Origin of the sequence: Pelagibius litoralis, from assembly GCF_011683915.1 — a bacterium.
In the GTDB taxonomy this organism is placed as follows: domain Bacteria; phylum Pseudomonadota; class Alphaproteobacteria; order Kiloniellales; family Kiloniellaceae; genus Pelagibius; species Pelagibius litoralis.
In genome coordinates this window covers 113,176-170,846 of the sequence record NZ_JAAQPH010000007.1, presented here as the reverse complement: position 1 = coordinate 170,846, position 57,671 = coordinate 113,176, and the positions used below count along the sequence as shown (strand labels likewise).

Sequence of the window (57,671 nt, the reverse complement as noted above, 5' to 3'; positions counted from 1 at the left end):
GCCTGGACCGGCGAGGGCCGCCCGCCGCGCTTGCCGGCATAGATGCGCTCGCAGTCCGCCGGCGCGAGATCCAGCACCGCCTCGCCCACCAGGGCGTCATAGACCAGTACATCGGCCTGCTGCAGGGCGTTGACGGCGTGCAGGGTCAGCAGGCCGGGATCGCCGGGGCCGGCGCCCACCAGCCAGACCGTGCCCGGCTGAAACACCGGTAATGCCTTCAACGTGGTATTCATGCAAAAGAGTGTAGACGCCCCGGCCCGCCAAGCCTAGCCAGGGAAATGCCTGGATTTGTAGAATAGCGACATGACACGAAAGCCCGAGGGCGAACTGAAGAGAGGCTGGACCACAGGCGCCTGCGCAACGGCGGCGACCAAGGCCGCCTATACCGCGCTGCTGACCGGCGGTTTTCCCGACCCGGTGACCATCACCCTGCCGAAGGGCGAGCAACCGGCCTTTGCCCTGGCGCGGGAGAAACTGGAAGGCGGCGCCGCCAGCGCCGCCATCGTCAAGGACGCCGGCGACGACCCGGACGTGACCCATCTGGCCCTGGTCGGCGCGACGATACGACTTGGCGCACCCGGCCAGGGCGTCGTCTTCAAGGCCGGCACGGGCGTCGGGACCGTCACCAAACCGGGCCTGCCCCTGGCCGTCGGGGAGCCGGCGATCAACCCGGTCCCGCGTCAGATGATGCAGGCGGTCATCGCCGAGGTTGCCTCGGCCCATGGTGCGACGGGCGACGTGGAGGTCGAGATCTCGGTGGAGGACGGGGCCGCGCTGGCGGAGAAAACCTGGAACCCGCGCCTCGGCATCCTCGGCGGGCTCTCGATCCTCGGCACCACCGGCGTGGTGGTGCCGTTTTCCTGCTCGGCCTGGATCCACTCGATCCATCGCGGCATCGATGTCGCCCGCGCCAACAAGCTGCCCCATGTCGCCGCCTGCACCGGCTCCACCTCAGAGGCGGCGGTACAGCAACGCTACGATCTGCCGGAAATCGCCTTGTTGGACATGGGCGATTTCGCCGGCGGCCTTTTGAAGTATCTGCGCAAGCACCCGCTGCCGCGCCTGACCATCGGCGGCGGCTTCGGCAAGCTCTGCAAACTGGCCGCCGGGCACCTGGACCTGCATTCCGGGCGCAGCCAGGTCGATTTCGATCTTCTGGCAAATACCCTGGAGGGCCTGGATGCCGCCCCCAAGCTGGTGGACGACTGCCGCCGGGCCAACACCGCCAAGCAGGTCCTGGATATCGCAACCGCTGCCGGCCTGCCGCTGGCCGACTCCGTCGCAGCCGCTGCCCGGACAACCGCGTTGTCGGTACTGGGCGGCGAGACCGCCGTCGAGGTGCTGATCTTCGACCGCCAGGGCAAAGCGGTCGGCCGCGCGGCGGAGGCTGCCGATGGCTGAGGCCCACCGCATCCTGTTGCTGGGCGGTACCAACGATTCCCGGGAATTGGCGGAGCGGCTTGCGGAACGCGACGGCATCGAGGTCATCACCTCCCTGGCCGGGCGTACCGAACACCCCTTGGCCATCCCGGGTTCATTGCGCATCGGCGGCTTCGGCGGCGTCGAGGCCCTGACCCGCTACCTGGCAGAAGAGCACATCGACCTGCTGGTCGATGCGACCCACCCCTTCGCAGAGCGTATATCCGATAACGCCGCGGCGGCATGCTGTCGAAGCGGCACGCCGCGCCTGGTTCTCAGCCGTCCGCCCTGGCAGGCGGTGGCGGGCGATCACTGGATCACGGTCGCCGATGCCAAGGCCGCTGCCCGGGCCTTGGCCGGACGCGCAAGACGGGTTTTTCTTTCGGTCGGCCGCCAGGAACTGGAAGCCTTCGAAGCGCTCACGGATATCTGGTTCCTGGTGCGCATGATCGACGCGCCGCGCGGCGACCTGCCCCTCAGGAATTACGAAGTCGTGCTGGGCCGCGGGCCCTTCGAGGCAAACGGCGAGCGCGCACTTTTGCTGCTGCACGGTATTCAGGCGCTGGTCGCCAAGAACAGCGGCGGCGAAGCCACCTATGCCAAGATCGCCGTCGCCCGCGAACTCGGCCTGCCGGTCGTGATGATCGAACGGCCGGTCTGCCGGAAAGCGGAAACCGCCACATCGGTCGATGACGCCCTGAGTTGGATTGCCGCGCGGCTTTAGGCCATAGTCCGTTTAAGTCATGGGCCTGCATCGCCGCAGGCGCAGAGGATCGGGAGAAGGAAGAATATGGCGGCAACATTCTGGACAGCGCTGGCCTTGGTCGGCATCGGCGGCATGGCCTTGGCGGTGCAAGCGCCGATCAACGCCGCGCTCGGCCGCAGTGTCGGCGACGGCGTTATCGCCGCCATGATCTCCTTCGGTACCGGCTTTCTGCTGCTTCTGGCCCTGGCCGCCAGCCGTGGGGTGCTGCCGTCGCTGGCAACGCTCAAAGCGGTACCCTGGTGGTGCTGGACCGGCGGTATCTTCGGCGCCTTTTATGTTTGGGCCGTGCTCTGGAGCGTACCGAAGCTGGGCGTCGTGACGACTTTTGCCGTCCTGATCCTGGGCCAGCTCCTGGCTGCGCTGTTCCTTGACGCCAATGGCGCTTTCGGCCTGCCGATCAAGGAAATCACAATCCCCAGGGTCGGCGCGGTTGCTCTGGTGAGCGCCGGCCTGGTGATCTCCCGGTTTTAGAACGGAGTCACCGGATCGATGGATCGCGGCACGCGGTCCATCGGTTACGAGGCGCAGTTCAGACAGTGCCGGCTTGATCCGGAGTCGATCATGCAGAAAGTGTAACGCTTACCATCAAGGCCGCTGGTATCGATTCGCCAACCGTCAGTAATCAAATCGGACTGAGCAATTCAGTAGAGATGGAAACTTCTGCGGCAAGTCGCCGCGGCTCAATCTTTCTTTAATCCGATAAAATTAGAACGCTTACCAGTCAGTTCGTATTCACCTTTTGCTCTGGTAAGTATGTCACGCTCAATCGTTACCCCGACAGGCCGGGAAGCTTCTTTCGGCATCGATGAAATCATCGTCTCCAAAACCGATCTGAAAGGCAGAATCACTTACGTCAACGATGTCTTCCTGCGGGTCAGCGGGTATTCCGAACAGGATGTGATCGGCCAGCCGCACAACCTCATTCGCCATCCGGACATGCCGCACAGTGTCTTCAAGTTGCTGTGGGAGAAAATCCAAGAAGGCGAAGAGATTTTCGCCTACGTCATCAACATGGCAAAGAACGGCGACCACTACTGGGTCTTCGCCCATGTCACGCCGAGCCCCGACAAGGACGGAAAGATCCAGGGCTACCATTCGAACCGGCGCAAGCCGGACCCCGAACAGATCGCCCGGATCGAACCGATCTACCAGGAACTGCGCCAGGCCGAAGGCAATGCGGCGCGGTTGAAAGATGGCATGACGGCCGCACTGGACTTTCTTCAGAGGACCTTACAGGCGCAGGGAACGATCTATGAACGCTTTATTTTCACAGTCTAACGGCCAGCGTCTCGCCGGCCTTGCCGCCCTGTTGATCACTGCTGCGATCGTTTGGCAGACGGCTGCGGGCGATGCGAAAGCCGCCGCCGTCGCCCTGCAGCTTCTGGCTCTCGCGGTCGTCGCGCTGTCGGCCTGGGTCCAGCACCGTGTAAGCACCGCGACAACGGCGATCATGGAAACCACGCGGCAGATCGCCCGGGGCGGCGATTTCAATTTGCGGATTCAACGGCCCGCCGCCGCCAACGACATTGTGGCGCTGCGCAACACCATCAACCACCTGGTCGACGTAACCGACGCCTTTGTGCGCGAGGCGGGGGCCTCCATGCAGCATGTCGCCGCCGGCAAGTACTACCGCAAGATCCTGCTGCGCGGCCTGCCGGGCGATTTCCAGGCGAGTGCCGGGCGCGTCAACACCGCCATCGCCGACATCGGTGGCCGCACACAGCATTTCTCCAAGCTTTCCGACTTCTTCGAAGCGCAGGTGAAAACGACAATCGAAACGGTCGAGCAGGCGGTCTCAAGCCTGGGCGAACAGTCAAAGGGCCTCAGGACCTGCGCCGACGAGACCACGCATAGAGCGACGACCATGGCCGCCGCAGCCGGCGAGGCCTCGGCAAACGTGAAGTCCGTCGCAACCGCCGCCGAACAACTCTCCACCGCGATTCAGGAGATCACCCAGCAAGTGGCACGCCAGGCCAAGATCGCACATTCAGCGCGCGGAGATGCCGAGAACGCCCGCGACCAGATGCGCGCCCTGGTCACAACCACCGAGCAGATTGGTCAGGTCCTGGATTTGATCACCGAGATCGCCGACAAAACCAACCTGCTGGCACTGAACGCCACCATTGAGGCAGCCCGCGCCGGGGAGGCCGGCAAGGGCTTTGCTGTTGTCGCCAGCGAGGTCAAGACCCTGGCGCAACAGACGGCCAAGGCAACCGAGGAGATCGGCCGCCAGGTCACCGACATCCGCGACACGACACAGCGCACCTACGACGCCAACGAACGGGTTACCAGCACGGTCGACACGATCAGCGAGATCGCCGACTCGATTGCCGGGGCCGCCGAAGAGCAGAGCACCGTCACCCGCGAGATCGCCAGTTCCATCGGACAGGCATCGGCCGGCGCGGCCGAGATCGCCGAAAACGTCTCCCGCGTCAGCGATTCGGCGAACCAGACACAGGATTCCGCCAAGCTTATCGAGACGACCGCCGACGACATGACCGCACAGATCAAGACACTCGATCAATCGGCAACCGAGTTCCTGAAAGCGGCCCGCGCCGACTGACCTCTAGGCGCTGCGTTTGGGCCTCAGCACATGGACATGGCTGGGGTCATAGAGGCGGCTGTCGCTGAAGTCGTTGGAACCGAGCACCCGGCCGACCAGGATCAGCGCCGTGCGGGTGATCTTGGCGGCGCGCACCTTCTGGCGGATGTCGGCCAGGGTGCCGCGGATGATCTGCTGGTCCGGCCAGGAAGCCCGGTAGACCACGGCGACCGGACAATCGGCGCCGTAAAAGGGCGTCAGTTCGGCTTCGATGTGCTTCAGGTTGCGGATCGACAGGTGTATGGCCAGGGTCGCGCTGGATTTTCCCAGGGTCGCGAGATCCTCGCCTTCCGGCATGGCCGAGGCCTTCATGGCCGTGCGGGTGAGGATGAGGGTCTGGCTGATCTCCGGCAGTGTGAGTTCGCTTTCCAGCGCCGCCGCCGCCGCCGCGTAGGCCGGCACGCCGGGCACGATTTCGAAAGCGATTTCGGCTTCGCGCAGACGGCGGATCTGCTCGGCAATGGCGCCGTAGAGCGAGGGATCGCCGGAGTGCACCCTCGCCACGTCCTGGCCCACCGCATCGGCCTCGACAATCTGGTGAAGGATCTCGTCCAGAGTCATGGGTGCGGTGTCCATCACCAGGGCATCGGGCCCGGCAAAAGCCACAACCTCGGTCGGTACAAGGGAGCCGGCGTAAAGCACTACGGGGCAGCGCGCGATGAGGTCGCGGCCCCTCAGGGTGATGAGATCGGGCGCCCCCGGCCCGGCACCGATGAAATAGACCGTCACGCTGCATCCTCCGATTTCTTCTTGGCTTTGGCGGCATATCCTCTTGGCGTGTAGACCCAATGTCCGCCGCCGCTGCGCGCGACGCGCCGCGTCTCGCTGGAGCCGACCAGCACCACCGTCAGCATGTCGACCATGTCCGGGGTCAGCTCTGCCAGATCGACAAGCTTCAGGGTCTCCCCATCGCGGCCCAGGTTGCGCGCCAGGATAACCGGGGTATCGGCCGGGCGATGCCGTTTCAGGATTTCCACCGCCGCCGCCAGTTGCCGGGTGCGGCGCTTGGAGACCGGATTGTAAAAGGCGATGACGAAGTCGCCCGCCGCCGCCGCCTCGACCCTTTGTTCGATCGCCGGCCAGGGCGTCAGCAGATCGGAAAGGGATATGGTGCAGAAGTCATGGCCCAGCGGGGCACCGGCACGTGCCGCCGCCGCCTGCAAGGCGGAGACACCGGGCATGACCTTGATGTCAATGCGCTGCCAGGACGTGTCCTCGCCGCGCTCCAGCAACTCGAAGACCAGGGTCGCCATGGCATAGATGCCGGGATCGCCGGAGCAGACCAGCGCCACGTCCTTCCCCTCGGCGGCGAGGTCGAGGGCGACCCGCACCCGCTGTTCCTCCTCGCCCAGTTCATAGCCATGACGCGCTTTTCCCGAAGCCAAAGGTCCCAGCAGATCGAGATAGAGGCCATAGCCGACGAGGTCGCTCGCCCGCAGGACAGCGGCCTCCACCTCCGGCGTGCGCCAGACCGGATCGCCGGGCCCGGTGCCAACGACGCAGAGGCTGCCTCTCGCGCGACCAAGGTTTTGAACATCGATCACGCCCGGTGCCAGAGCCACGGCACAGGTGGCGCGGCGCGACTTGGTCTTGGCAACGACGAGCTTGGCGCCCGCCCCCGCGGCGGCCAGGGCCGCGCCCTCCGCCACGCCGTGACAGCCGACTTCGCGGAACACCAAATCGGAGGGATTGGCGAGACGCGGGGCTTCCGCCTCCAGCGTCACTGCATCGAAAAAGCGGGCGGGCACGTCCAGGCGCGCGGCCAAATCCAGCACCGCCGCCTCGTCGGCCTTCACGTCGATGGAAAAGACCCCGGCGACCGCAAGGTGCGACAGGCCCGCCGCCGCCAGGGTGGACTCAACCAGGCCCGCCAGTTCCGCCGCTTCGCAATCCCGCTCGCAGCCGACACCCAGCGCCAGCACCGCCGGATGATAGACAAGGCAGTGCGGGCCGGGCTCACCCCGCGTCTCGGTCACCTGGACCGCAAGCCCGCCGTTCTCGCTGAAGGGCAGGCTACTTTGCGCCAACCAATCCGCATCGCCGCGAAGCTTCAGCGTCTCGCCGGACAGCAGCGCCGCCGCGAAGCCCTTGTAATTCTCCGGATTACCGAGCCGCCAGCCGGCAGGCGGCGCATCCAACGCCACGCCGAAACGCCGGTCGCCCGCGGTGGTGACTGCCGCTTCGATCTCCAGAATCCCGGCGAGGCGTTTCGCCAGATCGTTGGCGCCGCGGTGCCCGCCGAGCAGGGGCACGACGGCGGAACCATCCTCCGCCACCGCGATCACCGGCGGCTCCGCGCGCTTGTCGGCCAGCAGCGGCGCCAGAGCACGGATCAGCGTGCCGGCGGCGGCGATCCCGATGATGGCGCGGCCTTCCAGAAAGGCCGCCTGCAGGGTCGCGGTGAAATCCTCGAAGACGACATCAGCCGACGCCACCCGACCGGCGCGGCCGTAGACCAGAGCCGTCGGGACTGCGGTCTTCAGGCGCGCGGCCAGCTCGGCCCCACCCGGGGTCAGCACGACAAGGGCTGCCGCTGATTCGCCCATACTCATGTCCAGGCCTCCCCCCGGCGATGAACCAGGATCATCGAGAAGTAGGGCGCCCCCGCCTCCTCCAGGCTGTCCAGCGGCAGGATGCGTTGCTCGCCCATGGTGGCACGTTCCACATAACGGGCGCGGTCCAGCAGACCGAGCAGATCCAACACCTTGCGAACCTTCTGCAGGTGACGACCGACCTTTATGATCGCTGCCGCCTCGGCGTCGCGCAGCAACTGTGCCAGTTCATGCCGTTCCAAGGTCGCCGGGATCACGGTCAGCACGTCGTTGCGCGCAGCCAGTGGCGCCCCCAGCACGGCGGCGCAGGCGGTCAGCGAGGAAACGCCGGGCACCACCTCCACCGGAAAGCGCTCTGCCACCCGGCCGAAAAGGTACATGAAGGAGCCGTAGAAGAAGGGGTCGCCCTCGCAGAGAACCGCAACGTCGCGATCCGCTTCCAGATGCCCGCCGATCTCGCCGGCGGCCCAGTCATAAACCTCCTGCGCCGGGAAACGCGCCGCCACCATCGGCATGCGGATCTCGATCTCGGTCTGCCCGCCGGGCAGATGGGACGCGACGATGGCGCGGGCCAGGCTGTCGCCCTCCTCCGGCGCCGGATAGGCCACCACCGGCACGGCCTGCAGCAGCCGCAGCGCCTTCAGGGTCAGCAGCTCCGGATCGCCGGGCCCGATACCGAGGCCGTAAAGTTTGCCGGTCATGACGGCTTGCCGGCGAAAGTCTTGCGGTGACTGTAGTGGGTCACCGGCATCATCGGCCGCCAGCCCTGGAAGGGCCCGACCGGCTCGGCGCGGGATACCGCCAGGCGGCTGAGCGCGCCGCCGTGATCTTTCTGCCAGGCCAGCAAGGCCTGCTCGCCCTCCAGGGTGACCGCGTTGGCGACCAGACGGCCGCCCTCTTTCAGCGCCTGCCAACAGGTCTCGATAACGCCTTCGCCAGAAGCCCCGCCGCCGATGAAGACTGCGTCCGGCGCTTCAAGGCCGGCAAGCGCAGCGGGCGCTTCGCCGTCGACGATTTCCAGGGCCGGGGTGCCCAGCGCCTCGGCGTTTTCCGCGATCATGGTCAGGCGTTCAGCCTTGCGTTCCACGGCGATGGCCCGGCCGCGCGGTGCGGCGCGCATCCACTCGACGGAGACGGAACCACAGCCGGCGCCGACGTCCCAGAGCAACTGACCGGGCAAGGGCGCCAGAGCCGCCAGGGTCACCGCACGCATTTCCCGCTTGGTCATCTGCCCATCATGGCGAAAGGCCTCGTCCGGCAGGCCCGGCACCCGCGGCAGAAGGGCTGCATCCGGGCCGGCGACACAGTCGATCGCCAGGGTATTGAGGGCGGCAATATCGTTGGCCCGCCAGTCGTCGGCGGTACCGTCGATCCGGCGCTCCGCCGCGCCGTCCATATGTTCCAGCACCACCATCCGGCTCCCGCCGTAACCGCGTTCGCGCAGCAGGGCGGCGACCGCCCCCGGCGTCTCCGCGCCCTCACTGAGGATCAACAGTCTGGCGCCGGGCTGCAGATAGGATTGCAGCAGTGCCAAGGGACGGCCATGAAGCGTGAGGGTCTCAACCTCGGCCAGCGGCCAGCCAAGCCTTGCCGCCGCCGAAGCGAAAGCCGAGAGGCCGGGTAGAATCGTCATCTCATCCCGGGGGATGCGCTGTAACAAAGAAACACCAATGCCGTACCAGAGCGGATCGCCGGTCGCCAGGACGCAGACCCGAGTGCCGCGCCGCGCGGCGATCTCGTCCAACAGGGTAGCGAGCGGACTGGGCCAGGCCAGGCGTTCGCGCCCATCCTCCGGTACCATCGCCAGATGACGCTCACCGCCGACCAGCACCTCGGCATCGTCGACCACCCGCCGGGCGGTTGGTGTCAAACCGGCCAGACCGTCTTCGCCGATGCCGACGAGGGAAAGCCAGGGTGCAGATTTAGAAGCCGCGGACATCGCCGTCAGATCCCCGCCCGCGCCAGGGCATTAACAGCGGCGGCCGCCATGGCGCTGCCGCCGCGCCGCCCGCGCAGGGTGAGATAAGACAGGCCCAGGTCGGCGGCGACCAAGGCCTCTTTGGACTCCGCTGCGCCCACGAAACCGACCGGGAAAGCCAGGATCACGGCGGGTCGCGGCGCGCCCTCGGCCAAGCGTTCCAGCAAACGAAAAAGCGCTGTCGGCGCATTGCCGATGGCCACCACCGCCCCGGCCAGGTCATCGCCCCAGAGGTCGACGGCAGCCGCCGAGCGTGTCGTGCCCAAGGTCTTTGCCAGATCCGGCGTGCGGGCATAGTTCAGGGTGCAGAGCACGGGGTTGTCGGCGGGCAGGCGTTTGCGGGTGATGCCGTCGGCGACCATCTCGCAGTCCGCCAGGATCGTCGCACCGCCTTGCAGGGCTGCCCGGCCCGCCGTCGCCGGATCGCCGGCGAAGGCGAGATCGCCGACGATCTCCGGCATGCCGCAGGCATGAACCACGCGCAGCGCGATTTCCGCCACCTCGGGCGGCAGAGCCGAAAGATCGGTCTCCGACCGCACGATCTCAAAGGAACGGCGGGTAATCTCCTGCGGATCGCGGATGTAATTTTCGAGGGTGGTGGTCATGCTGGTGATACAGACTCGACCGTCACCCTCGGGCTTGTCCCGAGGGTCCATCCCTCCGCAAACCCGGCCCTTCCCCCGACCATGGATGCTCGGGACAAGCCCGAGCATGACAAACTCAATGAACTCGGCGTGACGGAGAGGATGTCACCCCCACCCCTACCCTCCCCCATCAAGGGGGAGGGAGCAGTGAGGGAATCTTGCCCCTTCTTTTTCCCTCCCCCCTTGCGGGGGAGGGTCAGGGAGGGGAGTGTGCCGCAGACAATGCACATCAGGCCGATTTCTTCTTCATGCTGACCGGCCCCAGGGGATGGTCGGCATGGGGATAGGGGTGGTGGTGATGCCCGTGATCATGAGAGTGATCGTGTCCATGACCATGGTCATGGCTGTGATCATGATCGTGGCTATGCCCATGGTCCGGCTCGGTGCCACCAGTGCCGATACCTTCGACGTGATGGTGGTGGCTTTCCTGCGCCAAGCCGACCTCGGCCTCGAAGCCCAGAACCTGCTCGCGGTATTTGCAGAGCTTGCAGTTCATCAGGTTCTCGCCGTCGATGATCTCCTGCACCCGCTCGGCAAAGGCGTCGAGCACCGCCGGGTGGTCGTTCAGGTAGGACGCCTTCACGAACTCGATCTCCGGATGGCGCGCCGCGACCTGATCGGCGTAGTCGTAGATGCGCCGGACAAGGATGCCGGTGAAGAGGAAATAGGGAAACACCACGATGCGGCGGTACCCCAGCCTTGCGGCATGTTCCAGGCCTGGCTCGACCAGCGGAAAAGTGACGCCGGAATAGCAGGTCTCGCCCCAGCCGAAACCGAGGCCTTCCCAGAGCATGCGCATGACCTTGGCGACGTTGGAGTTGGCGTCGGGGTCGGAAGCACCGCGGCCGACCACCATCAGCAGCGTCTCGTGGCGCGGCACGTCGTCGCCGGCAGCCGCCAGGGCCTCTTCGATGCGGTCGCTGGCCGCCTTCAGCAGCTTGGTGTCGATGCCCAGTTCACGGCCATAATCGATGGCCATTTCCGGGTTTTGCGCCTGATAGGTGTTCAAGACCGAGGGGATATCGTTCTTGGCATGGCCGGCGGCAAAGAGCATGCCGGGGATCGCCAGGCACTGGGTGACGCCGCGCTCGCGCAGCTTGTCCAGCCCGTTGCGGATAATCGGCGTGGCAAACTCCAGGAAGCCGCTTTCCACATCGTACTGCGGCAGGCGCGCGCGGATGCCGCGGGACACGGCCTCGAATTCGCGCACCGCCCCTTCGTCGCGGCTGCCGTGGCCGCAGACCATCACGCCAATCTTGCCCATCAGTCTCTCCTTAAACGCCAAGTTGCCTGTTGTTCTTTGCCTGTGCCGGACTCTACGGGGCCTTACGGGGGCGGGGCAAAGGGAATTGTTCGATCACCGTTTCCCTCACGCTCCGCGCCAGGGCGATCTGGTAGAGCTGGTCCAAATCCAGATGCGTTTCCAGATGCGCCGCCAAAGCATCCAGGGTGTCCTCCACCATGGCGTCGTAAGCCAATCCTGATGTGGCCCGAGCCCTCAAGCTGCCCAGAAAGGCAGCGCGAAAGGCATCGCCGGCAAAAAGCCCGTGGAGATAGCAGCCGGCCACCTTGCCGTCCCGCGAAACGGCCCCTTCAGGGCGGCCCACCAGATCCAGAAAAGGCCGGTCCAGACCGGCACCCAGGGTGACCCCGACATGCATCTCGTAACCCCGGATCGCGGCGCCGCTTTCCTCATGCCGCCCCTGCACCTCTTCCAGCGCTTTCTCGCCGCTGAGGCGGGTCGTCACCTCGAGCAGGCCAAGGCCCGCGTCCGCCGCGCCCGCCGGCCCCTCAATGCCCTCAGGATCCTCGATGCGCTGCCCCAGCATCTGATAGCCGGCACAGATCCCAAGCACCCGTCCGCCCCGGCGCAGATGGGCCCGGATATCGATATCCCAGCCCTGCTGCCGCAGGAATGCCAGGTCCGCCAGAGTCGCCTTGGAGCCCGGCAGGATCACCAGATCCGCATCGCCCGGCAGGGCGCGGCCCGGTTCGACGAAGTCGACCGCCACGTCGGGCTCGGCGATCAAGGGATCGAGGTCATCGAAGTTGGCGATCCGCCCCAGCTGCGGCACCGCGATCCTGATCGCCCGGTCCGCTGCCGCTTCGGCCCCTGTCAGGGCCACTGCGTCTTCGGCCGGCAGGTGCCGTGCCGCCGGGAAAAACGGCACCACCCCCAGCGACGGCCAGGCGGTGTGTTCGGTGATGATCTGCAGGCCGTCATCGAAGAGGCTGACGTCGCCACGGAACTTGTTGATCACAAAACCGGCGATGCGCCGCGCCTCCGCCGGGTCGATGACCGCATGACTGCCGACCAGGGTGGCGATGACCCCGCCGCGGTCGATGTCGGCGACCAGAACCACCGGCAGGTCGGCGGCCTCGGCAAATCCCATGTTGGCGATATCGCCGGCGCGCAGATTCACTTCTGCCGGGCTTCCCGCCCCCTCGACCACGACCAGGTCGGCTTCGTCCTGCAGGCGTTGAAAGCTTTCCAAGACCTTGGGCAGCAGTTCACCCTTCATCGCCTGATAGGCGCGGGCCTGGGCGTTGCCCCAGATCTTGCCCTGCACGACGACCTGGGCGCCGACCTCGCTCTGCGGCTTCAGCAGCACCGGGTTCATATCGGTCGTCGGCTCGACACCGCAGGCGCGCGCCTGCAGCGCCTGAGCGCGGCCGATCTCGCCACCGTCGGTGGTGACCGCGGCGTTGTTGGACATATTCTGCGGCTTGAACGGTCTCACCGTCAGACCGCGCCGGGTGAAGGCGCGGCAGAGCCCGGCCACCAGCAGGGACTTGCCGACGTCGGAGCCGGTGCCCTGGATCATGATGGCCGGGGCCATGACAGGACTAGAGGGGGTCAAAATTCGACGCCCAGCTGCGCCTTTACGCCCTGCTCGCGGAAGGGATGCTTCACCTGGGTCATCTCGGTCACCAGGTCCGCCGCCTCGATCAGATCCGGCTTGGCGTTGCGGCCGGTGACGATGACATGCAGCATCTCCGGACGCTTATCCAGAAACGCCACTACCTCATCGAGGGGCAGGTAATCGTAGCGCAGCACGATGTTCAGTTCGTCGAGCAGGATCATGTCGTAGGGGCGGTCAGGTCCGCGGCAGGCATCGATCATCTCCTTGGCCATCTCCCAGGCGCCCTTGGCGGCGGCGATGTCGCGCGCCCGGTCCTGGGTGTCCCAGGTGAAGCCCTCGCCCATCGCCTTGATGGTCACCTGGTCGGAGAATTTCTCCAGCGCCACACGCTCGCCGGTCTCCCACTTGCCTTTCACGAACTGCACCACGCCGACGCGCATGTTGTTCCCCAGGGCGCGGAACACCAGCCCGAAGGCCGCCGTGGACTTGCCCTTGCCCTTGCCGGTATGGACGATCAGCAGGCCCTTTTCCTTGGTCTTGTCGGCCAGCATCTTCTCGCGGGCGGCCTTGCGGTTGCGCGCCTTTTCGTTGGCCCGGGCATTAATTTCGTCTTCGGTCATCTCGGCCATGATCAGGCAACCTCCAGGGATGTAAGAGCAGCCAGTTCCCCGGCGGCAGAGTTGGACCGCGGGCGCCAGAGGCCGCGCTCCTGCGCTTCGGCCAGGCGTTCGGCCATCTCGGTCAGGGCCGCCGGGTTGTTGTCTTCCAGGAAGGATCGCACAGCGGGCTCTTCCAGGTAAGCCTCGTAGACGGCATCGAAGTGGTGATCCGCGACGGCGCCGGTGGTCGCGGCAAAAGCAAAGAGATAATCCACCGTCGCCGCCATCTCGAAGGCGCCCTTGTAGCCGTGGCGCATGACCCCGGCGATCCACTTGGGATTGACCACGCGGGCCCGCACCACGCGGGCAATCTCCTCCTCCAGAGTGCGGATCTTCGGGCTTTCCGGGCGCGAATGGTCGTTGTGATAGACCCGCGGGCGGGCGCCGGAGAGGTGCTCCACCGCCGCCGTCATGCCGCCTTCGAACTGATAGTAGTCGTCGGAGTCCAGCAGGTCGTGCTCCCGGTTGTCCTGGTTGTGGACCACCGCCTCGACCTTCTTCAGGCGATCTTCGAAAAGGCCCTGGGCCGCCTGCCCCCCGGCCCCGGCACCATAGGCATAGCCGCCCCAGGCGAGATAGGCCTTGGCGAGATCGGCGGCTTCGCGCCAGCCGCGCTCATCGATCAGCGCCTGCAGGCCCGCCCCGTAGGCGCCGGGCTTGGAGCCGAAGACGCGGAAGCCGGCACGGCGCGATGCCTCGTCTTCGGACGCCCCCTCGGCGATCAGGCGCAATCGATCCTCGGCAACCTGCGCGGCCAGGGGGTTCTGCTCGGCGGGCTCGTCCAGGGCGGCCACCGCGCGGGCGGCGGAGTCCACCAGATCGATCTGCGCCGGGAAGGCGTCACGGAAAAACCCGGAGACCCTGAGGGTCACATCCACCCGGGGCCGGTCGAGAACAGACAGCGGCAGGATTTCAAAGCCGGTAATGCGCCGCGAGGCGGTTTCCCAGGTCGGCTTCACGCCCATCAGCGCGAGGGCCTGGGCAATGTCGTCGCCGCCGGTACGCATGTTCGCCGTTCCCCAGGCCGAAAGCGCCAGGCGGCGCGGCCAGCCGCCCTCCTCCTGACGATGGCGCAGCAGCAGGCGCTCGGCGGAAGCCCAACCAAGCTGCCAGGCAGCTGGCGTTGGTACCGTGCGGGTGTCGACGGAATAGAAATTGCGGCCGGTGGGCAGCACGTCGAGGCGCCCGCGGGTCGGCGCGCCGGAAGACCCTGGCTCGACGAAGCGCCCGTTCAGGCCGGTCAGCAGACCGGCGATCTCGGCCGCGCCCGAGGCTTCCACTGCCGGGCGCACCCTGCCTGCGATCCCGGCGAGCACCGTTGCGCTGCGGGTCCAGGCCGGATCGGCTTCGCACACACCACCAACCAGCGCCTGGGCGAGAACCTCCAGCCGTTCCACCGTGTCGCCCTGGCTGCGCCAGCCCCGTGCCTCGCCCAGCACGGCGGGCCGTTGCCCGGTCCAGGCATCCCCCATCACACAGTCCAGCGGATCGAAACCTTCAAAGCCGAGATCGGCTGCCAGGGCACGGATCAGGGAAGCATCCCCGCCCTCTCCCCGGCCGCGCGGCACACGGGTCAGGGCGACCAGCAGGTCGGTCATCTGTTGTCCGTCCGGCGCTTCGCCGAAGATGTGCAGGCCGTCCCGGATCTGCATCTCCTTAAGTTCGCAGAGATGGTTGTCGAGCTTGCCGAGGGCGGTTTCCGGGTCGTCTCCGGCGGCAATGCCGCAGTCCTTGTCCAAGCCGCTGCGCGCCGAGAGCGCCAGGATGTCGGCGCTCAGCACCTTCAGCCGCCGGGGGTCCAGGCCGGCGGCGTCATAATACTCATCGACCAGACGTTCCAGCTCAGCCAAAGGCCCATAAGATTCGGCGCGGGTCAGTGGCGGTGTCAGGTGGTCGACGATCACCGCCTGGGCCCGGCGCTTGGCCTGGGTGCCCTCGCCCGGGTCGTTGACGATGAAGGGATAGAGGTGCGGCAGGGCGCCGAAGACGGCTTCCGGGAAACAGGCCTCGGACAATGCCAGCGCCTTGCCCGGCAGCCATTCCATGTTGCCGTGCTTGCCCATGTGCACCATCGCCTGCACGCCAACGGCCTCGCGCAGCCAGGCATAGAAAGCGAAGTAGCCATGCGGTGGCACGAGATCGGGATCGTGATAGCTGGCCACCGGATCGATGTTGTAACCGCGCGCCGGCTGCAGCCCGATGACGACCTTGCCGAGGCGGAAAGCGGAAAGGCGGAAGTTTTCTCCTTCCACAAAGGGATCCTCGGCGGCATCACCCCAGCGGGCCGTCACCGCCGCCCGCACCGCTTGCGGCAGCTTGGCGAAGAAACGCCGGTAGCTGGCGAGCGCATAAGTTTCGCCGCCGGGCCGGCTGCTGCGATCCGTCAGGTCATTGGTTGGCCCGGCTGCCAGCCGTTCGATCAGCGCCTGCCCGCCAGCCGGCAGTTCGCCGCAATCGTAGCCCTCAGCCTGCAAAGCCCGCAGCACATTCATCGTCCCCGCCGGGGTGTCGAGGCCGACGCCGTTGCCCAGGCGCCCGTCGCGGTTGGGGTAGTTGGCCAGCACCAACGCGACGCAGCGCTTGGCCGGCGGCATACGCCTGAGGCGCAGCCAGTTGGCGCTCAGCGCGGCAACGAAATCGATGCGGTCGGCCTGCGGCTCATAAGCGACGACCGAGGTCTGGGTAGCGGCGTCGTAGCGCGCCTCGCCCTTGAAAGAGACAGCGCGGGTCAGCACCCGCCCATCCACCTCCGGCAGGGCGACGTTCATGGCAATGTCGCGGGCCGAAAGGCCGGTCGTCCCTTCCGACCAGGCCGCCGCGTTGCCGCCGGAGAAAACCACCTGCAGAACCGGCCCGTCACAAGCATCGAAAGGTGTCTTGCCGCGCTCGGCGCCGGGCACCGCCAGGGCAAAGCCGGTGGCGTTCAGGATGATCTCTGCCGGGGCATCGCCCAGCAGCTTCTCCACCACTTCGGCGGCTTGCGGATCCTTCAGGCTGCTGCAGAAGACCGGCAGGGCATTGACCCCCTGTATCTTCAAAGCGGCGATGAGGGCATCGACCGCGGCCAGATTGCCGGCCTGCAGCAATGCCCGATAGAAAACGATGGCGGCAACGGGGGCTGCCGTGCGCCAGTCGCGCCGCAGATCTTCGAGGCCCGGTTGATTTGCCCCGGGCCAGTAGAGGCCGGCCCGCAGCAGCGGCCGTGGTTCCTGCCAGTCCTTCTGCCGACCCAGCAGGCTGGCGGCATAGGCCAGGAGGTTCTCCGCGTTCTCCGGTCCGCCCTCGATGCAGTAACGCCAGAGCCGGAAGGCGGCCTCCTCCTCCAGGATCGAATAAGCCGAGAGGCCTGGGTCCGGCTGGTCGTCGCCGGGCAGCATGGCCAGCTTTATGCCCCGGGCAAGGCAGGCGGCATGGATCTGCTCGACGCCGTAGGGCCAGTAACTCTCGCCACCCAGCAGGCGGACCACCACCAGTTTCGCACCGGCGATCACCTGCTCGACATAGAGATCGACCGAGAGGTTGTGGCCGAGCTGCATGAGGTTGGCGAGGCGCAGGCTGGGGGCTTCCCCGCCGCTCTTTGCCTGTGCTGTAGCGAGCGCAGCCAATTCAGTATCGGCGGCGGAAAGAAAGACGATGTCGCCGGGGGTCTGGCCGAGGTCGACGGCCTCCGACCCGTCAGTGACCGCACCCGGTGTCGCCTGAAGAAGGTGCATCGCCCGACCCGCCGCTAACTTGCGAGCGCGGCCCGGATCGCTGCTTCGTCCAGGCCTGTCTCGCCGATGATGACCAGGCGGGTCGAGCGCTCCTCGCCCGGCTGCCAGTCGCGGTCATAGTAGTGCTGAAGACGGTCGCCGACGCCCTGCACCACCAGACGCATCGCCTTGCCGGTCACCGCGGCGAAACCCTTCACCCTGAGAATACCGTGCTCGGCGATCACCGGCAGCAACCGCGCCAGCAGGGCTTCCGGCGCCTCCGCCTCGCCCAGGGCGATGGAGAAGCTGGTGAAATCGTCGTGGTCGTGCTCGCCGGCGGCGTCGTGATGCGAATGGCGGGAATCGAGATCGTCTTCCGCCGCCGCATCGAGCCCCAGCAGCACCGCGATATCGACGGCGCCGTGGCTGGTACGCAGGCTCTTTACCGCCGGGCGCAGATGACGCGCGACCGTGGCCTCGACCGCCTGGAGCTGGGCATCGTCCAGCATGTCCGCCTTGTTGATCACCACCATGTCGGCGCAGGCGAGCTGTTCTTCGAAGAGTTCTTCCAGCGGCGTTTCGTGATCCAGGTTCTCGTCCGCTTCGCGTTGGGCCGCAACGGCCTCGGGATCGCCGGCGAAGAGGCCGTCGGCAACGGCAGGGCCGTCGATCATGGTGATCACCCCGTCTACGGTCGTGCGGGTGCGCACCTCGGGCCAGGCAAAGGCCTTCACCAGCGGCTTGGGCAGCGCCAGGCCGGAGGTTTCGATGACGATATGGTCGGGCGGATCGGCCCGGTCAAGCAGGGCCTGAATGGTCGGCAGGAAGTCGTCGGCGACGGTGCAGCAGATACAACCGTTGGCCAGTTCCACCACATCCTCTTCGCCGCAGTCTTCGATGCCGCAGCCCTTCAGGATCTCGCCGTCGACGCCCAGGTCGCCGAACTCGTTGATCACCAGGGCGATGCGCCGCCCCTTGGCGTTCTGCAGCAGATGGCGAATGGCGCTGGTCTTGCCGGCCCCTAGGAAGCCGGTGATGACAGTCGCGGGGATCTTACTCGGTTTTTCCATAGCCTCTTTGCGTATCCTGCAGACGTTAGGGCCGCGAACGGCCGGCCAGAGGGTATTAGGGACGAGGATGGCCACGCCGGCTATTCCGGCTGCGACGCCTAACTGCGCAGAAGCGGGATCGCCCCGCCCCTCTGCCCCGCCCCTTTACAGTCCAACCTAGTCCTGCTCCAGGGCCTTGACGATGTGCTCGCACATCTTCTTGGCGTCATCGAACAGCATCATGGTGTTGTCACGGAAGAACAGCTCGTTCTGCACGCCAGCATAGCCGCTGGCCATGGAGCGCTTGATGAACAACACCGTGCCGGACTTGTCGACGTCCAGGATCGGCATGCCGTAGATCGGCGAGGCCGGATCGGTCTTGGCCGCCGGATTGGTGATGTCGTTGGCGCCGATCACGAAGGCCACGTCGGTGGCGGCGAAATCGCGGTTGATTTCGTCCATCTCGAAGACCTCGTCATAAGGCACGTTGGCCTCGGCCAGCAACACGTTCATATGGCCCGGCATGCGCCCGGCCACCGGGTGAATGGCGTAGCGCACATCGACGCCCTCTTTCTTCAGGATGTCGGCCATTTCCCGCAGGGCATGCTGGGCCTGGGCAACGGCCATGCCGTAACCCGGCACGATGATGACCTTGCTGGCGTTCTTCATCAGGAAGGCGGCGTCGGCAGCCGCGCCCGACTTCACCGTCTTGTCGCCCATGTCGGCGCCCGCTGCCGGGCCCGCCGTCTCGCCACCGAAACCGCCCAGTATGACGTTGAAGATCGAGCGGTTCATGCCCTTGCACATGATGTAGCTGAGGATGGCACCGGAAGAACCGACCAGGGCGCCGGTGATGATCAGCAGGTTGTTCTGCAGGGTGAAGCCGATACCGCAGGCCGCCCAGCCGGAATAGGAATTCAGCATGGAGACGACCACCGGCATGTCGGCACCGCCGATCGGCAGGATCAGCAGCAGACCCAGGGCCAGGGCAACCAGGACGATCAGCCAGAACACCAGGCCGGACTGGTCCAGACAGAGCAGTACGATCAGGACCACCAGCAGGATGCCGAGGGCGGCATTCAGCGGATGCTGCATCGGGAAAACCAGCGGCTTGCCGGTGACCAGGCCCTGAAGCTTGGCAAAGGCGACGACCGAGCCGGTGAAGGTGATCGCGCCGATGGCGACGCCGAGCGACATTTCGATCAGGCTGGCGACCTTGATATCGCCGGGCACGCCAAGCCCATAGGCTTCGGGCCGGAAAAATGCCGCCGCCGCAACGAAGACCGCCGCCAGACCGACCAGGGAGTGGAAGGCCGCCACCAGCTGCGGCAAGGCGGTCATCTTGATCTTGAGGGCGATCACGGTGCCGATGGCGCCGCCGATCAACATGCCGACAATGATCAGCGAATAGCTCACCACACCCGGCGTCGCCAGGGTCGTGAGGATGGCAATCGCCATGCCGGCCATGCCATAGAGGTTGCCGGCCCGGCTGGTCGTCGGATGCGACAAGCCGCGAAGCGCCAGGATGAAGCAGATCGAGGCGACGAGATACAGCAGCGCTGCGAGATCAGCGTTCATGATTGTCCAGCCCCCTTACTTCTTTTTCTTGAACATGGACAGCATGCGCTGGGTGACGATAAAGCCACCGAAGATATTCACCGAGGCCAGGATCACCGCCAGGAAGCCCATGACCTCGCTGAAACCGAAGCCCGCCGGACCGGCGGCGATCAGGGCGCCGACGATGATCACCGACGAGATCGCGTTGGTGACCGCCATCAAGGGCGAGTGCAGGGCCGGCGTGACCCGCCAGACCACGTGATAGCCGACGAAAACGGCCAGTACGAAGACCGTCAGTCCGACCACCAGGGTCGAATCTCCACTCTGGCCCGCGGCCTCGGCGCTCAGCCGGCTTGCCTCGACCGCCAAGGAAGCAACTTCCTTGGCCAGTTCGCTGGCCTCGTTGGCGATCTCGGTTGCGCGTTCCGCGAAGGTCTCGCTTGCCATGACCGTCAGCCTCCCTGCTCGTCGCCGTTGGATTTGGGCTCGCTTTCAGCCTGCTCGGCCGCCTCCGGTTCAGGCTCAGGCTCCGGTGGTGCTGCTTCCTTGGGGGCCAGCGCCGGATGCACCAGCTTGCCGTCGCGAACGATGCAGGTATCGGCAACGATCTGGTCTTCCCAGTCGATGGCCAGGGCCTTGGCTTCCTTGTCCACCAGCAGTTCGACGAAGTTGTAGAGATTACGGGCGTAGAGCGCCGAGGCATCGGCGGCCAGCCGTGCCGGCACGTTGGTATAACCGACGATCTTTACGCCATCCTTCTCAACCACCTGGCCGGGTTCCGACAATTCGCAGTTGCCGCCGGTCTCCACCGCCAGATCGACGATCACCGAGCCGGGCTTCATGGAGGCGACCATCTCCGCCGAAACCAGCTTGGGCGCCGGACGCCCGGGAATCAGCGCGGTGGTGATCACCATGTCCATCTTCTTGATGGTCGCGGCGATCAGTTCCGCCTGTTTCTTCTGGTATTCCAGGCTCATTTCCTTGGCGTAGCCGCCTGATGTCTCGGCCTGCTTGAACTCCTCGTCCTCGACCGCCACGAAGGTGCCGCCAAGGCTTTCCACCTGTTCCTTGGCCGCCGGGCGCACATCGGTTGCCGAGACAACGGCACCCAGGCGCTTGGCCGTGGCGATGGCCTGCAGGCCGGCGACACCGGCGCCCATCACCAGAACCTTGGCCGGCGGCACGGTACCGGCCGCCGTCATCATCATCGGAAAGGCCGAACCGTAGACCGAGGCGCCGTCCAGCACCGCCTTGTAGCCGGCCAGGTTGGACTGCGACGACAGCACGTCCATGGACTGGGCCCGTGTAATGCGGGGGATCAGGTCCATGGCAAAAGCCGTAATGCCTGCATCCTGCAGCGGTTTCAGTTCGTCGCCGGCGCGAAAGGGATCGACGATGGAAATCAGCAAAGCGCCCGATTTCAGGCCCTTCATCTCGTCGGGCAGCGGGCGGCGGACCTTGGCGATCACGTCGGCCTCGCCGAAAGCGACGGTGGCATCCGGCGTGATCGTCGCGCCGGCGGCACTATAAGCTTCATCGGTAATCGCTGCGCCCAGGCCCGCGCCGGTCTCAACCGAGACCTCAAAACCCAGGTTAATCAGCTTCTTCACGGTCTCCGGCGAGGCGGCAACCCGCGCCTCATCGGGGCGCTGCTCCCTGGGTATCGCGATCTTCATGTGATGGAATTCCCCTGTCTGCCCAGCGGTCTTTGAGGGACCGCGTACCAAATCACCCACCGTGGGGCACGTGCTGCCGGGTTCCACCCGCTGAACAACGCCCCCAATCTCCTGACGCCGCAGCCGCGCCCGTCGGTCACGACAGCGCGGCACAGATTTTTACGGCATGCGTCTTTAATGACTGGCGCGCGGCTCTGATTCAAGCCCTTTTGCCAGAAAGCCCACCCTACGGCACCGGCGGAACCTTCACCGAGCCGGAGCATCATCGAGCTTTTTGAATCGCAACGAACCTTCGGAATGGGTGCGTGACTTGCCCAGAGGGCCAAAAAACATACCGGCAGCGCAAAGCCAGCCCGAGACCATGTTTCACACGAAACTCTGTGCAAATCATCGCCTACCAGCCCTCAGCGCCTTTCAACCTCGCGCCAAACCGCGGTTGACCGGTGGACATCCGCCGTCTCGGTCGATATGCAGGAGCGCAGGCGCAATCCGGCCGCAGGGGAAAAAGACATGAAACTGTTGTCAGGTGCCGGGGAGCTTCGCTCCCTCCTCAACGAAGTCGGCGTGTTCGTCGTGACCGGGGTGACCAAATCCGGGACCACCTGGCTGCAACGGCTGCTGAACAGTCACCCGGAGGTCGCCTGTGGTGGTGAGAGCAAGCTGAACGTTCTGCTGACCCACCTGACGCCCGCAATCCGCGAGTACAACACCGTCCTGACCAAGACCAATCAGAAGATTTACAAGGAACAGGCGGTCTACGATCCGCTCGGGCGGGAGCAGTTGCTGGCGGCCATGCAGTACTTCTTTCTCGACCGGCTTTCGGCGGTTCAGACCGGCGCCGCAGCGGCGGGCAAAGCGGATGCTCTGCGCTGGATCGGCGACAAAGACCCGGACTACAAACGCGACCTCGTCTCCTGGCGGGCCATCCTGCCGGAGGCCAGAATCATCTCCACCATCCGGGACGGGCGCGACTGCTATGTCTCGCTCTGGTTCCACCTCTATCCGGAGCGCGAACCCCTGGCGGCGGAAAACCGCGCCGACTTCCTGGGACGCATCAAAGGCCACGCCGCGACCTGGCGCGACACCGCGGCCAAGTTCCAAAAGGACGCCGCCGATTATCCGGGCCGCCACTTCTCGCTCCAGTATGAGAGGATGCTGGAAGACACGGCGCGGGAGATGACCGCGCTGTTCGACTGGCTCGGCTGCGATACCTCGGAGGCGACCATCGCAGAGGTGGTCCGCCGCAACAGCTTCCAGGCACTCTCCGGCGGGCGCAACCCCGGCGAGACGGACGCCAAATCGTTCCTGCGCAAAGGCATCGCCGGCGACTGGAAGAACCACTTCGACGAGGAATGTGACACCCTCTACCGCGACGTGGCCGGCGAAGCCCTGGCCGCGGCAGGCTACGAGGCGTGATCGATCCCGTCTACGTCGTCACCGATATCGAAGTAAACGGCCCGACGCCGGGGGAGCATTCCATGCTGGCCTTCGCCTCGGTCGCCGTCGATGCCGGGGGAGAGGAGATCGAAAGCTTCGAAGCGGTTTTGGAGACCCTGCCCGGCGCCGGCGAAGATCCGATCACGATCCGTTGGTTCCAGGGCTTTCCGGAGGCCTGGGCCGCCGCGACGCAGAACCCGGAACAACCTGACGCGGTGATGCAGCGTTACGCCGCCTGGGTGCGCGGCCTGCCCGGTGCGCCGATCTTCGTGGCCCATCCGCTTGCCTTCGATGGCGCCTGGATCGATTTCTATCTCAGACGCTGTACCGGCATCCGCATGTTGAAGGGCCCCTGGGATGGCGAACGCCTGTTCTACACCGCCGGGCTCTGCCTGCAGTCCTTCGTCGCGGCCAAATTGGACCGGCCACTCTGGGAGTGCGATCACGACCGCTATGAGCCGGAATGGCTGGGCCATGTGCCCCACAGCCACCTCTCAATCGACGATGCCCGCGGCTACGCCAACCTGCTGAAAACGTTCATCCGTATGAAGGCGTCCGCAGACTAGCGCCGCACCGCACCGTGGAGATGGAGGATCGCCTCTGCCCGCGACTTGACCCCCAGCTTGCGGAACAGGTTGGAGGCATGATTGCGCACGGTGCGCTCCGACAGTCCAAGTTCGCTGGCGATCTCCGGATTGGACTTGGCTTCACCGATCAAACCGACGACCTCACGCTCGCGCCGCGAAAGGCGAGCCAAGGCAGTCTCGCTGCCACCGGCAGCCGGGGTCCGGTCCATGAAATCGAGCACCGCCTCCTTAAAACGTATCCAGGCCGGTTCCTGCTGCAAGATGATATGATTGCGCGACTGCAATTCAACGAACTCCGCGTCGGGGAGGCCGCTGGCCAGAAGGCGCCCCTCTTCGAAGGGGATCACCTCGTCCATGTTGGAGTGCATCACCAGGGCCGGAACAGCAACGCAGCCAAGCAAGGCACGCACGTCCACATCCTCACGCGCTTTTAAGAGCCGCGCCACCATTGCGGCGGACATGGTGCGAAGACAGAGATCGTTGTACCAACCGATCTGTTCTTCATTACCGTTCGGGATGTAGCGCTTGGTGATCAGTTCGCGAAACACGGGATTCTCGAGTCCCCAACCCAAGGCCACGAGATCGGAAATGGACTGATAGAGCTGCGCACCGCGCAGATCGCCTCTGGCCGCCCAGCCCTGGGCGTCGCCAGCATAGATGATGATACGCGAAACGCGCTCAGGATACTTGTTCGCAAAGGCAATCGCCGTTGCCGCGCCTTTCGACACGCCCAGAAGGGTCATGGGGCCATCGATGCCGGCGGCGTCGATCACCGCCTCAAGGTCCTCGACCCAGCGGTCGAAGGAAAGATCATCCACCTCGCGGTCGGAAAGGCCGCAACCCCTTTCATCGTAACGCACAAAGTGAAAGTGATCGCCGAAGAAGCGCAACCAGTGCGACCACACCGGGCTTTGCGGATCCATTTCCAGATGGGTCGGACAGTTGGCGGTCTTGACCATCGGCGGTCCCTCGCCGCAACTGGCCCAACCCAGCGCTGTCCCGTCTCTTGAGCGTGCGAAGCGGATTCGCTGTGCCACTGCTGAACTCCTTCGAAGAGAGCCGGAGACGCACTCCCCCTCTCTCAAGCAAGCGGCAACTTTGCGATGCAACCTATCTCACAGATCGGCTGGCAGGAAAAGAGCCAATGGGATCAGGCGAAGCCCCTTGGGATTAACCCGAGAGGGGTAAATCCGCAGCACGGCATGAGGGGCTGAGTCAATACAGGGCTCTCAGCGACGCCGCGCGGCGTACAGGTAGAGGATCGCCTCGGCGCGGGATTTAACACCCAACTTCTTGAATAGGTTGGAGGCATGATTGCGCACAGTGCGCTCAGACAGTCCGAGCACACCGGCGATCTCCGGGTTGGACTTGGCCTCGCAGATCAGCGCCAGGATCTGGCGCTCGCGCGGCGAAAGACCCTTCATATCCGACAAGGTACCATCTCGGCTTGCCAACGCCTCTCCCATGAAATCCAGCACGGCTTCCTTCAAGCGGGTCCAGGCCGGTTCGTGCTTCAGGACGATATGGTTTCGGGATTCCAAGCCCACAAACTCGGCATCCGCCAGTTTGCTTGCCAGGCTTCGTCCTTGCGCAAAAGGCACCACTTCATCACCGACAGGGTGAAGCAGAACAACCGGGGCGGCGACCCGGTCAAGCAGGGAAGTGATGTCGACATCGGCGCGGGCGGCCAACAGCCGGGCAGCCATATCCGCCGTGACCGTCTTTCGGCAGAGGTTGTTGAACCAGGCAATCTGTTCTTCGCTGCCGTTCGGAATGAAACGCTTGGTGAAGAGTTCGCGAAAAACCGGGTTTTCCAGCGCCCAGCCTTGCGATGTGACTTCGACAATAGCTTCGTAGAACTTAGCTCCCTCCGGATCGCCACGGGCACGCCAGCCTTGCGCATAGCCGCCATAGATGATGACCCTCGATACCTTCTCTGGGTATTTGGCAGCAAATGCCAAAGCTGTGGCCGCCCCCTGCGACATACCGAGCAAAGCAACCGGTTCGTCAATCCCGGCGGCATCGATCACGGTCTCCAGGTCCTCGACCCAGCGATCGAAAGACAGATCTGCAACAGTGCGATCGGTCAGGCCACAACCGCGCTCGTCGTAGCGGACAAAACGGAAGTGTTCGGCGAAAAAACGCACCCAGTGGGACCAGACCGGACTCTCCAGATCATACTCCAGATGGGTCAGCCAATTGGATGTTTTGACCAAGGGAGGGCCGTCCCCGGCGCTGGCCCAGGCCAAAGCCGTTCCATCCGGCGAACGCGTGTATCTGATGCGCTGATTCACAGTTCTCTGCTCAAAACGCGGCGACGTCGGGCAAGTCGGGACAACTGTCTCATAACAAATCGTCTGGAAACAGCCGGAATCGGGACAGTTGCCCGATTTTCACCGGGCCGCCGCCGGGCGATACCTGGGCCGCCGACATGCCGACGAAAGCGCCTGCTGAGTGACCACCCAAAGTAACACCATCTCGTTCCCGCGAACCGGCAACGATCTGCTGCAGCCCGTCCTTGCGCTGCATTGTTCCGGCGCTGACGGCCGCCAGTGGCGCCCCTTGGCGGAAAACCTGGAGCCACCCCTTCATCTGCTTACCCCGGCCTTCTACGGTGCCGCCGGCAACGCGGGCTGGAGCGGCGATCACGCCTTCAGTCTGGCCGACGAGGCGGGCCCGATCCTCGAGCTGATCGACGCGACAGCAGTGCCGTTCCATATGATCGGGCACTCTTACGGCGGCGGGGTTGCCCTGCACATCGCCTTGCAGCGGCCTCATGCGGTGAGCAGCCTCACACTCTACGAACCCTCGGCCTTTCATCTGCTGAGGATGGCCGAACCGGAGGAAGCCGGGAGCTTTGCCGAGATCAGCGCGGTCGCCGAAGCAACCGTCCGGGGCCTGGCCAACGGCGACTATCGCAGCGCCGCCGGCCACTTCGTCGACTACTGGGGCGGCGACGGCGCCTGGGCGGCGCTTCGGCCCTCTCTGCAGACGGCCCTGACCCAATGGCTGCCCAAGGCGCCGCTCGATTTCCGGGCCCTTATCGAGGAGCCGACCTGCCTTGAAGCCTATCGGCGACTGGATTTCCCGGTACTCATCCTTCGCGGTGCCTTCGCACCGGCGCCGACCGCCGCGGTTGCCCGGCTGCTCGCCGGCGCGCTGCCAAACTGCGAAGTCAAAACCATCGCCGGCGCCGGGCACATGGGCCCGATCAGTCACGCAGAGACGGTCAACCGCCACATCCTGAATTTCCTGAACGCCAATCAGAAATCCGGGGCAGTTTTCCGGCGCGCGCTTTGCCGCCCGACGCAATGAACCACCAACTCCCGAATGGAGACGACCATGCAAAACCAAACTGCAGATACCGATACGGCACGCTTTGCCCGCTGTATCGAAGCCTCGAAGCGCGTGCGCTGGGACATTGACGAGGACGTTATTCGCGGACGAAAGCTTGATATGACACAGACTTTTCTGCCCCAGGGCCTCTCGCTCGTCGATGATCTGGCTTTCCTGTTGGCCGGCGAGAGGCGTTTCCTCAGTCAGGTTCAGGGCCGTACCTATGCTTACATCTTCGGCCTGGTCGAGCGTTTCATCAATGCCAAGGTTTTGGAGATCAGCCGGGACCATGCGCTGGGCGATCAGACGGCATTGGAGGCTCTGATCCGTTTCAGCGATGAAGAGCTGAAGCACCAGGAACTGTTCCGCCGGATCGAGACTCTGGCCGGTGAACAGATGCCGGCGGGCTACAAGCAGGCCGGCGACCCCGACGCCGTGGCGCAAGCCGTTCTCGGGATGAGTACCTGGGCCGTCCTCATGCTGACGCTTCATATCGAGCTTTTCACCCAGTTGCACTACCGCGAAAGCCTGGAGCCGGACGAAACCCTCTCACCGCTGTTCAAGGACGTTTTCCTGTTCCATTGGAAAGAAGAAAGCCAACACGCGATCATGGACGAACTGGAGCTGCGCCGCATTGACGCCGCGATGACAGCCGAGCAGCGCGACAAAGCGGTGGACGAATTCATCGACCTTGTCGGCGCGGTAGACGGCCTGCTGCAGGCCCAAGCGACCGAAGACACCCGCTATTTCCTGAAAGTCTGCGGCCGCCGCTTCAGTGAGTCCGAACAGCAGGCTGTCGGCAACGGCTTTCTGAAGGCCTACCGCTGGCAGTACATCCTTTCCGGCGCGCAGCATCGCCCCTTCCAACGCATTCTCGGAGATCTCATCAACGAAACCCAGGCACAGCGCATCAACGATGCACTCGCTCCCTTGGTCGCCGCCTGACCACCGTGAAACATGGCAGGCTCCGCTCCTTGGGGCCTGCCGGACGCCGTAGCCGCACAACAGGGATACGTTCATGAGTCTATCGTCAACACACGACACAGCCCGCAGCCTTCAGGCACTGGTCGACCGTACGGTCGGCAATGACCAGAGTATTCCCGGTGTCATCCTACGCGTCGAAACACCCGATTTCACCTGGGAAGGCGCCGCCGGCTACTGCGACCCCCGTCGAGGGTTCGTTTTGCGGGTTGACGATGCCTTTCACGCCGCGAGCATCACCAAGATGTTCACCGCGACGCTCTGCCTGCAATTGGCGGAAGAAGGTCTTGTCGACCTCGATACCGGCATCGGCCACTACCTGGAAGAGACACTGACCGACGGCCTCCACATCCACGACGGACGAGACCACGGTGCAAGCCTCACCCTGCGCCAGTTGCTCAGCCACACCAGCGGGATCGCCGACTTCTTCGGCGATGGCCCGCCGGATCCCGACGGCAAGCCGCCCTTCGTCGCCGAGATGGCAGCAGATCCGCATCGCCTGTGGGACCCCCGGAAGGTCATCGCCTGGTTCAAGCCCAGGATGGCACCGCGCTTCGCGCCCGGGACCGGCTGGCACTACTCCGATACTGGCTTCCTGCTCGCCGGCCTGGTGATTGAGGCGGTTACCGGCGAACCCCTGCACCATGCCTATCGACGGAGAATCTTCGAGCCCTTGGGTATGGCCCACAGCTATCTGCTCTACCGCGAAGAGCCGAGACCGGTGACGCCGGAACGCGGCCCGGCGAACCCCTTCGTCGGCGACACGGACTACGGCAGCCTGCGCAGCACCTCGGCCGATTGGGGCAGCGGCGGCTTGGTGGTGACCGCCGGAGACCTCGCGCGCTTTCTGCGTGCCTTTGCGGACAGCGGCATCTTCCAGCAGACTCAGAGCCGGGTGCAGATGCAGTCCTGGCATCCAACCGGCGAAGCCGGCGTCGACTACGGGCTCGGCCTGCGCCGCTTTGATCTCACGGCGCTGGGCCTGCCCGGATTCGGCGAGCTCTGGGGGCACACCGGTTTTCTGAAGTCCTTCGCGCTGTACTGGCCGCAAGGCGATGCGGTGATCTGCGGGACGATGAACCAGTCACAGACAACCGGTGTGTTTTCCGACCGGCGCCCGGTATCGCCCCTGGTACCGGCCACCCTGACCCTGCTGTCGCCCGCCCCCACAGTCGCCCACCGCAGTGAGCGCGCGGCCGGGGTCGTTCCTTTTCAGGTTAGAGCGCAATGAACCGCAAATTCGCCAACATTCTGGAAACGGTCGGCAACACACCGGTCGTCAAGATCGAGAAACTGGCCCCCGACGGCATCGACCTCTACGCCAAGCTGGAGGCCTTCAACCCCATGGGCTCGGTGAAGGACCGCCTCGCCCTCGGCGTCATCGAGGATGCAGAGCGCCGCGGCCTGCTGGCGCCCGGACAGACGGTAATCGAAGCAACCAGCGGCAACACCGGTATCGGCCTGGCCATGGTCTGCGCCCGCAAGGGCTATCCCCTGGTCGTCACCATGGCGGAGAATTTCAGCCTGGAACGGCGCAAGCTGCTGCGGTTCTTCGGCGCCAAGGTGGTGCTTACACCCGCAGCCGACAAGGGCAGCGGCATGCTGGCCAAGGCAATCGAGCTGGCAGAGCGGCACGGTTGGTTTCTCTGCCGCCAATTCGACAACGAGGCCAATGCCGAGATGCATTCGCGCACCACCGCCCAGGAGATTCTGAAAGACTTTTCGGCCGCGCGCCTGGATTACTGGGTAACCGGTTTCGGGACCGGCGGGACGCTGAAGGGGGTCGCGCGGGTCCTGGCGAGCGAACGGCCGGAAACGCAGATCGTCGTATGCGAACCGGACAACGTCCCGATTCTGGGCAGCGGCATCGCCCAGGAACGACACCCCGACGGCACGCCCCGCGCAAGCCATCCGAGATTCCGGCCACACCTGATGCAGGGTTGGAGTCCGGATTTCATCTCCAGCCTGACCGAACAGGCGGTTGCAACCAAACTGATCGACCGGGTGATCCCGGTGAACGGCAACGAAGCCCTGCGCCAGTCACGGGCGCTGGCGCGCGAAGAAGGCATCCTTACCGGTATCAGCGGCGGCGCCACCTTTGCCGGTGCACTGGAACTGAGCCGAACCGCACCCAGCGGCAGCACCATCCTCTGCATGCTGCCGGACACCGGCGAACGTTACCTCAGCACAGCTCTTTTTGAGGACATCAATGTGGATATGAACGAAGAGGAAATGGCGATATCGACGTCGACACCCTCAGCCCGCTTTGACACAACGCCTACAAAGCCGGCCAGCAGCACGACAACGGCAAGCATCGCGAAGGAGTCCCCCAAGATTGATGCGGAGGCAGCCACCTATCTTGCAAGGGCGATTGGTGACCCAACCAACCCGGTCGTCATGTTCGCGCTCGAATGGTGCGAGTTCTGCTGGTCGGTGCGGCGATTCTTCGCCCAACTTCGCGTGCCCTGCCGTTCGGTCGATCTGGATTCAGTGGATCTTCAACCAGGCGATCTGGGCGGCCGTATCCGCACCGGTCTTACCGCCCGCACCGGTTGCCGCACCATTCCCCAGATCTTTGTTGGCGAGACCTTTGTCGGTGGATGCAGCGAGCTCTTCGAAGCTCATAAGAACGGCAGCTTGCATTCCCTGCTGACCGCCAACGGCGTCAGCTTCGATGATCGGCCCGGAATCGATCCCGACACTTTCGTTCCAACCTGGGTGCAATCCCGGAAATCAGTCGAGCGAACCTAAAAACCAAATACCCCGCCGTCACGACAACGACGGCGGCGGCCGGCACCCAGATCAAGCGGGCCGCTCACATCCGGTAGAAAATGAATCCGCTGTTGCTGTCATCGATGTCGTCGTCAAGCAGCGCGACCTCTTCGACAGCGATGGAACCGGTCGCGGTGAAGTATTCCTGCAGGGTCGCACTGGAACGGATTTCCGCTTCGAGATCGAAGAGGGCCAATTGCTCGGCGGTCGCCTGATCGGCGGCCGTGGCGGTGCGCACGATATAAAACCCGATCCGCTCGGAGGTACCCTCGGCACCATCCGTAGCAAAATCCTCACCGCGCAGAATCACGGCAAACCGAAATAGGGCTGCCGGACGGGCGTGACGGGTCTCGACAATCTCTGGCATCTGGCTCAAACGACTGTTCATTGCATCGACGATCGCCTATTTGATCGCGATCGGGTTAAGGCTTCGATAAGGGGGCAAAGGATGCCGAAAGAACAAACAGGGCCGGCAATCGAAAATGCAATGACCATCGTGCCGGTCCGCGATGTGCGCGCAGGTATCGCGTTTTACGCGGATGTTCTGGGCTTCGATACGCGCTTTCTGGCGGATGACGCCAGCCTGGGCATCGTCATGAAAGGGCCGGCCATCGGCCTGCAATTGTTACACTGCGATGACTCCAAAGCCCTGGAAGCCTTGCCCGAAGGCCGCCTGCGCTCGCCCTTCGACCAAGCCTATGGCATGCGCGAGCTCCACGTGAAAGACCCGGACGGCTGTCTGCTGTTCTTCGGCGATAAAATTTATAGCCCCAGGAAGAACCGGATGACGAAGGCATTGGTGATATCGACGAAGAAGGCGCCGACCAGCGGCAGGATGATGAAGGCCGTCGGTGCCGGACCGTGGGTTTTGGTGACCGCCGTCATATTGGCGATGGCCGTGGGCGTCGCCCCCAGGCAGAAGCCGGCAAAGCCCGCGCTCAACACCGTCGCCAGATAGTCACGGCCCATCAGCGGGAACAGCACCAGCAGAATAAAGGCCACCGCGGCAAGCGCCTGCAAGGCCAGGAGAACCAGCAACGGGCCCGCGAGGTCCGCAATGGACCAGAGCTGCATGCTCATCAGCGACATGGCGATGAACAGGCCGAGCGAGAAATCCGAGACGACGGCAAGCGCCCTGGTCCGGGCCGGCCAGTGCATCCGGGGCAGCAGGCGGGGCACCGTGTTCGACAGCAGGATCGCCACCAGCAGACAAGAGACGAAGAGCGGCAGCTTCAGTCCCGCCTCGGCCAAGGCTTCGTTGAGGAAGTAGCCGATGATGATGGCGACATGCATCACCAGGATCACGCCCATGATGCTGACGTGGTTGATCTGCTCGGTATCTTCCCTTTCGTGGGCGATCCCGACCAGAAGGCCGTCGGTCTCTGCATCCGCGATCTTATGGCGCGCCATCAGGTATTTTGCGATGGGCCCGCCGAGCAGGCTGGCGAGCACCAGGCCGAGGGTTGCGGCGGCGACGCCGATCTCCAGGGCATTGGGCACGCCGTAACTGGCGGCGATCTCCGGCGCCCAGGCGATGGTGGTGCCATGTCCGCCGATCAGCGAGGCGGAGCCCACCAGCACGCCGATGGCGTTCGGTTGTCCCATAGCCTGCGCAGCAACGACGCCGACGACATTTTGAAAAACGATGTAGGTAAGCGTCAGGGCCAGCAGAATAACCAGAGGCCGGCCGCCGGACAGCAGATCGGACAGGCGGGCATTGAGGCCGATGGTCGTGAAGAAATAGACCAGGAGCGTGTCCCGGGTTTCCAGGTCGTAGACGACCTCCTTACCGGTCGCCAGGAAGATCGCCAACAGCACCAGTGCCGCCAGGATGCCGCCGGTCACCGGTTCAGGGATGTTATAGCTGCGCAGAAAGGCGATGCGCCCGTTCAGCCGCATGCCCAGGAAATAGACAACGATGCCGATGGTATAGGCCAGGAAGTCATCGACGAATAGGGTGTTGTCCGCCATCTCAGGTCCAGTCCGGCCCGGCTTTTGCGCTCGCCTGCGATGACCGTCACCGTCACGGTCGTCTATCATCTTCAGCGAATGTACCGGCCCGACTTCACTGGGCGGGCGCGGAGGTGCCGGTCACTCTAGCGGCAAGACCAGCGACGCAAAAGGTGCATCACCCTGTCGGCCCAAAATTGAATCGCGCAGCATACTATTCGCGTATCTTGTTTGTTTGACATCGGTGTAAGAACATCGATCCATCGCTTTTGACGATGGTCGATAGCCAGCACCCTAAAACCTGCGCTAAGCTGAACGCTTACAGTGATCGCATGCAAGGATCTGCACACAATGATACGATGCCTGCCGGTGCTTCTCGCCGTCGTCGCCCTGGCCGCCTGCGGGGAAAGCAACACCTACGTCGAGCCGCCGCCCCCCAAAGTGACGGTTGCGCCACCGGCGATCCAGGACGTGACCGACTATCTCTACTTCACCGGCACCACCCAGGCTGCGGCCATCGTAGAGGTGCGCGCCCGCGTGGTGGGCGAGCTGAAGACCATTTCTTTCCAGTCCGGCAGTCAGGTGAGCGAAGGGGACCCGCTGTTCCAGATCGACCAGCGCGAATACCTTGCCGATCTGGAAATCGCCAAGGCCGAAGTGAGCAGCGCCAAGGCCAAGAAGGTCGAGGCCGACCGGTCGCTGGAGCGCGCCCAGACCCTGATCAAGCGTGGCAACATATCCCAGGCCAGTCTGGACGAGGCGGAAGCGGCCGCCCGCACCACGGCTGCCGAAGTGGCAGTGAAACAGGCTGCCCTGCGTCAGGCCGAACTGGACCTGGAATATACCGACATCCGCGCACCCATCAGCGGGCGGGTCGGGCGCAACCTGGTGGATGCCGGCAATCTGGTTGGCGAGGGCGAGGCGACCCTGCTGACCACCATCACCGAAAACGACCCCATGTTCGTCTACTTCAACATCAACGAAAGGGACCTGCTGTTGGGCATGGAGCAGTACCGCGCCGAGGCCGAGAAAGCCGCCGGCACGGCGCCGTCTGCACAGGGCCGCCTGCGGGTCGAAATGGCGACCGGCGATCAGTCGGACTATCCCTTCGTCGGCATCCTCGACTTTGCCGAATCGGCCCTGAATCCGGAAACCGGCACCCTGCAACTGCGTGCAAGCTTCGACAATCCTGGGGCCCTCGCCCCGCTGATTTCCGGGCTGTTTGCCCGGGTTCGGGTTCCGGTCACCGAACGCCAGGGCCTGCCCCTGGTCACCGAACGGGCGATCAGTTCCGACCAGAGCGGCCGCTTTATCTATGTACTGGGCGCCGAGAACCAAATCGAGAAGCGCAGCGTGACCATCGGTCAATTGATCGACGGTCTGCGGGTAATCGAAGAAGGCCTGAGCGCGGGGGAAAAGGTGGTGGTGAACGGCATTCAGCGGATCCGCGCGGGCTCGCTCGTTGCACCGGAGGAAGCGGAGATGGCCGCCTTTACGGCGACCGCCCTGGGCGCCGCCCAAAGCGCCACCCGGTAGCGGAGAACCACCACCATGTTCTCCCAGTTCTTCATCCAGCGGCCGATCTTCGCGTCGGTGATTTCCATCGTCATTGTGATCGCCGGTATCGTCACGGTCTTCGGCCTGCCGATCGAACAATTCCCGGAAATCACGCCGCCGACGGTTCAGGTCTCCGCCGCCTATCCCGGGGCCAACGCGCAGGTGGTGGCGGAGACCGTCGCTTCGCCCATCGAACAGCAGGTCAACGGCGTCGAGGGCATGATCTACATGTCGTCGACCAGCGCCAGCGACGGCTCCTACAGCCTGACCGTCACCTTCGAGGTCGGGGCCGATCTCGACCTCGCCCAGATCCTGGTGCAGAACCGGGTTGCCCTGGCCGAGGCGAACCTGCCGGAGGAGGTCGTTCGACAGGGGGTCAGCACCAAGAAGAAATCCAGCAACATCATCCTGATCGCCTCGCTCTATTCCGAGGACAACCGCTACGACGAGCTGTTCCTCAGCAACTACGCAACGCTTCAGGCCGTCGACACCCTCAGCCGCATCGACGGTGTCGGGGAGGTCTTCGTCTTCCCGGCCAGCAACTACGCCATGCGCATCTGGCTCGATCCCAGCGCCCTGAAGTCGCGCGGCCTGACCACCAGCGAAGTGGTCAGCGCCATTCGCGAGCAGAACGTCCAGGTCGCCGCCGGCCAGATCGGCCAGCCGCCGGCGCCGTCGGGTCAATCGTTCCAGTACGCGGTGAATGTTCTGGGCCGCCTGAGCGACGTCAGTCAGTTCGAGAACATCATCGTCAAGCACGGCGGTGACGGCGGCATCACCTATCTGAGGGACATCTCCCGCATCGAACTGGGCGGCAAGAGCTATAACATCACCTCACGCATCAGCGGGTCGCCGTCGGCCTCCATCGCCGTCTACCAGTTGCCCGGCGCCAACGCCCTGCAGGTCGCACAGGACGTGCGGGCGGCCATGGACGAGTTGAGCACCCGTTTCCCGGAAGCGATGGTCTACAAGGTCCCCTACGACACGACGATCTTCGTCGAGAAGTCGATCGAGGAGGTCTACATCACCCTGTTCCAGGCAGCAGGCCTGGTCTTTCTGGTACTCTTCCTGTTCCTGCAGGATTGGCGCGCCACCATCATCCCAGCCGTCGCCATCCCGGTCTCGCTGATCGGCACCTTCGCCGTGATGGGGGTGCTGGGTTTCTCGCTGAACATGCTGACCCTCTTCGGGCTGGTGCTGGCCATCGGCATCGTGGTCGACGATTCCATCGTCGTCGTCGAAGCGACGGTCGCCCACATCGAGCGCGGCATGAAAGCCCGCGAGGCGGCCATGCAGGCGATGCGCGAAGTCTCCGGCGCCGTCATCGCCACCACCCTGGTACTACTGGCCGTCTTCATTCCCGCCGCCTTCCTGCCCGGCATTACCGGCCAGATGTATCGCCAGTTCGCCATCACCATCGCCGTCGCCACGGTCTTCAGTTCGATCAACGCCCTGACCATGAGCCCGGCCCTGGCCGCCATGCTGCTGCGCCCGCCGAAAGAAAAGAAAGGCTGGTTCTTTCGCAATTTCGACAGCACCTTCCTGAAAGCTGAAAACGGCTATGCCTGGCTGACCAACAAGATGGTGCGCATGACCGCCATCGTCATGCTGCTGTTCCTCGGTCTCGGCGCCCTGACCGGCTGGCAGTTCGGCAAGCTGCCGACCGCCTTCCTGCCGATCGAGGATCAGGGCTATCTCATCGCCTCGGTCCAACTGCCCAATGCCGCCTCGCTGGAGCGCACCAACGCGGTGCTCGACAAGATCGATGCCATCGTCGCCGAGATTCCCGGTGTCGAGAACTGGGTTTCCCTGGGCGGCTTCTCCCTGATCGACGGCACCAATGCCTCCAACGCAGCCACGATCTTCGTCACCATGAAACCCTGGGAAGAGCGCCAGACCCCTGAGCTTTCGCAGTTTGCCATCCTCGGCAAGTTGCAGACCGGACTGTCCGGCATCCAGGAGGCCATCGCCTTTGCCTTTCCGCCGCCGGCCATTCCCGGCCTCGGCGTCTCCGGCGGCTTTCAGATGCAGCTTCAGGACCGCGGCGACCTGGGCCTGGTTCAGCTTCAGCAGCTGGCCCAGGAAATGGTGATCGACGGTGCCGCACAGACCGGCCTCACCAACCTCAACACCAGTTTCCGCGCCGACGTGCCGCAGCTCTTTGCGGAAGTCGACCGGGTGAAAGCCAAGTCCCTGGAAGTATCCTTGAACGAGGTTTTCGGCACTCTGCAGACCTATCTCGGCTCGGCCTACGTGAACGACTTCAACAAATTCGGCCGTACCTGGCAGGTGCAGGTGCAGGCCGATCACCAATATCGCATCGAGGCCGAGGACATTCGCCGGCTGGACGTGCGCAACGCCGCCGGCGGCATGGTGCCGCTGGGCACCCTGGTGAAGGTGGACGAGATCCTCGGCCCCCAGACGGTGGTGCGCTACAACCTCTATCCCAGCGCGACGATCACCGGCCAGGCGGCGCCCGGCTTTTCCTCCGGCCAGGCACTCACCCTGATGGAGCAGCTCGCCGACGCCAAGCTGCCCGCCGCCATGGGCTTTGAGTGGACCGGCATCTCCTTCCAGGAAAAGCAGGTGGGATCGGAATCCATCATGGTCTTTGCCCTGGCGATCCTGCTGGTGTTCCTGGTGCTGGCGGCCCAGTACGAAAGCTGGAGCAGCCCCGCCGCGGTCATCCTGGTGGTGCCCCTGGCCCTGCTCGGCACCATCGCCGCGCTGTTGGCGCGCCAGTTCGACAACAACGTCTATACCCAGATCGGCATCGTGCTGCTGATCGGCCTGGCCAGCAAGAACGCCATCCTGATCGTCGAGTTCGCACGCGCCGAGCACGCCGAGGGCAAGTCGATCGTGGAGGCCGCCGCCTCGGCCGCCAAGCTGCGCTTCCGCCCGATCCTGATGACCGCCATTTCCTCCATCGCCGGCTTCATGCCGCTGGTGATCGCCGCCGGCGCCGGCGCCGCCAGCCGCCAGGCCATCGGCACCGCGGTGGTCGGCGGCATGGCCGCCGCCACCATCATGTCCCTGCTCTTCACCCCGGTCTTCTACGTGGTAATGCAGCGTCTCGGCGAAGGCCTCGGCAGGAAGAAGGCTGCAGGCGAAGGCGCGGCGGCGCCAACTACAAAAGCGCCCTAGATCAGGCGCTGACCATCCGCAAAGACCTGCTTCCACGTCACAACGCGTACCGAAAGCCGCAGGCCGGTCGGCCAGAACGGGTCTTCCTTCACCAGCGCCTCAACCTCCTCTTCGCTTTCCGCCTCGACAAGCCAGAGCCCGCCTTGCGGCTGTCCCAGCGACGACAAGAGAGGACCTGCGGCGGTGATCTTTGCCGCATTCTTTTCAAGGAAGGCAAGGTGCGCGGGCATATGCCGGGCACGCAGGTCGGTTCCCTTGTCGGGATTGTCTTCGAATAGAACGGCGTAGGGCACTTTCGTCTCCATAGCTCAGTCTGTTTTCAGATGACGCTAGCTCTGCAAAACTGCATGATCTAGGCGAAATCTTGCAGACGAAAGCGCAACAATGCAGGCATTGAACTGGAATGATCTGCGATACGTCCTGGCCATCAGCCGCAAGGAGCGGCTGGCTGAGGCCGCCCGCTTCCTCGGCGTCGACGACACCACTGTTTCGCGGCGACTGGGGGCGCTGCAAATCGCATTGGGTCGGCGCCTCTATCAGAGGCTGTCGGACGGTCGCCTGGAACTGACCGAGGCTGGAGAAGCCTTGGCAGCCATCGCCGGACGCATGGAACAGGATCTCGGCGCCCTTGTAACTCCACCGTCGAGCGACGGCGGTGTGTCGGGTGTCGTGCGGCTCACTTCCGTTCCCTTCATCATCAACCGCGTATTGGCCCCGACGGCAAATCAGCTACTCAACCAACATCCGAAGTTGCGGGTTGAACTGGTCGCCGAGGCCAGAGACCTCAGTCTGACCCGGCGCGAGGCCGACATGGCCCTTAGATTGTCGCGACCGCAAAGCGGCGGGATGCGAGTCAAGGCACGGCGCGTAGAGGGGCTGCGCTACGCTCCCTACGCAGCTGCTTCTCACGACAAAATGGGAGCAGCATCCCTTCCTTGGGTCACCTACGAAGAAACGATGGCACATCTCCCGCAGGCGCGTTGGATGGCGGCGATGGTGCGGAAAGACTCAGGTCAAGCAGCGCCGCTCAAAGTCAACGACACCGAAGCGGCCTTCGAGGCTGTTGCGGCGGGCTACGGGCAATCCCTGCTGCCCTGCCTGGTCGCAGACCGGGATCCCCGCCTGAGGAGAACGAAACCAAGCAAGAGCCCGGATTATCCGGTCCGCGAGCTTTGGTTGCTAGTCCATTCAGAGTTGCGCAATCTCGATCGTATCCAGGCTATCACCAAATGGGTCGGCGAAGTTTTCTCAAAACAAGCGAAGCCCGGCTGAAGTTCGCGCTCTGGAGTGCTCGCGCGCAAATACAGAGCTGGAGACGGGCCAGCACTCACTCCGGCAGTGGCAGCTTCTGGGCTTTCAGCACCTTGGCCTGGCGCTTTTCCAACGCATCCACGTCGAAGCCACTGATCAGTTCGTGAAACATCCGGTGCCAGTTGATCTCGGCGTCCAGGTGCATGAAGACCGAACCGAGGCCGACCGCCGCGCGGTCCATCAGCACGAATTCACGCGGCGGCGTCACGCCGCCCAGGCGGCGCAGTTCCTTGTGCACCTCTCCCGCCACTTCGGCGCCGTAGAGGCTGCCCTTATCGCCCATGATCCGCTGCGGCTTGTCCTCCAGCAGCGGGGCATAGAGGAAGGCGGCCCAGAGATTGAGCGCCGCCAGCAGATCCTTGCTGATATTGTCGAAGCCCCAGGTGCGGTAGGCCTCCACCGCCAGCTCCGGGTCGTCGCGCTCCAGCGCGAAATAGAGATCGATCACGCCCTTTACGAAAACAGGCGGGAACACGCGGATACAGCCGAAATCCAGCAGGTTCACCGTGCCGTCCTGGCGGATGGTGTAGTTGCCGAGATGCGGATCGCCGTGAATGATGCCGTAGTAATAGAAGGGCACGTACCAGCAGCGGAACATGTTCATGGCCACCGCGTTGCGCTGCTCCACGCTGTCGCAACCCTTCACGAAGTCGAGCAGTGGCTTGCCCTCCAGCCAGGTCATGGTGAGCAGGCGCTGGGTCGATAGTTCCGGCAGCAGGTCGGCAATGTGCACGCCGGCCTCGTCCGACAGCATGTCCTTGTAGAGCAGCATGTGACGGCCTTCGCGCTCGTAGTCCAGTTCCTCACGCAGGCGCTCGGCCAGTTCGTGATAGACGTTGGACGGATCGATGGCCTTGTCGTAGCGGCGATAGATGCCGAAGAGAATCTTCAGCTGCTGCAGGTCGGCCTCGACGGCGGAAAGCATGTCCGGGTATTGCAGCTTGCAGGCAAGGTCGCGCCCGTCGGGGCCGACCGCGCGGTGCACCTGGCCCAGGGACGCCGCCGCCGCCGCTTCGTGCTCGAAGGATTGGAATCTCTTCTGCCAGTCCAGCCCCAGTTCGGCACGCATGCGCCGCTTCACGAAGGGCCAGCCCATTGAGGGGGCGTTGGACTGTAGCTGGCGCAACTCCTCGGCATACTCCTTGGGCAGGGCATCGGGAATGGTAGCCAGGATCTGCGCCGCCTTCATCAGCGGGCCCTTCAGCCCACCGAGCGCCGCCTTCAAATCCGAGGAATGCTTGCCCCGGTCAAGGCCGATGCCAAGGTAGCGCGCGCCCACCACCTGGGCGGCCAGCCCGCCGACCGAGGTACCGACCTTGGCATAGCGGCGCATACGGCCCGACAGGCGGGAGGTGTCCGCCTCGTTAAGTTCTTGGTTTTCGTCATCAATCTCAGGCATGGCTAGAACTTGGGCCCGCAGGGGGCAGAAGTCCAGCGATGAGCAAAAGGAATACCACCAGAGTGTCGCAGTCATGCATTAGGGCTTTGCCATAGACTGAACGAAAACGCCGATTGGGAGAACGAAAGCCATGCAGATCCGCCGCCACCGCCTGCATCTCGACAGCGGGGAGCCCGTTCGTTACGCGGAAAGCCCCAACCGCAGCGGCGTACTGACCCCGCGCTTCCTGATCATGCACTACACTGCCGGCGGCTCTTTCGAAGGCTCGCTGCGCCACATGACGAAGCGTGAGTCCAGCGCCTCTGCCCATCTTCTGATCGGGCGCGACGGCGCCATCGCCCAGTTGGTGCCCTTCAACCGCATCGCCTGGCATGCCGGCGTCAGCCGCTGGCAGGGCCTCAGTGGGCTCAACCGGCACTCCATCGGCATCGAACTGGACAACGCCGGCCCGCTGGACCGCCAAGGCGACCAATGGCGCGCCTGGTTCGGCCGCGATTATCCCAAAGACCAGGTCCTGGTGGCGCGTCACAAGAACGGCGGCAGACGGCGCGGCTGGCACAGCTACAGCGAGGCGCAGATCGCCACCGCCCTTGAAGCCGCCACCGCCCTCTGCCGTCACTATGATCTGGCCGACGTTCTGGGCCACGACGATGTCGCCCCGGACCGCAAGACCGACCCCGGGCCGGCCTTTCCCATGGAGAGTTTCCGTGCCGCCGCGCTGGGCCGCCAGAGCGACGCGCCGCAGCTCTTTGAGACCACCGCCAATCTCAACATCCGTGACAGGCCCGGACTGGACGGCGCCAAGCTGCCGGAGGCGCCGCTGGCCGCCGGCACGCGCCTCAGCCTGCTGTCGCAACAGGGCAAATGGGCCTTCGTCGAAGTTCTCGACGCGCAGGGCAAGCCGGAGGCGACCGGCTGGGTCCACAGCGACTACATCGCCGCCCTGCCCCCGGAACCCCCCTGACCCGAAGCGCGCCGGTCAGGCCTGATGCACGTAACGGCCCGGCGCTTCCCCCAGCACCGGATATCCAGCCTCGGCTCGGCCGAGCGGCGGTGGCGCCACCAGCGCGCCCGACTGGTCGGCCAACCAGGCCTGCCACTGCGGCCACCAGGAGCCCTTGTGCACCGGCGCGGCCTCACGCCAGCGGTCAGGGTCGAGATAGGCATCCTCAAAGCCCAGGCGAACGACCTGATAGATCCGCCGGGGGTGTCCCGGTGGCGTAACGATCCCTGCATTGTGACCACCGCTGGTTAGCAGAAAAGTGACATCCGTGTCGGTCAGCAAGACGATCTTGTAGACCGAACGCCAGGGCGCCACATGGTCCTTGGCGGTTCCCACCGCAAAGATCGGCACCGTGATGTCGGTGAGCGCCACCGGCCGCCCCTCAACCGCATAGCGGCCCTGCGCCAGGTCGTTGTTGAGGAACAGGCGGCGCAGGTATTCCGAATGCATGCGATAGGGCATCCGCGTGGCATCCGCGTTCCATGCCATAAGGTCCGACTGATCGCTGCGCTTACCGAAGTAGTAGTCGTGCACCATCCGCGACCAGATGAGATCGTTGGACCGCAGCAGTTGGAAAGCGCCGGCCATCTGGCTGGTGTCCAGATAACCCTGCGCCCACATGATGTCTTCCAGATAGGTGAGCTGGCTCTCGTCGATGAACAGCATCAACTCGCCGGCTTCGGTGAAGTCGGCCTGCGCGGCCAGCAGGGTTACCGACTTCAGGCGGTCGTCGCCATCGCGAGACATGGCGGCGGCGGCAATGCTCAACAGCGTGCCGCCCAGACAGTATCCAACCGCATGGACCTGGCGATCCGGCAGGATGGCGTTGACGGCGGCCAACGCCGCCATGATCCCCAGGCGGCGGTAGTCGTCCATACCCAGATCGCGTTCTTCGGAACCAGGGTTCTTCCAGGAAATCACAAAAACCGTATGACCCTGCCCCACCAGATAGCGGATCAGCGAATTCCCGGGCGAAAGATCGAGAATGTAGTACTTCATGATCCAGGCCGGGACGATCAGCAGCGGCTCGCGGTAGACCTTCCCCGTCGTCGGGCTGTACTGGATCAACTCCATCAGGTCGTTGCGGTAGACCACCTTGCCCGGCGTCACCGCGAGTGTCCGTCCCGGGCGAAAGGCCTCGCTGCCCGCCGGGCCGCGGCCGGTCATGCGGCGCTCTCCGTCCTCCAACGCGTTCAACCATCCCTGATAGAGGTTGGCCCCGCCCTGCTCCGCCGTTTCGCGCAGCAGCAGGGGATTGCTCGCCAGGTAGTTGGAGGGCGACAGAACGTCGAGTAACTGCCGCGCCACAAAGGAAGCGACCGCTTCGTGATGCCGGGAGACGCCGCGCACACCGGTCGTCGCTTCCTGCCACCACTGCTGGGTCAGCAGGAAACCCTGAGCGATGGTGTTGAAGGGCTGCCGCCGCCAGGCCGGGTCGTCGAAGCGCTTGTCGCGATGTTGGGGCCGGATGCAGGGCGGCGCGGCAAGACCGCCGGCACTGCGCGCCGTGTTGAGCGCCAGGCGGGTGGCATGAGACCAGGCCAGTTGGGAAAGCTCGGCCTGCTTGGCCGGCGCCATGGCCAGATGCATCCACCAATCGGCAAAGGCCAGGCCAAGGGCCGCGGGTGAAATGCCCGCGGTGACCCGCGCCATACCGACATGCAGCATGCGATCAAGAACCTCACCACCGAACAGCCCGGCCAGCGTTGGCGGTACCGGGTCGACATCGTCGCCGACCGCATAACCGGGCAGATCCGGCAGGCGGGCGGTATCGGGGCGTTCTGTCTCGCCAGGCGGCACCGGCAAAGGGGACGGCGGCGCCCCCCGGTCAATGTACGAATGGCCAGCATCGGGACCGCCAGCATTAAGGCGCTTCGAAAGTCGGGGTTTGGTTGTCACAGCAGCCTCCGGCAGGCAGTGCGCATCGGCAATCCCGGCGGATCGCCCGAGAACAACAACCAGACCAGAAAACCGCAAAGTCGCCGGTGGCGCCTTGAGGCAAATCAGTTCATCAACAAAGCCTGCAGGTTCCGGAACGCGCTAATCCATGGTTTCCAGCTCGTCGATGAGGCTCTCTACCAGCGAAAGCCCGCGGTCCCAGAAGGCCGGGTCGGAGGCGTCCAGGCCGAAGGGCGCCAGCAATTCCTTGTGCCGCTTGCTGCCGCCGGCGCTCAGCATCGCCAGATACTTCTCGGCAAACCCGGCTTCCGCCCCCTGATAGACCGCATAGAGCGAGTTCACCAGGCAATCGCCGAAAGCATAGGCGTAGACATAGAACGGCACGTGAATGAAGTGCGGAATGTAGGCCCAGAAGTGCCGATAGTCGTCGTCGAAGGCGATTGACGGCCCCAGACTGGTGGTTTGGGTTTCCAGCCAGATCTCGCCGAGCCGTTCCGGCAGCAGTTCATTGCCGCGGCGCTCGTCATGGACACGGGTCTCGAACTCGTGCATGGCGATCTGGCGAACCACCGTGTTCAGCATGTCCTCGACCTTGGAGGCCAGCATGATCTTGCGCTGCTGCGGCTTGCTTTCCGCCCGCAGCATCGACTGGAAGGTCAGCATCTCGCCAAAGACCGAGGCCGTCTCCGCCAGAGTCAGCGGCGTTTCCGCCATCAAATGGCCCTGCGGGCCTGCCAGGACCTGGTGCACGCCGTGGCCCAGCTCATGGGCAAGGGTCATCACGTCGCGGGTCCGCCCCTGGTAGTTCAGCAGCAGATAGGGATGGGCGCTGGGTACGGTCGGATGGGCGAAGGCACCGGGCGCCTTGCCCGGGCGTACCGGCGCGTCGATCCAGGCCTGATCGAAGAACTGCTTACCGATCGCCGCCAGTGCCGGGGAAAAATCGGCATAGGCGTTCAGCACCAGCTGACGCGCGTCCTGCCAGGGAATCAGACGGTCGTCATCTTCGGGAAGCGGCGCGTTGCGATCCCAGTACGGCAGGGTCTCAACCCCGAACCACCTGGCCTTGAGCGCGTAGTAGCGGTGCGACAAACGTGGATAGGCCCGGTGAACGGAACCGACAAGGGCGTCGACGACCTCATCCTCGACAAAGTTCGCCAGGTTGCGCGAAGTGACCGGCCGGGCAAAGCTGCGCCAGCCGTCTTCGATCTCCTTGTCCTTGGCCAGTGTGTTGGTAATGAGGGAGAAAGTGCGCATGTTCTCGCCCAGGACATGCCCCAGCGACTTGGCCGACTCCCGTCTTGCAGCAGGGTCACGGTCGGTCAGGTGGTTGACCACCTCCGCCGAGGTCAGGGACTGGCCGCGAAAGGGAAACCGCAGACCGGCCATGGTCTCGTCGAACAGCCGGGTCCAGGCGGCGCGGCCGACAACATACTTCTCGTGCAGCAGCTGCTCGGCCTCGTCAGACAACTGGTGCGGCCGCATGGCACGCAGATCGCGCAGCCAGGGGCCATAGTGCGCCAGCTCCGGCGCCGCCAGCTTCTGATCCAGGACATCGTCGTCGAGGCGGTTCAGCTCCAGGGCAAAGAACAGCAGATTACTGGAGATCGTCGTCGAGCGTTCCTGCATGCCCTGGAAGAAGCGCGAAACCTCCGGATCGCTCATGTCACCGGAATAGACCAGCTGGGCGTAGCTCATGATCCGCCCCAGGCTCTCCTGGATCGCTTCGAAAGCGGCAATCGCCTCTCCCAAGGCCGCCCCGTCAAGCGTGGCCAGCTTGCCCGAATAGGTCTTCCGGAAGGTGTCGGCGCGGTCTTCGCTCTGCGCCAGATCCTGCTTCAAAGCCTCTGAATCGGGTCCGGGATAGAGATCGCTGAGATCCCAGGCGGGCAGTTCGCCCAGGGCTTCGTCCATTACCGGTTTTGCGTCCAAATCCCTACCTCAAAAAACACTGCTCAAAAGGGGAGCAATCAATACAACAACTTGACCCCCTGCGATATAGACCGCAAATACTGGGAGACCAGTCACAAAGCCGCCAGATCCCGAAACGGGCGCTGCGCAAAGATAGCGGCAAGGGATCGACAGGGGCAACAAGACTTCCCCGGGGGAGAGCAGATGGACTTCACGGCCTGGCCGTCGCTTACAGCAGTGTTTTTCGAACAGGCCGCGGCGCGGCGTGACGACAACTTTCTCTGGTCCAAGACGGACGGCGTCTATCAGGCCCAGACCTGGGGGGCGATCGCAGAGCAGGTCAAGGACCTGACGCGCGGATTGCGCGACCTTGGGCTGCAGCGCGGCGACCGGGTGGTTCTGGTTGCCGAGAACAGGCCGGAATGGCTGATCGCCGACCTGGCGATCATGGCCGCCGGGGCGATCTCCGTTCCTGCCTACACCACCAACCTTCCCGCAGACCATCTGCATATCCTCACCAACAGCGGTGCGGTCGGCGCCATCGTTTCGACGCGCGCGCTGGCACAGAAGCTGATGCCGGCAGTGATGGATTCAGGAGACTGCCAGTGGGTCGTGGCGATGGAGGACCTGCAGCAGGGTCAGGCCGGCCCCAAAGCGGTCCACCTCTGGCAGACGGTGATGGAACGCGGGCGCGCCATGCCCGACGACGTGATCGATTATGCGGCCCGGGCCAAGCGCGGCGATACCGCCTGCATCATCTATACTTCCGGTACCGGCGGCGTGCCGCGCGGCGTGATGCTGAGCCACGGCGCAATGATCTGTAACTGCATGGGGGCCTACGAGCTGCTGAAGAAGGTCGGCCTGGGCAAAGAGGTCTTCCTCTGTTTCCTGCCGCTGTCGCACGCCTACGAGCACACCGCGGGGCAGTTCTTCCCGATCACCATCGGCGCCGAGATCTATTATGCCGAGGGGGTCGAAAACCTGCTGCGCAACCTGGGTGAAGCCAGACCGACAATCCTGACCGCCGTGCCGCGGCTCTATGAGTCGATGCACCTGAAAATCCGCCGCAACATGGAAAAAGAAGGCGGGTTGAAAGCGAAACTCTTCGCCAAGGCCGAGGACATCGGGCGCCGGCACTACCTCACGCCCGAAAAGCTGACGCTGCTGGACAAGTTTCAGGACTTCTTCCTCGAAATTCTGGTGCGCAACAAAATCCGTGGCCGCTTCGGTGGGCGGATCAAGGCCATCGTGTCGGGCGGCGCCGCCCTCAATTTCGACATCGGCCTGTTCTTCACGGCCCTCGGTCTGCCGATTCTCCAGGGTTACGGCCAGACCGAGACGGCGCCGGTGGTCTCCGCCAATCCGCCCTGGAAGGTGAAGCTTCATACGGTCGGCCCGCCTTTCAAAGGCGTCGAGGTGAAGATCGCCGATGACGGCGAGATTCTGATCCGCGGCGAACTGGTGATGAACGGCTACTGGCGCGACGAAACGGCGACGGCCCAGGTCATGAAAGACGGTTGGCTCCACACCGGCGATATCGGCAAGCTTGACGAAGACGGCTACCTGATGATCACCGACCGCAAGAAGGACATCATCGTCTTCTCCGGCGGCGATAACGTTTCGCCTGCGCGTGTTGAGGGCATCCTGACCCTGCAGACGGAAATCATCCAGGCCATGGTCTACGGCGACAAGCGGCCCAACCTCGTGGCTGCGCTGGTGCCGGACGACGAGTTCATCACAACCTGGGCGGCGCAAAACGGCAAGCCGGACAACCTTGCGGACCTTACCGAAGACCCGGACTTCCGTTCGGCGGTCTCGACGGTGGTCGACAAGGTGAACAAGGAACTCTCGCCGCTGGAGAAAATCCGGCGCTTCACGATCCTGCCCCAGCCCTTCACGGTGGAAAACGGCATGATGACGCCGACCCTGAAGATCCGCCGCCACAAAATACGCGAAGCTTATGGCGCTGCCCTGGAAGCGCTCTACGAAAAGCGTTAACCGTCAATGGTGTAACCTTTCGGTCTTTGCGGCCATCCGGTGAACAACAGCTTTCGCTGTTTCTAGATACTGGATCAACGCGATAAGCTGTGACATAAGTGGCGAAGAGGTCTTGCCCTGGCCGTCAGCTTGTTGAAATCGGGGCAAGATTTACGGGCACCGTTCTGAATTGGGGGATTCCTTAAGGTGATTAAACGCTTAGCGCTCTGGGCGGCGCTGTCCTGCCTTGTCGTTTTCGGATTCAACGAGCGCGCTGCGGCGCAGGTGACTCTGAACGACACCCCCGCCGTGATTTCGGCGGGTGTCGGTTGGTTCGATCTGGTACAGACCGACGATCAGGCGGCGGATTTCCGCCTGGAATACCGCCATGGCGACGATTTCCTCTTCCTGAAGCCCTGGGTCGGCCTTGAAGTCACCTCCGAGGGTTCCGTCTGGGGCGGCATCGGCGTGCTGGTCGATGTGGTCATCTACGAGGACTTCATCGTGACCGGCAGTTTCGCACCGGGCTTCTATGAGGAAGGCGACGGCAAGGATTTGGGCAGTGCGCTCGAATTCCGTAGCCAGATCGAACTCGGTTATCAGTTCGAAAACCAGTCCCGCCTGTCGCTGGGTTTCAGCCACACCTCCAACGCCAGCATCGACGACGACAATCCGGGCGTCGAGGTGCTGACCCTCTACTACCACCTGCCGATCGACGAAATTTTCTAGGCGGCGTTTGTCCTAACGGATTCCAGAGGCCGGGCGGCTCAGGCTGCGCCGGCCTCTTCCTTTGGCGGATAGGTCGGCGGCAGGGACTTCAGGCGCTTGGCCTCGTCCATGATCGGCACCAGATCGCTGGTCACGAGATCATAGAGCTGCTGGGCCGACTCGATCACGTAGTAGACGGTCTGGTAGATGTCGATGCGGTAGGGCGTGCGGAACACGGTCAGCGCATCGAAGGGCCGGCGTTCCGGTTTCGCGCTTTCCACCGAATAGGGCGCCTCACCCGCCGAAGAAGCGATCCCGGCACCGTAGATGCGCACCCCCTCTTCCGTGCGGATCAGGCCGAACTCCACGGTGAACCAGAACAGCCGCTGCATCATCCAGATGTAGGACTTGTCGAGGGTCAACGCCTTCTCGCCGTACTTCTGCAGGAAGTCGGCATAGGTCGGCAGGGTCAGCATCGGGCAGTGGCCGAAGATCTCGTGAAAGACATCCGGTTCCTGCAGGTAGTCGAACTCCTCGCGCCGGCGAATGAAGGTCGCGGCGGGAAATTTCCGCTCAGCCAACAAGGTGAAAAACTTTTTGGGGGAGATCAGCGCCGGCACCGGCTCGACGCCGAAGCCGCTGATCTCGTTCAGGCGGGCGTTCACGTCTTTCAGCTGGGGCACGCGGTCCTCCGACAGCTCCAGCGCCTCAAGACCCCGCAGATAGGCATCGCAGACCCGGCCCGGCAGCAACGCCTTCTGGCGGGCATAGAGGTCGCGCCAGACGGCGTTCTCTTCGTCGCTGTAAGAAATGATCCCGTTGCTGTCCGGGACCTTCGATTCGTAGCTGGTCGACTTTGCCATGGTCCTTTCTCCCTTCCCGTCACGGGAAGTTCCAATCAACACGAAGGAAGCACCGACCCTGGGCCTGAGCTTGACGGAGAGACCCTTACCCAATCCTTAACACGCATATGGGCAGGGCCGGCTTCCGACGCTAGCCCTCGGCCTTCAGTACCCCTCGACGGATCTGATCCTCCTCGATGGAATCGAACAAGGCCTGGAAGTTGCCTTCTCCGAAACCCTCATCGCCCTTGCGCTGGATCAGCTCAAAGAAAACCGGGCCGATCACGTTCTTGGTGAAGATCTGCAACAGCCGCCCGCCGTCCTCGGTCGGGGCACCGTCGATCAGGATCTTGTTCGCCGCCAGACGCTCCAGATCCTCGCCGTGGCCGGGCAGGCGTGCGTCGACTTTCTGATAGTAGGTGTCGGGTACGCCCGACTGGAATTCGACGCCCTTGGCCGCCAGGGTCTCAACGGAATAGAAGATGTCCTCGGCGCCCAGGGCGATGTGCTGGATGCCCTCGCCCTTGTATTCTTCAAGGTATTCGGCGATCTGGGACTTGTCGTCGGCGCTCTCGTTGATCGGGATGCGGATCTTGCCGCAGGGGCTGGTCATGGCCTTGGATTTCAGGCCGGTCAGCTTGCCCTCGATATCGAAGTAGCGGATTTCCCGGAAGCTGAAGAGTCGCTCGTAAAAGTCCGCCCACTCCTTCATGCGCCCGCGATAGACGTTGTGGGTCAGGTGATCGATGTAGGTCAGGCCGGCGCCCGGCGGACGCTGGTCCACACCCGGGATCGGTTGGAAATCGACATCGTAGATCGAGCCGTTGTCGCCATAGCGGTCGACCAGGTAGATCAGGGAATCACCGATCCCCTTGATGGCGGGAATGTTCAATTCCATCGGCCCGGCCTGGGATTCGACCACCCAGGCGCCGAGTTCCGCGGCCCGTTTGCAAGCCGCCGCCGCATCCTTCACCCGAAAAGCGATGGCGCAGACCGAGGGCCCGTGCAGCAGGGTGAAGGCCTGGGGGAAACCCTCGCCCTCCGCATTCAGGATGAAATTCACGTCGCCCTGTCGGTAAAGCGTCACCGCCTTGGAACGGTGCCGGGCGATGGCCGAAAAGCCCATCGTTTCGAACAAACGGCCCAGAGCCTCGGGCTCCGGCGAGGTGAACTCGATGAACTCGAAGCCATCGGTCTGCATCGGATTTTCCCAATGGTCCGCCATGGCAGGGGTCCTTTCTCGTTTGGTCCGCGCTTGCCGCCACGTTCGGCGCCCTATGGAGTCGACCGGCGGCGCAGCACGCGGCATCTCGTTGCTGACAGATCTAGACCGTCAAGTTGCAACCATCAATATAAGCCTGAATCGACGAAAAACGGCTGTCATTCATTGCTGCACAGCAGCAAAATTCGATACGGCGACTCTGCCGCTTGGCAAATCTTTCGCCTGCCGCGGGAACGGCGTTACGATATGATCATTCCGGTTTTGGGATTCGCCCGAACCTTGCTTTCTTTGTTCATCTCCGCTTTGCAAAATTGTTATTTAGGTCAGCATCTATTACCTTTTTATGAGAACTGAGAGTTTCTGACGCGCCGTAACAGCAAGCAGGATCTAAAAGCATGGCTTTGCAGGCGGTATCCCTCGACGACAAATACGCCCTGGAACAGGGCCAGGTTTTCCTGACCGGCACACAGGCGCTGGTGCGCCTGCCGATGATGCAAAGGCAGCGCGATCTTGCCGCCGGCCTGAACACCGCGGGCTTCGTGACCGGCTATCGCGGTTCGCCGCTCGGCGGCGTCGACCAGCAGATGGGCTACGCAAAACAGTTCCTGAAAAAGCATCACATCCACTTCCAGGCCGGGGTGAACGAGGATCTGGCGGCAACCGCCGTCTGGGGTACCCAGCAGGGCGATCTTTTCGGCGACAGCAACTACGACGGCGTGTTTTCCATGTGGTACGCCAAGGGACCGGGGGTCGACCGCTCCGGCGACGTGCTGCGCCACGGCAACATGGCCGGCGCCAGCCGCAACGGCGGCGTGCTGCTGCTGGCCGGCGACGACCACACCGCCAAGTCCTCGACCACCGCCCATCAGTGCGAATACACCTTCATGGATCTGATGATCCCGGTGCTCAATCCGGCCGGTGTGCAGGAGTTCCTGGACCTCGGCCTCTACGGCTGGGCGATGAGCCGTTTTTCCGGCTGCTGGGTCGGCTTCAAGACTATCGGCGAGACCGTCGACTCTTCGGCCAGCGTCTCGATCGATCCGGCGCGCAACCCGATCATCCTGCCGGAGGACTTCGAAGCCACGCCGGGCGGCCTTCACGTGCGCTGGCCCGATACGCCGTTGGAGCAGGAGGAACGCCTGCACCGCCACAAGATCTATGCCGCCCTGGCTTTCGCCCGCGCCAACAAGCTGGACAAGCAAGTGCTGGGCGCAGAGAAGCCGCGCTTCGGCATCGTAACCGCCGGCAAAGCCTATCTGGATGTGCGCCAGGCCCTCGACGACCTGGGCATCGACGAGGCCCGCGCCGCGGAAATCGGCCTGGCGGTCTACAAGGTCGGCATGTCATGGCCGCTGGAACGCGAAGGCATCCGTCAGTTCGCCGAAGGCCTGGATGAGATCCTGGTGGTCGAGGAAAAGCGCGCCATCATCGAAAATCAGGTGAAGGAACAGCTCTACAACTGGCGCGCCGACGTGCGCCCGCGCATCGTCGGCAAGTTCGACGAGAACGGCGACTGGATTCTGCCGTCCATCGGCGAGTTGACCCCGGCGCGCATTGCCCGGGCGATCGCCAAGCGCATCGCCCGCTTCTATTCCAGCGAGGACATCGACAGCCGCCTGCGCTTCCTGGCGGAAAAGGAAGAGGCGCTTCAGGCCGAGCAGACGCCCATGACCCGGGTGCCCTACTTCTGCTCCGGCTGTCCGCACAACTCCTCCACCAAGGTGCCGGAGGGCAGCCGCGCCCTGGCCGGAATCGGCTGCCATTACATGGTGCAGTGGATGGACCGCAAGACCGACACCTTCAGCCAGATGGGCGGCGAAGGCGTGGCCTGGGTCGGCCAGGCGCCCTTCTCCAAGACCAAACACGTCTTCGTCAACCTGGGCGACGGCACTTATTTCCACTCCGGCATTATGGCGATCCGCGCGGCCGTCGGCGCCGGGGTCAACATCACCTACAAGATCCTCTACAACGACGCTGTCGCCATGACCGGCGGCCAGTCCGTTGACGGCCCGCTCGACCCCGCCATGATCACGCGCCAGGTCGCCGCCGAAGGCGTGGGGCGCGTCGTCGTGGTGACCGATCAACCCGAGAAGTATCCGATCGGCACCAACTGGGCCGAGGGCGTGACCATCGAACACCGCGACCGCCTGGACGCCGTCCAAAAGGACCTGCGCGACGTCGAGGGCGTCACCGTGCTGCTCTACGACCAGACCTGCGCGGCGGAGAAGCGCCGGCGGCGCAAGCGCGGCCTCTTCCCCGATCCGCCCAAGCGGGCCTTCATCAACGATCTGGTCTGCGAAGGCTGCGGCGACTGCTCGGTGAAATCCAACTGCGTTTCCGTGGTGCCGGTGGAAACCGAGTTCGGGCGCAAGCGCGCCATCGACCAGTCGTCCTGCAACAAGGACTTCTCCTGCGTGAACGGCTTCTGTCCCAGCTTCGTCACTGTGCATGGCGGCGCCATCCGCAAGATGAAGCCGCTGGCCCAGAAACCGGGACCCGAGGCGGATGTCTGGGAGAGCCTGCCCGAGCCCGCAGTCCCGGCACTGGATGCCCCTTACGGCATCGTGGTCACCGGCGTCGGCGGTACCGGCGTGGTGACCATCGGTGCCCTGCTCGGCATGGCGGCACACCTGGAAGGGCGCGGCTGCTCCCTGCTCGACATGGCCGGTCTGGCGCAGAAGGGGGGCGCGGTGGTCAGCCATATCCGCCTCGCGCCAAAGCCTGAGGATATTCACGCCGTGCGAATCTCCGCCGGCGGCGCCAAACTGATTCTGGGTTGCGACCTCGTGGTGGCCAGCGGCTTCGATGCCTTGTCCAAGATTGCCCAAGGCGAAACCCGATCCGTCATCAACAGTCACCAGGTGATGACCGGGGAGTTCACCCGCAACCCCGACCTGGCCTTTCCCGGTAGCGAGCTGCAGCGCCTGATTGCCGAGGCCAGCGGCCCCGGACAGGCGGATTTCATCGATGCCACCCGCATCGCCACCGCACTGCTGGGCGATTCCATCGCCACCAACCTCTTCATGCTCGGCTATGCCTGGCAGAAGGGCCTGGTCCCCCTGAGCGAGGCGGCCATCCACAAGGCCATCGAGCTGAACGGCGTCGCGGTAGAGGCGAACAAGCGCGCCTTTCGCTGGGGACGGCGCGGCGCCCATGACCTGGCGGCAGTCGAAAGGACCGTGGCGCCCAAGGCGGAGCCGCAGAGCCATCACCTGTCGCAAGACCTGGATGAGCTTGTCGCCCGCCGCAAAGACTTCCTGACCGGCTATCAGAACGCCGCCTATGCGGCGCGCTACGAGAAACTGGTCGCGCGCCTGCGTCAGGCCGAAGCGGAGAAGGCACCGGGTTTCTCAGGCCTCGCCGAAGCCGTTGCCCGCTACTACTTCAAACTGTTGGCGGTGAAAGACGAATATGAAGTGGCACGGCTTTACAGCGGGCCGGAGTTCACCCAGAAACTGACCGAGCAGTTCGAGGGCAACTTCAAGCTTTCCTTCCACCTCGCCCCGCCCCTCATCGCCAAGCGCAACCCCGACAACGGGGAGCTTCAGAAGCAGGAATTCGGCGCCTGGATGCTGCCGGCCTTCCGCGTGCTGTCCAAGCTGAAGGGCCTGCGCGGTACCGCCTTCGACATCTTCGGCTACAGCGCCGAACGCAGAATGGAGCAAGCCCTCATCCGCAGCTATGAGACGGTCATGGATGACGTCGCCGCGAACCTGTCGGCCGACAATCATGCCCTGGCGTTAGAGATTGCCTCGATCCCCGAAAAGATCCGCGGCTACGGCCACGTGAAGGAAGCCCATGTGAAGACCGCCAAGGCCTGCGAAGCCGACCTGCTGGCCGCCTTCCGCGACCCGGCAAGGCGCCAGACCGCAGCAGAGTAGCAACCAAGCCCCCTCACCCTCCCGCAGCGCGGGACGCTGATTTCCCCCTCACCCTCCCGCTGCGCGGCCCCCTCCCTCTCCCACAAGGGGAGAGGGAACCGAAGGCGGCACATAAGAATCCCCCTCTCCCCTTGCGGGAGAGGGTCGGGGTGAGGGGTTGTTGTTTTCCTATTCCAGCCGCCAGTAGTCGCCGACGTCATTCTTGCGCCGCCGCTTTTCGCCGGCGAGATCCTCGTCGAGCTTGCCGTTCAAGACGTCGATCATGTCTTGGCGAACCCGCGGGTTGTTGCGGAAGTACTGATGCCCGGTGGGATCGGCGGTCCAGGCGTTGGCGCCCTTGGCTTCCCAGATGACTTTGGGTGCGACATTGACGACCGCGACCTTGCCCGGCAGCCCGGCCGCACTGCGCGGCCCGCTGCGGCCCAGGCGGTCGGGATTGCCCATCGCATAGTCGCTGGCCTTCAGGGCTGCGTCCTGGTGATTGTAGTAGACCGTCAGACGCCGGCAGCCGCGCAGCAGCGGGGCCACCTTGTGCTTGGCCTCCAGTGTATCATCGTCTTCATCCGCGGCAGTCAGGATCACCTCGTCGAAGAGCGGCGGGATGTTATTGCCCACGAAGGTGCGCATGCCCTGCACCGCGCCGCGCATCGCCCAGTTGCCCATCGAATGACAAAGCAGGTGGATGCGGCCGTCGCAGCGCGCATCGCGCTGGGTATTGCGGATGAAGTCGGTCGCCTTCAGGACCGCGCGGCCCAACGCCAGGCCGGAACACTCGGCACGCTTGCGGTCGTCGGCGTAGGTACGCCGCGACACCCCGGCCCCGGCCGACGGCCAGGTGAAGAACAGCATCGCCATGTCCTTCCCGCCGGCAGCCAGCCACTGCTGCAACTGCACGGCACGCCCGGCGGCCTCGCGGAATTCGTGGTCATAGCCATGCACGAAGATGAGGGCATCGCCCTTCTTCAGCATCTCAGCGCGTACCTCATCGAAGATCGCTTTGCTGCCGAGCCTGGACCTGTCGGCATCTTCCTTGTCGAGCTTTTCCGGCGCCAGCGTGATCTTTCCGCTGCCGATGAAGGCGGCGAGGTCTTTTTTGTAGAGATCCTTGCCGGTGAAAGTGACCTTGCCGAAGCGCAGTTCGTCGAGGTTCGGATGAAAATCCTCACCGATCTGCGGATCTGCGCCGCCGGTCACCTTGCGATTGGTCGCGAAATAGACTGAAACAGCCATGTCTTCCCCCCTTCGTGTCTTGTGCTCCGCGTCGCCCGAACAAGCGGGCCTGCGGTAGCGCGCATCTCCCGTAGTCAGATTATCAAGATCCGGGCGGGGACGGCAGGGAACGGAAGAGGTAATGCTATAGATCGAACGGCCAGATGGCCTGAACGTCAAGTTCGGGAAAAACAGGCCGATTCTGCAGATGATCGGCGGTTTCTGCTGGGCTAAGGTCCCGGTATAACCGCAACGGAGAACTGCGATGCCCGACGAACTCGTCTTCTACACCAACCCCCGCTCCCGCGGCCGCATCGTCCGCTGGATGCTGGAAGAGGTCGGCACACCCTACAGGACCGAGATCGTCGACTATGGGCCGGCAATGAAGGGCCCGGACTATCTGGCAATCAACCCCATGGGCAAGGTACCGGCGGTTCGCCACGGCGACACCGTGATCACCGAATGCGCCGCGATCTGCGCCTATCTTGCCGACGCCTTCCCCGAAGCGGGATTGGCGCCGCCGCCGGGCAGGCGCGGCAGCTATTACCGCTGGTTGTTCTTCGCCGCCGGGCCGGTTGAATCGGCGGTCCTCAATCATGCACTGGGCTTCGACCCGGAAGACGACAAGCAGGCTATGGTTGGCTACGGCAACTTCGGCACGGTCATGGACACCCTGGAAAAAGCGCTTGCCGGCGGCGGTTACATCGCCGGGGAGAGCTTTACCGCCGCCGACCTCTACCTGGGATCGCAGGTCAACTGGGGCCTGCAGTTCGGCACCATGGAGGAGCGCCCGGGCTTTGCCGACTACGTGGCGCGCCTCACCGCGCGGGACGCCTTTCGCCGCGCGAACGATCTCGACAACGCCGCCGTAGCGACGGAGTGAGGTATGCGGCCATAATGCGCCGGGAACCGGGCCGGCGCCTGCCGCCTTGCAATTACCGCGTTTCATAGCTATGTGTCTGGTATTGATATTGGCCGGAAGATTGGGCCGCTTCACCACGTCACTGACGGGTGTGCACGCTTCAGACTCTCTCTCCAAGTCAACGAACCGGGAAATTGGCCGCGAAACCTCGTGCGCCAACCCTAGTGCAAACCGTTAGTGAAAGGAATTTTCCATGATTGCGGGCACCGTAAAGTTCTACAACGACCATCGGGGCTTCGGCTTCATCCAGCCGGACGACGGCCAGAAGGACGTTTTCGTCCACGCCACCGCGCTTGAGCGCGCCGGCATTCATGGCCTTCAGGAAGGCCAGAAGGTGAAGTTCGACACCGAGAACGATCCGCGCAGTGGCAAACTTGCCGTCAGCACGATCGAAGTAGCCTGACGGGCTGCGGTCGCAAGACTGTATCGCGAGTATGGAGGGCCGCCGCTTGCAACAAGCGGCGGCTTTTCACTTAGCGGGTGGGAATTATCGTTATTTTCACCTTAATGTCGGACCCTGACAGTCTGTGTCGCGCGCAAGAACGGTTGACGTGATTTCGAAACGGAGAAATCAACCAACCGTCATATACAGCGCAGACGATGCAGGCTAAAAAGTAAAAGCCGTCAGAAACCGATCAACGCAGCACTAGCCGTAGACGAGACTGTGAAAACAAAGACAACCGCTTCGCCACCCGCATCCGCCGGCCCAAAGCAGTGGGCACAGACCCTGGCCGGTTACCGCGACCCCAACCATAGCCGCAGCATCTTCGAGATCGCGGTGACGGTCCTCCCCTTCACCGGCCTCTGGCTGCTCTCCTGGGCGGCCATCCACTACGGCTACTGGCCCCTGGCGATTTTCCCCGCCGTCCTGGCGGCGGTCTTCCTCGTCCGGCTGTTCATGATTCAACACGACTGCGGCCACGGCGCCTTCTTCCGCAGCCGGCTGGCGAACGACTGGGTCGGCCGGGCCATCAGCGTGCTGACGCTGACGCCCTATGACGGCTGGCGCCAAGCGCACGCCGTCCACCACGCCAGCACCGGCAATCTGGACCGCCGCGGGGTCGGCGACATCGACACCCTGACGGTACGCGAGTATCAGGCCCTGACCTATTGGGGCCGCCTGCGCTACCGCCTCTACCGGCATCCCATCGTGATGTTCGGCATCGGGCCGGCTTACATCTTCGTGCTGCAGCACCGCCTGCCGCATATCGTGACCCGCAACCGGCGCCAGGCCTGGTTCAACGCCATGGCGACCAATCTGGCCAGCGCCGCCGTGATCGCCACGGTGATCTGGTTCATCGGCTTCGGACCCTTCCTGCTGGTGCAGTTGCCGATCACCCTGCTCGCCGCCTCAATCGGCGTCTGGCTGTTCTACGTGCAGCATCAGTTCGAGGGAACCTTCTGGGCCGAAGATCCGGAGTGGGACCTGCACGAAGCCGCCCTGCACGGCAGTTCGCATTACGACCTGCCGCACCCGCTGCGCTGGCTCACCGCCAATATCGGAATGCATCACCTGCATCACCTCTGCAGCCGCATTCCCTACTACCGCCTACCGCGGGTGATGCGCGACCATCCCGACCTGAAAAGCGTGGGCCGGCTGACCCTCTGGCAAAGCCTCAGCTGCGTGCGCCTCACCCTCTGGTGCGAGACCACACGCCGCCTGATCTCCTTCCGCGAAGCCCGCGCGGAGAGCTAGCAGAAACCGGGCGGGTTAAAAGCCGCCCCTACCCCACCGCTTTCGCCAGGGTCACACCGATCATGCAGTCGCGGGTGACGAGGTCGGCCAGGGCCGCTTCGTCCAGGCCCTCGCTGCCGGCGGGGCGCTGCGGGATCACCATGTAGCGCAGGTCGGCGGTGGAATCGTGCACCCGGACCTCCACGTCGTCAGGAATGACGGTGCCGAATTCGGCCAGCACTTTGCGCGGTTCGCACACGGTGCGGCTGCGATAGCTGCGCGCCTTGTACCAATCGGGCGGCAGGCCGATAAGCTGGCGCGGATAGCAGGAACACAGCGTACAGACGATGACGTTGTGCACTTCGGGTGTGTTCTCCACCGCAAGGATCGGAATGCCGCCGGCATCGATGCCCAGTTCTTCCGCCGCCGCCAGCACGTCGTCCATCATACGGGCCTTGAAGGCGGAATCGACCCAGGCACGCGCCACCAT

General features: G+C 64.2%; 47 protein-coding genes (2 of these 47 only partly in view). 21 read left to right on the top strand and 26 right to left on the bottom strand.

Features of this window, described 5'->3' with window-relative positions; all coding sequences use genetic code 11:
* Positions 1-221 carry the 5' portion of a uroporphyrinogen-III C-methyltransferase gene (cobA, locus tag HBA54_RS11255; protein ID WP_240932619.1) on the bottom strand. The gene continues 607 nt to the left of window position 1, outside the view, so the window shows 221 of its 828 coding nt (coding positions 1-221); the start codon lies at positions 219-221; its stop codon lies beyond the left edge, outside the window.
* Between the two features lie 82 nt (positions 222-303).
* On the opposite strand from cobA, the gene HBA54_RS11250 reads away from it, so the two are divergent.
* The 5 genes from HBA54_RS11250 (at position 304) to HBA54_RS11230 (ending at position 4,748) form a co-directional block, all read left to right on the top strand.
* On the top strand, positions 304-1,401 hold the full coding sequence (locus tag HBA54_RS11250; RefSeq protein ID WP_167224464.1) for a cobalt-precorrin-5B (C(1))-methyltransferase: 1,098 nt from the start codon (positions 304-306) through the stop codon (positions 1,399-1,401).
* Positions 1,394-2,143: a cobalt-precorrin-6A reductase gene (locus HBA54_RS11245; RefSeq protein ID WP_167224462.1), complete on the top strand. Its 750-nt coding sequence runs from the start codon at positions 1,394-1,396 to the stop codon at positions 2,141-2,143. The genes HBA54_RS11250 and HBA54_RS11245 overlap by 8 nt, the downstream gene beginning before the upstream one ends.
* Before the next feature lie 66 nt (positions 2,144-2,209).
* Positions 2,210-2,656, top strand: coding sequence for a DMT family transporter (locus HBA54_RS11240; protein ID WP_167224460.1), 447 nt, complete (start codon positions 2,210-2,212; stop codon positions 2,654-2,656).
* Positions 2,657-2,938: 282 nt separating this feature from the next.
* Complete coding sequence (locus tag HBA54_RS11235) at positions 2,939-3,463, top strand: PAS domain-containing protein (RefSeq protein ID WP_167224458.1); 525 nt, start codon at positions 2,939-2,941, stop codon at positions 3,461-3,463.
* Entirely contained in the window at positions 3,438-4,748 is a 1,311-nt protein-coding gene (locus HBA54_RS11230) for a methyl-accepting chemotaxis protein (RefSeq protein WP_167224456.1), read from the top strand. The genes HBA54_RS11235 and HBA54_RS11230 overlap by 26 nt, the downstream gene beginning before the upstream one ends.
* A gap of 3 nt (positions 4,749-4,751) precedes the next feature.
* On the opposite strand, the gene cobM is transcribed toward HBA54_RS11230, so the two are convergent.
* From cobM to HBA54_RS11165, 13 genes are all read right to left on the bottom strand, one after another.
* Positions 4,752-5,516, bottom strand: coding sequence for a precorrin-4 C(11)-methyltransferase (cobM, locus tag HBA54_RS11225; protein ID WP_167224454.1), 765 nt, complete (start codon positions 5,514-5,516; stop codon positions 4,752-4,754).
* Entirely contained in the window at positions 5,513-7,339 is a 1,827-nt protein-coding gene (gene cobJ, locus HBA54_RS11220; protein ID WP_167224452.1) for a precorrin-3B C(17)-methyltransferase, read from the bottom strand. The genes cobM and cobJ overlap by 4 nt, the downstream gene beginning before the upstream one ends.
* Complete coding sequence (locus tag HBA54_RS11215; RefSeq protein ID WP_167224450.1) at positions 7,336-8,040, bottom strand: precorrin-2 C(20)-methyltransferase; 705 nt, start codon at positions 8,038-8,040, stop codon at positions 7,336-7,338. Before HBA54_RS11215 ends, cobJ begins: the two co-directional genes overlap by 4 nt.
* Positions 8,037-9,278, bottom strand: coding sequence for a precorrin-6y C5,15-methyltransferase (decarboxylating) subunit CbiE (cbiE, locus tag HBA54_RS11210; protein ID WP_167224448.1), 1,242 nt, complete (start codon positions 9,276-9,278; stop codon positions 8,037-8,039). Before cbiE ends, HBA54_RS11215 begins: the two co-directional genes overlap by 4 nt.
* A gap of 5 nt (positions 9,279-9,283) precedes the next feature.
* Positions 9,284-9,922, bottom strand: a complete 639-nt coding sequence (locus HBA54_RS11205) for a precorrin-8X methylmutase (protein WP_167224446.1) — start codon at positions 9,920-9,922, stop codon at positions 9,284-9,286.
* 268 nt (positions 9,923-10,190) lie between these two features.
* Positions 10,191-11,225 (bottom strand): sirohydrochlorin chelatase, encoded by a 1,035-nt coding sequence (locus HBA54_RS11200; protein WP_240932618.1) that lies wholly within the window; start codon positions 11,223-11,225, stop codon positions 10,191-10,193.
* Positions 11,226-11,277: 52 nt separating this feature from the next.
* Positions 11,278-12,801: a cobyric acid synthase gene (locus HBA54_RS11195; RefSeq protein ID WP_205944584.1), complete on the bottom strand. Its 1,524-nt coding sequence runs from the start codon at positions 12,799-12,801 to the stop codon at positions 11,278-11,280.
* A gap of 17 nt (positions 12,802-12,818) precedes the next feature.
* The gene (gene cobO / locus HBA54_RS11190) at positions 12,819-13,445 is read right to left on the bottom strand and encodes a cob(I)yrinic acid a,c-diamide adenosyltransferase (RefSeq protein ID WP_167224616.1); all 627 of its coding nucleotides are present in this window, start codon (positions 13,443-13,445) and stop codon (positions 12,819-12,821) included.
* Between the two features lie 11 nt (positions 13,446-13,456).
* A complete protein-coding gene (gene cobN, locus HBA54_RS11185; RefSeq protein WP_167224444.1) occupies positions 13,457-17,197 on the bottom strand; it encodes a cobaltochelatase subunit CobN in 3,741 nt (1,246 codons plus the stop codon).
* Between the two features lie 14 nt (positions 17,198-17,211).
* The gene (gene cobW, locus HBA54_RS11180; protein ID WP_167224442.1) at positions 17,212-18,246 is read right to left on the bottom strand and encodes a cobalamin biosynthesis protein CobW; all 1,035 of its coding nucleotides are present in this window, start codon (positions 18,244-18,246) and stop codon (positions 17,212-17,214) included.
* A gap of 156 nt (positions 18,247-18,402) precedes the next feature.
* Complete coding sequence (locus HBA54_RS11175; RefSeq protein ID WP_167224440.1) at positions 18,403-19,803, bottom strand: NAD(P)(+) transhydrogenase (Re/Si-specific) subunit beta; 1,401 nt, start codon at positions 19,801-19,803, stop codon at positions 18,403-18,405.
* A gap of 15 nt (positions 19,804-19,818) precedes the next feature.
* A complete protein-coding gene (locus HBA54_RS11170; protein ID WP_167224438.1) occupies positions 19,819-20,229 on the bottom strand; it encodes an NAD(P) transhydrogenase subunit alpha part 2 in 411 nt (136 codons plus the stop codon).
* Between the two features lie 5 nt (positions 20,230-20,234).
* The gene (locus HBA54_RS11165; protein ID WP_167224436.1) at positions 20,235-21,458 is read right to left on the bottom strand and encodes a Re/Si-specific NAD(P)(+) transhydrogenase subunit alpha; all 1,224 of its coding nucleotides are present in this window, start codon (positions 21,456-21,458) and stop codon (positions 20,235-20,237) included.
* A 510-nt stretch (positions 21,459-21,968) separates the two neighbouring features.
* Here HBA54_RS11165 and HBA54_RS11160 point away from each other — a divergent pair.
* Entirely contained in the window at positions 21,969-22,874 is a 906-nt protein-coding gene (locus tag HBA54_RS11160) for a sulfotransferase (RefSeq protein WP_167224434.1), read from the top strand.
* Positions 22,871-23,461 (top strand): DNA polymerase III subunit epsilon, encoded by a 591-nt coding sequence (locus tag HBA54_RS11155; protein WP_205944572.1) that lies wholly within the window; start codon positions 22,871-22,873, stop codon positions 23,459-23,461. Before HBA54_RS11160 ends, HBA54_RS11155 begins: the two co-directional genes overlap by 4 nt.
* Here the strand turns inward: HBA54_RS11155 and HBA54_RS29020 are convergent.
* On the bottom strand, positions 23,458-24,519 hold the full coding sequence (locus HBA54_RS29020) for an alpha/beta fold hydrolase (protein WP_167224432.1): 1,062 nt from the start codon (positions 24,517-24,519) through the stop codon (positions 23,458-23,460). The two genes, HBA54_RS11155 and HBA54_RS29020, sit on opposite strands and share 4 nt — an antisense overlap.
* A 192-nt stretch (positions 24,520-24,711) precedes the next feature.
* Entirely contained in the window at positions 24,712-25,731 is a 1,020-nt protein-coding gene (locus HBA54_RS11145; RefSeq protein WP_167224430.1) for an alpha/beta fold hydrolase, read from the bottom strand.
* Between the two features lie 205 nt (positions 25,732-25,936).
* On the opposite strand from HBA54_RS11145, the gene HBA54_RS11140 reads away from it, so the two are divergent.
* The 4 genes from HBA54_RS11140 (at position 25,937) to HBA54_RS11125 (ending at position 30,550) form a co-directional block, all read left to right on the top strand.
* Positions 25,937-26,797: an alpha/beta fold hydrolase gene (locus tag HBA54_RS11140; protein WP_205944571.1), complete on the top strand. Its 861-nt coding sequence runs from the start codon at positions 25,937-25,939 to the stop codon at positions 26,795-26,797.
* Positions 26,798-26,824: 27 nt separating this feature from the next.
* The gene (locus HBA54_RS11135; RefSeq protein ID WP_205944570.1) at positions 26,825-27,763 is read left to right on the top strand and encodes a hypothetical protein; all 939 of its coding nucleotides are present in this window, start codon (positions 26,825-26,827) and stop codon (positions 27,761-27,763) included.
* Positions 27,764-27,836: 73 nt separating this feature from the next.
* Positions 27,837-29,030: a serine hydrolase domain-containing protein gene (locus HBA54_RS11130; protein ID WP_167224426.1), complete on the top strand. Its 1,194-nt coding sequence runs from the start codon at positions 27,837-27,839 to the stop codon at positions 29,028-29,030.
* A complete protein-coding gene (locus tag HBA54_RS11125) occupies positions 29,027-30,550 on the top strand; it encodes a pyridoxal-phosphate dependent enzyme (protein WP_167224424.1) in 1,524 nt (507 codons plus the stop codon). The genes HBA54_RS11130 and HBA54_RS11125 overlap by 4 nt, the downstream gene beginning before the upstream one ends.
* Before the next feature lie 64 nt (positions 30,551-30,614).
* Here HBA54_RS11125 and HBA54_RS11120 read toward each other — a convergent pair whose 3' ends face one another.
* On the bottom strand, positions 30,615-30,947 hold the full coding sequence (locus HBA54_RS11120) for a hypothetical protein (protein WP_167224422.1): 333 nt from the start codon (positions 30,945-30,947) through the stop codon (positions 30,615-30,617).
* A gap of 386 nt (positions 30,948-31,333) precedes the next feature.
* Positions 31,334-32,542 (bottom strand): sodium/glutamate symporter, encoded by a 1,209-nt coding sequence (gene gltS, locus HBA54_RS11115; RefSeq protein ID WP_167224420.1) that lies wholly within the window; start codon positions 32,540-32,542, stop codon positions 31,334-31,336.
* 330 nt (positions 32,543-32,872) lie between these two features.
* On the opposite strand from gltS, the gene HBA54_RS11110 reads away from it, so the two are divergent.
* Together HBA54_RS11110 and HBA54_RS11105 are read left to right on the top strand one after the other, a co-directional pair.
* Positions 32,873-34,057: an efflux RND transporter periplasmic adaptor subunit gene (locus tag HBA54_RS11110; protein ID WP_167224418.1), complete on the top strand. Its 1,185-nt coding sequence runs from the start codon at positions 32,873-32,875 to the stop codon at positions 34,055-34,057.
* A gap of 15 nt (positions 34,058-34,072) precedes the next feature.
* Positions 34,073-37,222: an efflux RND transporter permease subunit gene (locus HBA54_RS11105; RefSeq protein WP_167224416.1), complete on the top strand. Its 3,150-nt coding sequence runs from the start codon at positions 34,073-34,075 to the stop codon at positions 37,220-37,222.
* Here the strand turns inward: HBA54_RS11105 and HBA54_RS11100 are convergent.
* Positions 37,219-37,527 (bottom strand): YciI family protein, encoded by a 309-nt coding sequence (locus tag HBA54_RS11100; RefSeq protein WP_167224414.1) that lies wholly within the window; start codon positions 37,525-37,527, stop codon positions 37,219-37,221. The two genes, HBA54_RS11105 and HBA54_RS11100, sit on opposite strands and share 4 nt — an antisense overlap.
* A gap of 79 nt (positions 37,528-37,606) precedes the next feature.
* Between HBA54_RS11100 and HBA54_RS11095 the strand changes: the two genes are divergently transcribed.
* Positions 37,607-38,494, top strand: coding sequence for a LysR family transcriptional regulator (locus HBA54_RS11095; protein WP_167224412.1), 888 nt, complete (start codon positions 37,607-37,609; stop codon positions 38,492-38,494).
* 55 nt (positions 38,495-38,549) lie between these two features.
* On the opposite strand, the gene HBA54_RS11090 is transcribed toward HBA54_RS11095, so the two are convergent.
* The gene (locus tag HBA54_RS11090) at positions 38,550-39,932 is read right to left on the bottom strand and encodes an ABC1 kinase family protein (RefSeq protein ID WP_167224410.1); all 1,383 of its coding nucleotides are present in this window, start codon (positions 39,930-39,932) and stop codon (positions 38,550-38,552) included.
* A 130-nt stretch (positions 39,933-40,062) separates the two neighbouring features.
* Between HBA54_RS11090 and HBA54_RS11085 the strand changes: the two genes are divergently transcribed.
* Entirely contained in the window at positions 40,063-40,896 is an 834-nt protein-coding gene (locus tag HBA54_RS11085) for an N-acetylmuramoyl-L-alanine amidase (protein WP_167224408.1), read from the top strand.
* Positions 40,897-40,911: 15 nt separating this feature from the next.
* Here HBA54_RS11085 and HBA54_RS11080 read toward each other — a convergent pair whose 3' ends face one another.
* Both HBA54_RS11080 and HBA54_RS11075 read right to left on the bottom strand, forming a co-directional pair.
* A complete protein-coding gene (locus tag HBA54_RS11080; protein WP_322096028.1) occupies positions 40,912-42,735 on the bottom strand; it encodes a PHA/PHB synthase family protein in 1,824 nt (607 codons plus the stop codon).
* 240 nt (positions 42,736-42,975) lie between these two features.
* Positions 42,976-44,748, bottom strand: coding sequence for a M3 family oligoendopeptidase (locus HBA54_RS11075; RefSeq protein ID WP_167224608.1), 1,773 nt, complete (start codon positions 44,746-44,748; stop codon positions 42,976-42,978).
* A gap of 201 nt (positions 44,749-44,949) precedes the next feature.
* Here HBA54_RS11075 and HBA54_RS11070 point away from each other — a divergent pair, with 201 nt between their 5' ends.
* Both HBA54_RS11070 and HBA54_RS29655 read left to right on the top strand, forming a co-directional pair.
* Positions 44,950-46,743, top strand: a complete 1,794-nt coding sequence (locus tag HBA54_RS11070) for an AMP-dependent synthetase/ligase (protein ID WP_167224406.1) — start codon at positions 44,950-44,952, stop codon at positions 46,741-46,743.
* A gap of 186 nt (positions 46,744-46,929) precedes the next feature.
* Entirely contained in the window at positions 46,930-47,451 is a 522-nt protein-coding gene (locus HBA54_RS29655) for an acyloxyacyl hydrolase (protein ID WP_167224404.1), read from the top strand.
* 38 nt (positions 47,452-47,489) lie between these two features.
* Here HBA54_RS29655 and phhA read toward each other — a convergent pair whose 3' ends face one another.
* Both phhA and hppD read right to left on the bottom strand, forming a co-directional pair.
* Positions 47,490-48,293 (bottom strand): phenylalanine 4-monooxygenase, encoded by an 804-nt coding sequence (phhA, locus tag HBA54_RS11060; RefSeq protein WP_167224402.1) that lies wholly within the window; start codon positions 48,291-48,293, stop codon positions 47,490-47,492.
* Positions 48,294-48,423: 130 nt separating this feature from the next.
* Positions 48,424-49,497, bottom strand: coding sequence for a 4-hydroxyphenylpyruvate dioxygenase (hppD, locus tag HBA54_RS11055; RefSeq protein ID WP_167224400.1), 1,074 nt, complete (start codon positions 49,495-49,497; stop codon positions 48,424-48,426).
* Between the two features lie 392 nt (positions 49,498-49,889).
* Here hppD and HBA54_RS11050 point away from each other — a divergent pair, with 392 nt between their 5' ends.
* On the top strand, positions 49,890-53,375 hold the full coding sequence (locus tag HBA54_RS11050) for an indolepyruvate ferredoxin oxidoreductase family protein (RefSeq protein WP_167224398.1): 3,486 nt from the start codon (positions 49,890-49,892) through the stop codon (positions 53,373-53,375).
* A 168-nt stretch (positions 53,376-53,543) separates the two neighbouring features.
* Here the strand turns inward: HBA54_RS11050 and HBA54_RS11045 are convergent, their stop codons facing one another.
* Complete coding sequence (locus HBA54_RS11045) at positions 53,544-54,605, bottom strand: alpha/beta hydrolase (protein ID WP_167224396.1); 1,062 nt, start codon at positions 54,603-54,605, stop codon at positions 53,544-53,546.
* A gap of 244 nt (positions 54,606-54,849) precedes the next feature.
* On the opposite strand from HBA54_RS11045, the gene HBA54_RS11040 reads away from it, so the two are divergent.
* The 3 genes from HBA54_RS11040 to HBA54_RS11030 all read left to right on the top strand — a co-directional run bounded on the left by HBA54_RS11040 (position 54,850) and on the right by HBA54_RS11030 (position 57,202).
* Positions 54,850-55,467, top strand: coding sequence for a glutathione S-transferase family protein (locus HBA54_RS11040; protein WP_167224395.1), 618 nt, complete (start codon positions 54,850-54,852; stop codon positions 55,465-55,467).
* Between the two features lie 232 nt (positions 55,468-55,699).
* On the top strand, positions 55,700-55,909 hold the full coding sequence (locus HBA54_RS11035; protein WP_167224393.1) for a cold-shock protein: 210 nt from the start codon (positions 55,700-55,702) through the stop codon (positions 55,907-55,909).
* Positions 55,910-56,170: 261 nt separating this feature from the next.
* The gene (locus HBA54_RS11030) at positions 56,171-57,202 is read left to right on the top strand and encodes a fatty acid desaturase (protein WP_205944569.1); all 1,032 of its coding nucleotides are present in this window, start codon (positions 56,171-56,173) and stop codon (positions 57,200-57,202) included.
* A 28-nt stretch (positions 57,203-57,230) separates the two neighbouring features.
* Here HBA54_RS11030 and HBA54_RS11025 read toward each other — a convergent pair whose 3' ends face one another.
* A protein-coding gene (locus HBA54_RS11025; protein WP_167224391.1) for a nitrile hydratase subunit alpha crosses the window boundary here: on the bottom strand, positions 57,231-57,671 show its 3' portion. It continues 201 nt past the right edge of the window; 441 of the gene's 642 nt are visible here — the last part of the coding sequence; the start codon falls outside the window, past its right edge; it ends in the stop codon at positions 57,231-57,233.

Coding starts and splice junctions, on each gene's coding strand:
- HBA54_RS11215 (WP_167224450.1), bottom strand. CDS start 8,040: ATGACCGGCAAACTTTACGGCCTCGGTATCGGGCCCGGCGATCCGGAG.
- HBA54_RS11110 (WP_167224418.1), top strand. CDS start 32,873: ATGATACGATGCCTGCCGGTGCTTCTCGCCGTCGTCGCCCTGGCCGCC.
- HBA54_RS11175 (WP_167224440.1), bottom strand. CDS start 19,803: ATGAACGCTGATCTCGCAGCGCTGCTGTATCTCGTCGCCTCGATCTGC.
- HBA54_RS11095 (WP_167224412.1), top strand. CDS start 37,607: ATGCAGGCATTGAACTGGAATGATCTGCGATACGTCCTGGCCATCAGC.
- HBA54_RS11205 (WP_167224446.1), bottom strand. CDS start 9,922: ATGACCACCACCCTCGAAAATTACATCCGCGATCCGCAGGAGATTACC.
- cbiE (WP_167224448.1), bottom strand. CDS start 9,278: ATGTCCGCGGCTTCTAAATCTGCACCCTGGCTTTCCCTCGTCGGCATC.
- HBA54_RS11195 (WP_205944584.1), bottom strand. CDS start 12,801: ATGGCCCCGGCCATCATGATCCAGGGCACCGGCTCCGACGTCGGCAAG.
- HBA54_RS11035 (WP_167224393.1), top strand. CDS start 55,700: ATGATTGCGGGCACCGTAAAGTTCTACAACGACCATCGGGGCTTCGGC.
- HBA54_RS11170 (WP_167224438.1), bottom strand. CDS start 20,229: ATGGCAAGCGAGACCTTCGCGGAACGCGCAACCGAGATCGCCAACGAG.
- HBA54_RS11070 (WP_167224406.1), top strand. CDS start 44,950: ATGGACTTCACGGCCTGGCCGTCGCTTACAGCAGTGTTTTTCGAACAG.
- cobN (WP_167224444.1), bottom strand. CDS start 17,197: ATGCACCTTCTTCAGGCGACACCGGGTGCGGTCACTGACGGGTCGGAG.
- gltS (WP_167224420.1), bottom strand. CDS start 32,542: ATGGCGGACAACACCCTATTCGTCGATGACTTCCTGGCCTATACCATC.
- HBA54_RS11085 (WP_167224408.1), top strand. CDS start 40,063: ATGCAGATCCGCCGCCACCGCCTGCATCTCGACAGCGGGGAGCCCGTT.
- phhA (WP_167224402.1), bottom strand. CDS start 48,293: ATGGCAAAGTCGACCAGCTACGAATCGAAGGTCCCGGACAGCAACGGG.
- HBA54_RS11135 (WP_205944570.1), top strand. CDS start 26,825: ATGCAAAACCAAACTGCAGATACCGATACGGCACGCTTTGCCCGCTGT.
- HBA54_RS11130 (WP_167224426.1), top strand. CDS start 27,837: ATGAGTCTATCGTCAACACACGACACAGCCCGCAGCCTTCAGGCACTG.
- HBA54_RS11245 (WP_167224462.1), top strand. CDS start 1,394: ATGGCTGAGGCCCACCGCATCCTGTTGCTGGGCGGTACCAACGATTCC.
- HBA54_RS11105 (WP_167224416.1), top strand. CDS start 34,073: ATGTTCTCCCAGTTCTTCATCCAGCGGCCGATCTTCGCGTCGGTGATT.
- HBA54_RS11200 (WP_240932618.1), bottom strand. CDS start 11,225: ATGGGCAAGATTGGCGTGATGGTCTGCGGCCACGGCAGCCGCGACGAA.
- HBA54_RS11050 (WP_167224398.1), top strand. CDS start 49,890: ATGGCTTTGCAGGCGGTATCCCTCGACGACAAATACGCCCTGGAACAG.
- HBA54_RS11075 (WP_167224608.1), bottom strand. CDS start 44,748: ATGGACGAAGCCCTGGGCGAACTGCCCGCCTGGGATCTCAGCGATCTC.
- HBA54_RS11230 (WP_167224456.1), top strand. CDS start 3,438: ATGAACGCTTTATTTTCACAGTCTAACGGCCAGCGTCTCGCCGGCCTT.
- HBA54_RS11240 (WP_167224460.1), top strand. CDS start 2,210: ATGGCGGCAACATTCTGGACAGCGCTGGCCTTGGTCGGCATCGGCGGC.
- HBA54_RS11250 (WP_167224464.1), top strand. CDS start 304: ATGACACGAAAGCCCGAGGGCGAACTGAAGAGAGGCTGGACCACAGGC.
- cobJ (WP_167224452.1), bottom strand. CDS start 7,339: ATGAGTATGGGCGAATCAGCGGCAGCCCTTGTCGTGCTGACCCCGGGT.
- HBA54_RS11165 (WP_167224436.1), bottom strand. CDS start 21,458: ATGAAGATCGCGATACCCAGGGAGCAGCGCCCCGATGAGGCGCGGGTT.
- HBA54_RS11160 (WP_167224434.1), top strand. CDS start 21,969: ATGAAACTGTTGTCAGGTGCCGGGGAGCTTCGCTCCCTCCTCAACGAA.
- HBA54_RS11040 (WP_167224395.1), top strand. CDS start 54,850: ATGCCCGACGAACTCGTCTTCTACACCAACCCCCGCTCCCGCGGCCGC.
- HBA54_RS11125 (WP_167224424.1), top strand. CDS start 29,027: ATGAACCGCAAATTCGCCAACATTCTGGAAACGGTCGGCAACACACCG.
- HBA54_RS11045 (WP_167224396.1), bottom strand. CDS start 54,605: ATGGCTGTTTCAGTCTATTTCGCGACCAATCGCAAGGTGACCGGCGGC.
- HBA54_RS11100 (WP_167224414.1), bottom strand. CDS start 37,527: ATGGAGACGAAAGTGCCCTACGCCGTTCTATTCGAAGACAATCCCGAC.
- HBA54_RS11090 (WP_167224410.1), bottom strand. CDS start 39,932: ATGCCTGAGATTGATGACGAAAACCAAGAACTTAACGAGGCGGACACC.
- HBA54_RS11235 (WP_167224458.1), top strand. CDS start 2,939: ATGTCACGCTCAATCGTTACCCCGACAGGCCGGGAAGCTTCTTTCGGC.
- cobO (WP_167224616.1), bottom strand. CDS start 13,445: ATGACCGAAGACGAAATTAATGCCCGGGCCAACGAAAAGGCGCGCAAC.
- cobW (WP_167224442.1), bottom strand. CDS start 18,246: ATGGAAAAACCGAGTAAGATCCCCGCGACTGTCATCACCGGCTTCCTA.
- hppD (WP_167224400.1), bottom strand. CDS start 49,497: ATGGCGGACCATTGGGAAAATCCGATGCAGACCGATGGCTTCGAGTTC.